At 55.5% G+C, this 40,420-nt stretch carries 37 protein-coding genes and 3 pseudogenes (1 of these 40 cut by a window edge); 14 read left to right on the top strand and 26 right to left on the bottom strand.

Translation table 11 applies throughout. The features are described from left to right. The 3 genes and pseudogenes from tssC to ACESQ2_RS07085 form a co-directional block, all read right to left on the bottom strand. The coding region (tssC, locus tag ACESQ2_RS07095; RefSeq protein WP_373170260.1) for a type VI secretion system contractile sheath large subunit at positions 1-839 on the bottom strand (839 nt) is incomplete at its 3' end. A gap of 40 nt (positions 840-879) precedes the next feature. Continuing rightward, positions 880-1,370: pseudogene (gene tssB / locus ACESQ2_RS07090) on the bottom strand (type VI secretion system contractile sheath small subunit). A gap of 611 nt (positions 1,371-1,981) precedes the next feature. Beyond that, positions 1,982-2,137 (bottom strand): annotated as a pseudogene (locus ACESQ2_RS07085) (NmrA/HSCARG family protein); the annotation flags it as partial. A gap of 66 nt (positions 2,138-2,203) precedes the next feature. Here ACESQ2_RS07085 and ACESQ2_RS07080 point away from each other — a divergent pair. After that, on the top strand, positions 2,204-2,767 hold the full coding sequence (locus tag ACESQ2_RS07080; RefSeq protein ID WP_373170259.1) for a DJ-1/PfpI family protein: 564 nt from the start codon (positions 2,204-2,206) through the stop codon (positions 2,765-2,767). Positions 2,768-3,045: 278 nt separating this feature from the next. Here the strand turns inward: ACESQ2_RS07080 and ACESQ2_RS07075 are convergent, their stop codons facing one another. The 6 genes from ACESQ2_RS07075 to ACESQ2_RS07050 form a co-directional block, all read right to left on the bottom strand. Continuing rightward, positions 3,046-3,822, bottom strand: coding sequence for an ABC transporter ATP-binding protein (locus ACESQ2_RS07075; protein WP_014229066.1), 777 nt, complete (start codon positions 3,820-3,822; stop codon positions 3,046-3,048). Then, entirely contained in the window at positions 3,822-4,592 is a 771-nt protein-coding gene (locus tag ACESQ2_RS07070) for an ABC transporter permease (RefSeq protein ID WP_014838264.1), read from the bottom strand. The genes ACESQ2_RS07075 and ACESQ2_RS07070 overlap by 1 nt, the downstream gene beginning before the upstream one ends. Next, positions 4,589-5,596 (bottom strand): glycine betaine ABC transporter substrate-binding protein, encoded by a 1,008-nt coding sequence (locus ACESQ2_RS07065; protein ID WP_014229064.1) that lies wholly within the window; start codon positions 5,594-5,596, stop codon positions 4,589-4,591. Before ACESQ2_RS07065 ends, ACESQ2_RS07070 begins: the two co-directional genes overlap by 4 nt. Before the next feature lie 28 nt (positions 5,597-5,624). Next, on the bottom strand, positions 5,625-6,344 hold the full coding sequence (locus tag ACESQ2_RS07060; protein ID WP_373170258.1) for an aspartate/glutamate racemase family protein: 720 nt from the start codon (positions 6,342-6,344) through the stop codon (positions 5,625-5,627). Further along, positions 6,341-7,354 (bottom strand): D-cysteine desulfhydrase, encoded by a 1,014-nt coding sequence (locus ACESQ2_RS07055; RefSeq protein ID WP_373170257.1) that lies wholly within the window; start codon positions 7,352-7,354, stop codon positions 6,341-6,343. The genes ACESQ2_RS07060 and ACESQ2_RS07055 overlap by 4 nt, the downstream gene beginning before the upstream one ends. A gap of 252 nt (positions 7,355-7,606) precedes the next feature. Further along, on the bottom strand, positions 7,607-8,629 hold the full coding sequence (locus tag ACESQ2_RS07050; protein WP_046877354.1) for a malate/lactate/ureidoglycolate dehydrogenase: 1,023 nt from the start codon (positions 8,627-8,629) through the stop codon (positions 7,607-7,609). Positions 8,630-8,871: 242 nt separating this feature from the next. Between ACESQ2_RS07050 and ACESQ2_RS07045 the strand changes: the two genes are divergently transcribed. From ACESQ2_RS07045 to ACESQ2_RS07035, 3 genes are read left to right on the top strand one after another with little or no spacing between them, the layout of a single operon-like run. Beyond that, on the top strand, positions 8,872-9,879 hold the full coding sequence (locus ACESQ2_RS07045) for an ABC transporter substrate-binding protein (protein WP_046877355.1): 1,008 nt from the start codon (positions 8,872-8,874) through the stop codon (positions 9,877-9,879). Positions 9,880-9,900: 21 nt separating this feature from the next. Further along, positions 9,901-10,743 carry an ABC transporter ATP-binding protein gene (locus ACESQ2_RS07040; protein ID WP_025107026.1) on the top strand — a complete coding sequence of 281 codons (843 nt, stop codon included), beginning with the start codon at positions 9,901-9,903 and terminating at the stop codon, positions 10,741-10,743. Then, positions 10,715-11,581, top strand: a complete 867-nt coding sequence (locus ACESQ2_RS07035) for an ABC transporter permease (protein ID WP_014229058.1) — start codon at positions 10,715-10,717, stop codon at positions 11,579-11,581. The genes ACESQ2_RS07040 and ACESQ2_RS07035 overlap by 29 nt, the downstream gene beginning before the upstream one ends. A gap of 192 nt (positions 11,582-11,773) precedes the next feature. Here ACESQ2_RS07035 and ACESQ2_RS07030 read toward each other — a convergent pair whose 3' ends face one another. The 7 genes from ACESQ2_RS07030 to epsC all read right to left on the bottom strand — a co-directional run bounded on the left by ACESQ2_RS07030 (position 11,774) and on the right by epsC (position 18,066). Continuing rightward, on the bottom strand, positions 11,774-13,252 hold the full coding sequence (locus ACESQ2_RS07030) for a cysteine desulfurase (protein ID WP_049068961.1): 1,479 nt from the start codon (positions 13,250-13,252) through the stop codon (positions 11,774-11,776). Continuing rightward, on the bottom strand, positions 13,239-14,183 hold the full coding sequence (locus tag ACESQ2_RS07025; RefSeq protein WP_014229056.1) for a family 2A encapsulin nanocompartment shell protein: 945 nt from the start codon (positions 14,181-14,183) through the stop codon (positions 13,239-13,241). Before ACESQ2_RS07025 ends, ACESQ2_RS07030 begins: the two co-directional genes overlap by 14 nt. Before the next feature lie 37 nt (positions 14,184-14,220). Continuing rightward, a complete protein-coding gene (gene moeB, locus ACESQ2_RS07020; RefSeq protein ID WP_046877358.1) occupies positions 14,221-15,396 on the bottom strand; it encodes a molybdopterin-synthase adenylyltransferase MoeB in 1,176 nt (391 codons plus the stop codon). After that, positions 15,393-15,683, bottom strand: coding sequence for a MoaD/ThiS family protein (locus tag ACESQ2_RS07015; RefSeq protein WP_014229054.1), 291 nt, complete (start codon positions 15,681-15,683; stop codon positions 15,393-15,395). The genes moeB and ACESQ2_RS07015 overlap by 4 nt, the downstream gene beginning before the upstream one ends. Positions 15,684-15,742: 59 nt before the next feature. Further along, positions 15,743-16,171: a Mov34/MPN/PAD-1 family protein gene (locus ACESQ2_RS07010; RefSeq protein ID WP_025107022.1), complete on the bottom strand. Its 429-nt coding sequence runs from the start codon at positions 16,169-16,171 to the stop codon at positions 15,743-15,745. Next, entirely contained in the window at positions 16,164-17,069 is a 906-nt protein-coding gene (locus ACESQ2_RS07005) for a PLP-dependent cysteine synthase family protein (protein WP_025107021.1), read from the bottom strand. Before ACESQ2_RS07005 ends, ACESQ2_RS07010 begins: the two co-directional genes overlap by 8 nt. A 67-nt stretch (positions 17,070-17,136) precedes the next feature. Beyond that, positions 17,137-18,066: a serine O-acetyltransferase EpsC gene (epsC, locus tag ACESQ2_RS07000; protein ID WP_025107020.1), complete on the bottom strand. Its 930-nt coding sequence runs from the start codon at positions 18,064-18,066 to the stop codon at positions 17,137-17,139. Positions 18,067-18,473: 407 nt separating this feature from the next. On the opposite strand from epsC, the gene ACESQ2_RS06995 reads away from it, so the two are divergent. From ACESQ2_RS06995 to ACESQ2_RS06975, 5 genes are all read left to right on the top strand, one after another. Next, on the top strand, positions 18,474-19,259 hold the full coding sequence (locus ACESQ2_RS06995; protein WP_046877359.1) for an HAD-IIB family hydrolase: 786 nt from the start codon (positions 18,474-18,476) through the stop codon (positions 19,257-19,259). 551 nt (positions 19,260-19,810) lie between these two features. Then, complete coding sequence (locus ACESQ2_RS06990) at positions 19,811-20,506, top strand: amino acid ABC transporter permease (protein WP_014229048.1); 696 nt, start codon at positions 19,811-19,813, stop codon at positions 20,504-20,506. After that, positions 20,484-21,236 carry an amino acid ABC transporter ATP-binding protein gene (locus ACESQ2_RS06985; protein ID WP_109240981.1) on the top strand — a complete coding sequence of 251 codons (753 nt, stop codon included), beginning with the start codon at positions 20,484-20,486 and terminating at the stop codon, positions 21,234-21,236. The genes ACESQ2_RS06990 and ACESQ2_RS06985 overlap by 23 nt, the downstream gene beginning before the upstream one ends. A gap of 39 nt (positions 21,237-21,275) precedes the next feature. Beyond that, positions 21,276-22,046, top strand: coding sequence for an amino acid ABC transporter substrate-binding protein (locus tag ACESQ2_RS06980; RefSeq protein ID WP_014229046.1), 771 nt, complete (start codon positions 21,276-21,278; stop codon positions 22,044-22,046). A 163-nt stretch (positions 22,047-22,209) separates the two neighbouring features. Then, positions 22,210-22,755: a chorismate mutase gene (locus ACESQ2_RS06975; RefSeq protein WP_170873306.1), complete on the top strand. Its 546-nt coding sequence runs from the start codon at positions 22,210-22,212 to the stop codon at positions 22,753-22,755. Positions 22,756-23,371: 616 nt separating this feature from the next. Here the strand turns inward: ACESQ2_RS06975 and ACESQ2_RS06970 are convergent. Then, positions 23,372-24,088 (bottom strand): GntR family transcriptional regulator, encoded by a 717-nt coding sequence (locus ACESQ2_RS06970; RefSeq protein ID WP_373170256.1) that lies wholly within the window; start codon positions 24,086-24,088, stop codon positions 23,372-23,374. Between the two features lie 118 nt (positions 24,089-24,206). Here ACESQ2_RS06970 and ACESQ2_RS06965 point away from each other — a divergent pair, with 118 nt between their 5' ends. From ACESQ2_RS06965 to ACESQ2_RS06950, 4 genes are read left to right on the top strand one after another with little or no spacing between them, the layout of a single operon-like run. Beyond that, the gene (locus tag ACESQ2_RS06965; protein ID WP_025107016.1) at positions 24,207-25,001 is read left to right on the top strand and encodes an ABC transporter ATP-binding protein; all 795 of its coding nucleotides are present in this window, start codon (positions 24,207-24,209) and stop codon (positions 24,999-25,001) included. A 20-nt stretch (positions 25,002-25,021) separates the two neighbouring features. After that, positions 25,022-26,017, top strand: coding sequence for an ABC transporter substrate-binding protein (locus ACESQ2_RS06960; protein ID WP_046877371.1), 996 nt, complete (start codon positions 25,022-25,024; stop codon positions 26,015-26,017). After that, the gene (locus ACESQ2_RS06955) at positions 26,014-26,760 is read left to right on the top strand and encodes an ABC transporter permease (RefSeq protein WP_373170255.1); all 747 of its coding nucleotides are present in this window, start codon (positions 26,014-26,016) and stop codon (positions 26,758-26,760) included. Before ACESQ2_RS06960 ends, ACESQ2_RS06955 begins: the two co-directional genes overlap by 4 nt. 13 nt (positions 26,761-26,773) lie before the next feature. Beyond that, the gene (locus ACESQ2_RS06950) at positions 26,774-29,137 is read left to right on the top strand and encodes a hypothetical protein (RefSeq protein WP_046877383.1); all 2,364 of its coding nucleotides are present in this window, start codon (positions 26,774-26,776) and stop codon (positions 29,135-29,137) included. Between the two features lie 329 nt (positions 29,138-29,466). Here ACESQ2_RS06950 and ACESQ2_RS06945 read toward each other — a convergent pair whose 3' ends face one another. The 8 genes and pseudogenes from ACESQ2_RS06945 to ACESQ2_RS06910 form a co-directional block, all read right to left on the bottom strand. Continuing rightward, entirely contained in the window at positions 29,467-30,690 is a 1,224-nt protein-coding gene (locus tag ACESQ2_RS06945; RefSeq protein WP_025107003.1) for an acyl-CoA dehydrogenase family protein, read from the bottom strand. A 10-nt stretch (positions 30,691-30,700) separates the two neighbouring features. Then, entirely contained in the window at positions 30,701-32,122 is a 1,422-nt protein-coding gene (locus ACESQ2_RS06940) for an MFS transporter (RefSeq protein ID WP_373170254.1), read from the bottom strand. Between the two features lie 175 nt (positions 32,123-32,297). Further along, on the bottom strand, positions 32,298-33,176 hold the full coding sequence (locus ACESQ2_RS06935; RefSeq protein WP_014229036.1) for a MetQ/NlpA family ABC transporter substrate-binding protein: 879 nt from the start codon (positions 33,174-33,176) through the stop codon (positions 32,298-32,300). Beyond that, complete coding sequence (locus tag ACESQ2_RS06930; RefSeq protein WP_373170253.1) at positions 33,173-33,871, bottom strand: methionine ABC transporter permease; 699 nt, start codon at positions 33,869-33,871, stop codon at positions 33,173-33,175. The genes ACESQ2_RS06935 and ACESQ2_RS06930 overlap by 4 nt, the downstream gene beginning before the upstream one ends. Beyond that, on the bottom strand, positions 33,868-34,887 hold the full coding sequence (locus ACESQ2_RS06925; protein WP_032749403.1) for a methionine ABC transporter ATP-binding protein: 1,020 nt from the start codon (positions 34,885-34,887) through the stop codon (positions 33,868-33,870). Before ACESQ2_RS06925 ends, ACESQ2_RS06930 begins: the two co-directional genes overlap by 4 nt. Continuing rightward, positions 34,884-36,296, bottom strand: a complete 1,413-nt coding sequence (locus ACESQ2_RS06920) for an LLM class flavin-dependent oxidoreductase (RefSeq protein WP_234625296.1) — start codon at positions 36,294-36,296, stop codon at positions 34,884-34,886. The genes ACESQ2_RS06925 and ACESQ2_RS06920 overlap by 4 nt, the downstream gene beginning before the upstream one ends. Before the next feature lie 143 nt (positions 36,297-36,439). Further along, positions 36,440-36,610 (bottom strand): annotated as a pseudogene (locus ACESQ2_RS06915) (FAD-dependent oxidoreductase); the annotation flags it as partial. 484 nt (positions 36,611-37,094) lie between these two features. Beyond that, positions 37,095-38,711 carry an ABC transporter substrate-binding protein gene (locus ACESQ2_RS06910; RefSeq protein WP_373170252.1) on the bottom strand — a complete coding sequence of 539 codons (1,617 nt, stop codon included), beginning with the start codon at positions 38,709-38,711 and terminating at the stop codon, positions 37,095-37,097. Positions 38,712-38,900: 189 nt separating this feature from the next. Between ACESQ2_RS06910 and mpaA the strand changes: the two genes are divergently transcribed. Then, a complete protein-coding gene (gene mpaA / locus ACESQ2_RS06905; RefSeq protein ID WP_004850230.1) occupies positions 38,901-39,614 on the top strand; it encodes a murein tripeptide amidase MpaA in 714 nt (237 codons plus the stop codon). Here mpaA and ycjG read toward each other — a convergent pair. Then, on the bottom strand, positions 39,605-40,420 hold the 3' portion of the coding sequence (gene ycjG, locus ACESQ2_RS06900) for an L-Ala-D/L-Glu epimerase (protein WP_014229032.1). It continues 150 nt past the right edge of the window; the window shows 816 of its 966 coding nt (coding positions 151-966); its start codon lies beyond the right edge, outside the window; the stop codon is at positions 39,605-39,607. The two genes, mpaA and ycjG, sit on opposite strands and share 10 nt — an antisense overlap.

Raw genomic sequence — 40,420 nt, 5'->3', positions numbered from 1 at the left:
TTGAAGCTGCGCACCGGCACGGTGTCCGGACCATACGGCAGGCGGCCCAGCACGCGCGGCATCACCAGGCCGATATAACGCGCGTCGTCGGTGTCGCGGAAGGATTTCCATTTGATGTACTCGGCGCGGTCGAAGTAGTTGCCGATATCCTTGATGGCGGCAACCTCTTCCATGGACTCTTTCAGAAAGAAGGCCGGACCCACGGCGCCGATAAACGGCATATGCGCCGCGGCGGAGACGCCGGAGATGCTGCGCAGCAGCGCCACGTCCTGCGGGCTGGCGTCGAACTCATACGCGGAGATCACCGAGCCAATCGGCTCGCCGCCCGGGGTGTCGTACTCGGCGGTGTAGGTGTGCCAGTAGAGGCCGCTCTGAATCAGCTCCGGCGCGTCTTCGAAGTCCTGGCGCAGGTCATCTTTGGAGACGTCCAGAATTTCGGTTTTGACGTTCTGGCGGTAGTCGGTGCTGTCCACCAGCTGCTTCAGGCCGCGCCACAGGGATTCCACCTTCTGGAACTCAGGATGGTGCATCACCGCGTCCAGCTGGCGGCTGATTTGATAGTCCAGCTCCGCGATGTGGTGGTCAATCAGGGTCTTGTCGAGCTTCTCCACGGTCTTTCCGGACTGACGGATGCAGTCCATAAACACCTGCATCGCCGCCGTCAGTCGTTCGCCCGCCGGGGCGTCGGACAGCGCGGCATCATCCAGAAAGTCGTTAATATCGCCCAGGCGGGACGCCGGGGTCAGGTTGATTTTGTCAAACAGGGAGGCGTAAACGCTCTCTTTTTCCAGTACAGCGGTCTGCCCCTGCGCGGGGGCGGTTTCAGTATTTACAGACATCAGCATATTCCCGGTTAATCCATTAAATAACGCACGCCGTTTATTTCGGGGCCAGCGCGCTCATTTCGTCGCGTAATTCCTGCGTCAGCGCCGGGTCTTTCAGGATTTTCTCAAGCTCTTTTCTGAAAGTGGCGTTATCAAGGAGGTTGGATTTGAGGTCGCGTAATAAATTCCGCATCGCCAGCATGGCGCGGAGCTGGGGATCTGGCGGGCCACCTGCTCCGGTTCGAAATCTTTCATATCGGCGAAGCGGAGCTGAATATTTTCTTCGGCGCTATCGCCGGCCAGCGTGTTCTGTACCGTGAGGCTGATTTCCGGGCTGAATTCCGAAAGTACGCTGTTGAAGTTATTTTTATTGACGTTGATTTTTGCTCTTTCCGATAATGGCCGGTCTTCTTTGCCATTACTGAAATCACCGATGGTGAGGAGTTTCAGCGGCAGCTCGACTTTCTTCTGCGCGCCTCCTGTGTGCAGAGCCAGCTTTAAATTAATGCGTGCCTTGGGCACCTCATTCTGGAACGTATCAGCCATAGCGGTCCCTTCCCGTGAGGAATAATGTGTTAAAGATAACGGTGTGTGAAGACCCGGATATAGTAGAGCAAAGCGCCAAAAAATATCAACCTGCCGGTTGCAAAGTCCATTATAAGACTTTCCTCAGGCATCTTAAGGCAAATGTAAAAATGAAACGCATGAGACAAACAAAGCTGGTATGTAATAACAACTCTTTTCTTACAATAAAGGCAGGATGTATACCTGACAGAGGAATGTGAATTAAATTCATATCTGAATAGGCAACGTTGATTGATGCAAATCAATATGTAACGCAAATACTGGTCGTTCCGGATACTGAAACGCGCGCGAACAGGGGCGTAAGAAATAAATTATTTTTTATCCTTTACCGGCCATAAAAAAGTCCAGTAGTGGATTTTAATATGGCTATAATTAATGGCTGACAGGATTAATATAAAACTTACAAATAATACTTGCCAAATATCCGGTATCGATGGTTAAACCGGACAACGTATAGAGTCGCGCTGAGCGTAAAAGAAATAGCGGCATTTCATTCAGCAGATATATTAAAACAGAGCTTACAATAATACCTCTCGCTCATTAATTCCTGCCTGGCGCCGGGTAAAGCGGGTTTACCGCTTAAAGGCCCGGCCGGCAGAGATTGCCAGCGCCCGTTCGAAAGCGACGCGTCCTGTTCCCGCCAGCCAGGACTCAATGGATTGCAGCTGCGGATTCATTTGCCGCATCGCCGCCAGATCGGCATGCCCCGCCAGCCGTCCCTCATCCACAGGTTCGCATTCCCTCTCCCGCCAGGCTATATCTTAGACACCTTTCTTCATACAGGAGTGAATAAGATGGGCAAAAAGATTCTGATGCTGGTGGGCGATTACGCCGAAGATTACGAAACTATGGTGCCGTTTCAGGCATTACAAATGATCGGTCATCAGGTTGATGCGGTCTGTCCAGATAAAACAAAAGGCGACTTCATTATGACCGCGATCCATGATTTTGACGGCGCCCAGACCTACAGTGAGAAACCCGGGCACCGCTTTGTTCTCAACGCCGATTTTACAACGGTGAAAGAACAGGATTACGACGCGCTGTTAATCCCCGGCGGCCGGGCGCCAGAATATCTGCGCCTGAATGCGCGAGTGATTAAACTGGTGCAGGCATTTGACGCAGCGCGTAAACCGATTGCTGCCGTTTGCCACGGCCCTCAGCTGTTGGCAGCTGCGGGGGTATTAAAAGGCCGCACCTGCAGCGCCTATCCGGCCTGCGCGCCGGAAGTGCGGCTCAGCGGCGGACATTTTGCCGACATCGGTATCGATCAGGCGCATGTGGATGGCAATCTGGTGACCGCCCCCGCCTGGCCCGCTCATCCGCAATGGCTGGCGAAATTTGCCGAATTGTTGCAGTAGCAAACCTGACAAATATAAAAGGCCGGAACGGATCATCGGGGATTACCCTCTGAAGGCGATGCTGGCGCTAAAAATCGCGCCAGCATCGGTTTTAATGGCAGTTAAAAAAGATTATCGGCAATGCTGTAAGCTCAGCTTTTGGGGTAGACGGTGCAGACTTTCGCCGAAGCAGGGCCAGACGCGATCGCTGCCCGTCTGGTCATTCGATATGACCAGAACAACCGGGAACCACGATATGATAAGTTCGGAAATAACCCCTTTGCTTGCTGCAGCCGTTTTCAACCTAAATGGCGTTTAGCCTCCTTACGCACCCGGTGCAGTACATGATGTTTGATCCCACTGTAATCCGGGTGTTCAGACAGATTCTCGATATCACGTTCCCGGCCAAAAGGCAGGGCGATCTCCTCAACAATTTTTCCTGGGTTTGCTGACATAATCAGAATGCGATCGGCGAGGAATAGCGCCTCTTCCACGTCGTGAGTGACAAAAAGCAGAGTGGTGCCGGTATTGAGCCAGGCCTCACGCAGCAGTTCCTGCATCATCAGACGGGTTTGCGCATCGAGCGCGCCGAAGGGTTCATCCAGTAACAGCACATCCGGGCCGGGTAGCCAGGCGCGCGCCAGCGCTACCCGCTGTTTCATACCGCCTGAAAGCTGCCAGGGCGAATGGTGCTCAAAGCCTTGCAGGCCAACGAGTCCAAGCCATTCCATCGCACGGGCGTTAATTTCATCTTTGCGATGCTTACCCAGCCGAGGACCAAAGGTGACGTTATCCAGTACCGATAGCCACGGAAAGAGGTTAGGCTGCTGGAAGATCATTCCGCGATCCGGCCCCGGCTGGCGGACCGGTTTCCCCCCCGCCACCACGCGCCCCCGATCCGGTTTGTTAAACCCGGCGACCAGGTTAAGAATAGTGGACTTACCGCAGCCGGAAGGCCCCAGGAGCACCACAAATTCCCCTTTGTGGAGCGACAGGCTGATATCTTCCAGCACCGTGAACGGCTGTGGCTTCGCCGCAAAGGCGAGCGATACGTTTTCCAGCGTGATAGCACTCATTATTCTTTCCCCGCCCAGGGTACAAACAGGCGCTGCAGCCCCAGCAGCAGTAAATCCAGCGCATAGCCAATGCCACCCAGTAGCAAAATGCCAAGCATGACGATATCGGTGCGTAAATAGGAACTGGCGTTAATGACCATCCAACCCAGCCCCGAACTGGCAGCAACCATCTCCGCCGCGATAAGCGACGTCCAGCCAATGCCAATCGACAGCCTGACGGTGGTGAACAGTTCCGGTAACGTATCCGGTAACACCACGCGCAGAAAGATCTGTTTGCGTGAAGCACCAAGCGTTTGCGCCACACGAATGCGCGAACGACCAATACGCTCTACCGCAGCAGATGCCCCCACTACCACGCTAAGGAAAGTGGCAATAAAGATGAGAAAGAACTTCGAGGCCTCACCAATCCCCAGCCAGACGACCGCCAGCGGAATAAGGGCAATTTTGGGCAGCGGGCGCAAAAACTGCACAAACGGATTCAGCACCGCCGCCAGACCTTCCGACAGCCCCATCAATAATCCCAGAGGAATACCGATGATGATTGCCACAGAAAAAGCGCTTAACGCACGTGCCAGGCTGACGGCAACATGCTCCCACAGCGGCACCTGACGATAACCATCCGCCAGCAACTCTTCGGTCGTCAGGCCTATATCCATTAGCGATGGCAGCAGCAGCGGATCAACCCATTGCCGCGAGGCCGCCACCTGCCAGACGATAAAGAAAACAGTGACCGAAACGACGCTGATGGCAATGTGATAACTCAATCTCATTGCGCGGCTACCGCTGCGTCACGGATATAACGGGAGTTAATGGCGCTGTCCCAGCTGGCCGGGATATCACGTTGGCGAATCTCGCCGATATCAGCAAGGAAGTGAGAGGTTTTGGTCAGCGCTTTCCCAATCCCGCTGTCGGTGGTTTGCGTACCGTTCCCCAACCATTGCGCCGTACCCTGCTGGCTCAGCGTGGGATATTCCAGCCCACCCAACGTATTGACGGCGGTCGTCACCGGCGCGCCCACCTCTTTCGCAACAATGGCCGCCGCGCGCTCCGGGTCTTTCTTAAACTCATCGACTTTTTGCTGATGAACACGCAGGAACGCGCTGACGGTTTGCGGATACTGCTCAGCAAAAGCTTTACGCACAACGTAGTTGTTATAAATCAAGTAGCCATCTTTTTGCAGATCTTTGGTTGCGAACACCTGATGCCCGCCAGAAGTCTCCAGTTCCTGAGCAAACGGCGCCCAGACATAGCCCGCGTCGATATCACCGCGTTTCCAGGCTGCGACCATTTCCGCCGGACGCAGCGGCAATAACGTTATTTTACTGCGGTCGAGATGGTTAACGCTGATAGCGGCCTCAAGCGCATATTGCGCCGTCGAGTTTGGCGGATAGGCTACGCGTTTACCCTCAATATCTTTAATGCTGGCAATACCGTCTTTACCAATTAAACGCTCGTAGCTGGCAATCACGCCAGAGACGCCGATAATTTCCACCGGCAGTTTTCTGACAATGCCTGCCGTTGCCGGGCTGGATCCAAAATTAGCAATATCAATCGCATTGCTGGCAAAGTAATTTAACGCATCAGCACCGGACGCAAATTGCACCCATTTCACCTTGCTGTTGAGTGCCTTATCCAAAGAACCATCGGCCTTAGCCAGCATCAGCACCTGAGAACCGCCGCTATATGCCACCCGAACTTCCGCTGGCGTTTCGGCAAAGCTGCTATTAACCCACAGGCCACCCGCTGCAAGTAAGACACAGAGACTTTTATTCATTTAATTTATCCTTTAAATAACAACGTTTTTAATGCCATGTCTCGCGTTGCGCCAGCCATAGCCGGGCACACTGCCGGGCGAGCGCTTCTGCGGGATCAATTGACACGGCCAGATGCGGTGAGGTCACCTCAGCCAGCGCAACCGGCACTTCTGTACAGGCCAGCACCAGCCGCTCTGCGCCACGATCGCGCAATGCCTGGGCCTGTAGACTCAGCAGTTCTCCGCCGGTACGCAGTTCGCCGCGTTTTACCGCATAGCATCCCGGCACAAACCACTGCCGCAGTTCTTCTTGCGTCGGCTGTACGCTTTCGATCCCCATCGCGGTAAATCCGTGCTGAAACCAACCGGCATCCAGCGTGCCCTGGGTAGCGATAATCCCGACCCGCCGGGGTTTCTCTTTCCCGTCGAATACCGCCAGCGTGGCGTCCACAACATGCAGCAACGGTGCGTCGCTATGCTGCGCCAGCGCCTCATACCAGTGGTGCGCCGTATTACAAGCAATGGCAATATGACTGACGCCCACGCGGTTCAGCTGTTCCACACCGTACAACAACTGCGGCAGCGGGGATGGCCCCGTTCCCGCCAGCGCCCGCTGGCGATCCGCAATTTGCGGCACATTCCATACCACATGGGGAATTTGCTGTTGGTCGCTGCTGGCGGGCGTTGCCCGCAGCAATTTATGCATCAGATCCAGCGTCGCCAGCGGCCCCATGCCGCCAAGAATTCCCAGCAGAAATGGTGTACTCATGATGGCAAAGAATCGGCGATGACCTGACGGTAGCCAAACAGACCTGCGCTTCCCCCCGTATGGATAAACACCACATTCTCATCCCTGCGGAAATGACCTTTACGGATCAGATCAATCAATCCGGCCATGCCTTTTCCGGAATAGACGGGGTCGAGCAGAATCCCCTCGTGCTGCGCCAGCAACTGCAGCGCCTCAAGCATCCCTTCGGTGGGCAAGCCATAGCCTTCGCCGACATAATCACCGTTCGCCACCACCGCCTCACGCGGCAATTCACCCGGTACACCGAGCAGTTCCCGCGTCTGCTGCGCCAGACGCCAGACGTTGTGTTCCTGTTTTTCGCGCGGAGCGCGGACGCTAATCCCGAGGAGAGGAATACCGCTGTGCGTGGCAGTTAAGCCCGCAATCAGGCCAGCCTGTGTACCTGCGCTACCGGTGGCATGAACGATATGATCGATGCGCAGCCGTAGCTGGCTGGACTGCCAAAGCAGTTCTTCCGCGCAGGAGACGTAGCCCAGCGCGCCGATAGCGTTCGAGCCTCCACCGGGGATGACATAAGCGGTGTGGCCCCTGGCTCGCAGGCTTTCCGCGTGTTGTTCCATTGCCTGCTGCATATCCGTACCGCCGGGAAGATGAGCGATAATTTTGCCCCCGAGCAAACCGTCCAGCAGCACATTGCCGGATTGCTGATACTCATCACCCAGCGTCGTGACGCGTTGTTCGAGAAAAATATGCGTTTCCAGACCCAGTCTGGCTGCCGCCGCGACGGTCTGACGCACATGGTTAGACTGCGTGGCGCCCTGGGTAATGATAATATCCGCCTGTTTTGCCTGGGCATCGCCCAGCAAAAACTCAAGTTTGCGGGTTTTATTACCGCCAGTGGCGAGGCCTGTGCAATCGTCTCGTTTTATCCAGATATTTGGCCCCTCCAGCAAGCGTGAAAGCTGCGTGAGAGGCTCCAGAGGGGTCGGGAAGTGGCCAAAATGAAGCCGGGGGAAACGCGCCAGATGCATAATAACTCCTGTAAAAAATGACTACGCAGCAAATTAAAATTTTGCCGCGAGGATAAAAGGTTCATACAATATTAAGTATGACTATATTTATTTTCTCACTGATGACTTACCAAGTTTTTCAGCTATGGTTATGAGAAAAAAAGATAAAAATAGTGCTTTTATTTATTTTGTTCATCAGCACTAATTAACCGGACATAATACCAACGCTTTCGAACAGATAACCCAAAGACGTATTTAACCAGGCAGACAACCTCAGGTATTTAATGCTTCCAGGGCGACAAACGCCTGCCAGCTCACCTCATCGATCCAGATACCCTCTTGTTGACGGCGGGTATACGCGCGCAATTCCGGCTCTCCGGGGATCTGCACATTGCGCCCTTCCTGCCCGCTACGCACCCAGTCCACCTGCGCTAATAGCGCCTGCTGGTAACTCTCCTGCGCCCCCAGCCGCGCAGGATCAAATAAAATCGATAGCATATTGTTGATGATTCCGGCACGTGGAGGAATTTGCTGGCTTTCGGTTTCGCCGCCGGTCAGCGCAGCGCCGAGTAGACTACAAATCAGCGACAAACCTGCGCCTTTATGCCCGCCAAAAGGCAGCAAGGCACCGAACGGTTCCGTCATTAATACCGCAGGGTCGGTGGTGGGTTGTCCGTTCGCATCTACCGCACATCCTTCAGGGATGGCTCGCCCTTCATTCCATGCGATGCGCGCTTTATTGCCTGCTATGGCGCTGGTTGCGAAGTCAAGGATAACCGGGGGCCGGTTCGCGAGCGGTACCCCGACACAAAAAGGATTTGTGCCGAGTCGGGCACCGAGTCCATCGAAAGGCAGTACGACCGACGGCGCTGCCACGTTGGCAAAATGGAGCGAGACCAGTCCGGCGTCCGCCGCCTGTTCCGCCCATGCGCCGATTCGTCCAAGATGGTGGGTATTAGACAATCCGATTATTGCCACCCCAAACTCGCGCGCACGCTCAATACCCACGGCCATGGCCTGTTCGCCCAACGCCTGGCCGAAGCCGTGCCCCCCATCAAAAGAGACGATCGGTCCGGCATCAGACAACATGGTGAGCGTGGCGCCAGGGTTCAAATCCCCTGCCAGAATGGCCCGAATATAGCGCGGTAACAGGGTCACGCCATGAGAGTCGTGGCCTTTTAGTGAGGCTTCGACCAGGTTATCCGCGACCTTTTGAGCGATATCAGGTCCGGTGCCAACCCTTACCAGATGGCGCTGCAAAAGCGAACGTAAATAATGATCCGAAAATAAAGGCATGATGAGGCTCGCAATGACTGCCCCTACATTGATAAGGGCTATTTAAAAGATGAACCCGACTATACTGAGAATATATTTATGACCTAAACATGAATAATGACTAAGCTTTTCCGCCTGGTAAATAACAAGCCACAAATATCGTTATTCATTTCTCTGATATTCATTTTCATTTAAATCACTTCCTTTCCCGCTCGCCTCTGCCCATGATTTTTGGCTGAGAAACACCTTTCTGGGAAACTGAAATGAATAAAACAAGCAGAATACTCGCCTGTACGCTGGCGCTTTCCGCCCTGGGCGGGATAAGCCAGCCGGCATTAGCGGAAGGAAGCATTAGTATCGCGCAGCAATTTGGCATCGGCTATTTAATTCTTGATGTGGTACGTGACCAACGGCTTATCGAAAAAGAGGGTCAGAAAGAGGGGCTGGATATAAAAGTAGAGTGGCGCACCATTTCCGGAGTGACCGGGATGAATGAGGCCCTGCTCTCTGGCGCTCTGGACGTTGCGTCAGCCGGGGTTCCTCCCGTACTCACCCTATGGGATCGCACCAAAGGTAAGCAAAATGTGAAAGCGATTGCCTCGCTGGGGTCGATGCCCAATTATTTGTTGAGTAATAATCCGGCGGTAAAAAGCATTAAAGATCTGTCCGAAAAAGATCGGATCGCCGTACCGGCAGCAGGCGTCGGTTTTCAGTCTCGGACATTACAAATCGAGACCGCGAAATTATATGGTGACGGGGACTTCAAACGCTTCGATAAAATTAGCGTCAGTTTACCGCATCCGGACGCCAGCGCGGCATTAATTGCCGGCGGATCGGAGATTACCACCCACTTCTCAAGCCCGCCCTTCCAGTATCAGGCGCTGGAACATAAAAACGTGCATAAAGTGCTCAGCTCCTATGACGTACTGGGGGGACAGGCAACCTTTAATGTTCTCTATACCACCCAGAAATTCCATGATGAAAACCCCAGAACCTATAAAGCGTTTTATCGCGCGCTCAGCGAAGCCGCAAGTATTATTAACCGTGACAAAAACGCCGCTGCCGAAACTTACATTCGCGTTGAGAAATCGCGGCTGCCTTTGCCGCTGGTACAAAAAATTGTTAACGATCCCGAAATCAGCTTTACGGTTTCCCCTGAACGTACTGGCGTATATGCCGAAAAACTCCATGAGCTTGGGATACTGAAAAATAAGGCCGGCTCGTGGAAAGATTATTTTTTTAACGAAGCATGGGAAAACCCCGGCAGCTAAACCGCGATACTGGAGGCTATGATGGTCAATCAGCAAATTGATGGCCCGCTGCTGCAGGTCAGCCATGTCGATATTGAATACCGCACCCGTGAACGCCGGGTACGCGCGACGCACGATGTCAGTTTTGATGTCTGGCCTGGGGACCGCTTTATTCTGCTTGGCCCCTCAGGCTGCGGAAAATCGAGCCTGTTGAAAGCCGCAGGCGGTTTTATTGCCCCACGCAGCGGTCAAATTTCGCTTGCAGGGACGCCAGTTAGCGCCCCCGCTCCGGACCGTATGATGGTATTCCAGGAGTTCGACCAGTTGCCGCCGTGGAAAACGGTGCTGGAAAACGTCATGTTTCCTCTGCTCGCCAGCCGCAAAGCCAGCCGTTCACAGGCAAAAGAGACGGCGCTGCATTTCCTTCACAAAGTCGGTCTGGCGGAATTTGCTGACGCGATGCCCCATACGCTCTCCGGCGGCATGAAGCAGCGCGTCGCCATCGCCCGTGCGCTGGCGATGAAACCGCGCATCCTGCTGATGGACGAACCCTTCGCCGCCCTGGATGCGCTGACGCGGCGCACGATGCAGGAAGAGTTGCTGACGCTCTGGGAAGAAGAGCGCTTTACGCTGCTTTTCGTCACCCACTCGATTGAAGAGGCGCTGGTCGTAGGCAGCCGTATTGTGGTGCTTTCGCCGCATCCAGGACGCGTCCGGGCAGAGCTTAATTGTCATCAGTTCACGCTTAATGATTTCGGCAGCGAGGCGTTTCAACACGCGGCTCGTCATATTCACCATCTGTTATTCCCGACGACCGGCAACGGTCCGTCTCACTCATCCGGCGAGGAGCCAGCGTATGTCCCAGCCACCGTACATTCGTCCTGAATTCGAACGCGAATTACCGCCGCTACGTAATCTGCCGGTGGAAACGCCGCTACCCTTAAGCCAGCGCCTGTGGAATCAGGCATGGCTGCGTAAGTCTGTGATTGTCGCCCTGGTGCTGGCGCTATGGGAGATCGCCGCGCGAATACAGCAAAACGATCTGATGCTGCCCGGGGTATTTCAGACGCTGCAGGCGTTCAGTGAAGACCTGCGCAATGGCGAACTGCCGGAAAAAATCGTCAATTCACTCAGTACCCTGCTGAAAGGATATCTGGCAGGCAGCGCGCTGGCGCTGATTGCCAGCGCCCTGGCAGTGACCACGCAGTTTGGTCGCGATCTGCTCAGCACATTAACCGCGATGCTCAATCCACTGCCGGCAATTGCGCTGCTGCCGCTGGCTCTGCTGTGGTTTGGTCTGGGAAATGCCAGCCTGATATTTGTACTGATACATTCCGTCATGTGGCCCATCGCTCTGAATACCTGGTCCGGATTTAGCAGCGTGCCGGAAACGCTGCGCATGGCCGGGCGCAACTATGGCCTGCGTGGGCCACGCTATGTGATCACGATTCTTATTCCGGCATCGTTGCCCGCCATCCTTTCCGGTTTGAAAATAGGCTGGGCTTTCGCCTGGCGAACGCTGATTGCCGCCGAACTGGTATTCGGCGCCTCCAGCGGCGAAGGGGGGCTGGGCTGGTATATATTCCAGAATCGCAATGAGCTGTTCACCGACCGGGTATTTGCAGGGCTGTTAACGGTCATCGCGATTGGTCTGCTGGTGGAAGGCATCGTATTCGCCAGTCTGGAAAAGATCACAATTAAGCGCTGGGGGATGCAGCGTTAACCCCACATTCATTCAGGCAGCTACTGCGCCCCCCCATTAAAACGTCCGCTGGCGCCTTTCAGGCTGGCTCACCGTGTTGCCGAAGTCGCGGCAACGCGCCTTATCCTTACCACGATATGATAAAAGCCCGCGGGGAAATCAGCGGGCTTGTGGGATTGTCGTCATGGTCCATCCCTGGCGTGCTTGACACCGCTACCGCGAAGCAAACCTTGCGACATGCTCTGCGAGAAAATCAATTTCCTGCGGCGTATTATAAAAGGCCAGCGAAGGCCGGACGGTACTCTCATAACCAAAATGGCGCAGGATCGGTTGCGCGCAGTGATGTCCGGATCGCACGGCAATGCCGACCTGACTGAGATAGCGCCCCACGGCTGCATTTTCATGACCCGCCAGCACGAAAGATAAGACGCTGGTTTTGTTCGCCGCGGTACCGACCAGCGTCAGGCCCGGAATAGCCGACAGCTTCTCGATGCCATACTCCAGTAAGGCGTGCTCGTACTGCGCAATGTTTTCTATCCCCAGCGAGGTGACATAATCGATAGCCGCCCCCAGCCCGACGGCATCAGCTATATTGCCCGTCCCCGCCTCAAACTTATTCGGCGAGGGCTGATAGCGCGTCAGTTCAAAGGTCACGTCGGCAATCATATTCCCGCCGCCCTGATAAGGGCGCGCCTCTTCCAGCACCTCCTGCTTGCCATAGACCACGCCGATCCCGGTCGGCCCAAAAATTTTATGGCCGGAGAAGACGAAGAAATCGGCATCCAGCGCCGTCACGTTGGTCGGGATATGCGAAATAGACTGCGCGCCGTCGATGGCAATGCGCACCCCAAAACGATGGGCGATCTGCACCAGCTCCTGAACCGGCGTGACGGTACCCAGCGCGTTAGAAACGTGGGTCGCGGAGACAAAGCGGGTTTTATCGTTGAACAACCGGATATATTCCTCAACGATCAGCTGACCGTGCTCATCAACCGGCGCAACGCGGATCGTCGCGCCCGTTTCCTGGGCAATAAGCTGCCACGGCACAATATTGGCGTGATGCTCAAGCAACGTCAGGATAATTTCATCCCCCGGTCGTAATAGCGGCTTCACGTAGCTGTGCGCTATCAGATTGAGCCCTTCCGTGGTACCGCGCACGAAGATGATATTTTCCGGGCCGCGGGCGCCGATAAAGCGCGACACTTTCTCACGCGCGGCTTCATAAGCATCGGTGGAACGAGCGGCAAGCGTATGCGCCGCCCGATGAACGTTCGAATTCTCATGTAAATAATAGTGGCTGATACGATCGATAACCTGCTTCGGGCGCTGGGTCGTCGCGGCATTATCCAGCCACACCAGCGGATGTCCGTCCACCTGTTCGCTAAGGATCGGGAAATCAGCGCGGATGCGTTCCACCGGGATCTGTCCAACCCGCGCCGGCGGCGCCGTTTTTACGCTGGAAGGGGGTAACGGCGCGAATCCGCGAGGCGCGATATCCGCCCTGCTCTCCTGGCCCAATGGCAGCACCCGCGGCGCGTAAGCGGCTTCGGTCGCACGCGGGCGTGCGGGCGCGTCGCCAGGCAGCCCCTGCAGATCGCGCGCGTCGGGCAGACCATAATCACGCGCGGAGGGCGCGTCGCCCGACCATCCGCCGGGCGCATAGGGAAGCGTGAATAAATTACTCGTAGTCATAATATTCACCCACTTCAACATCCTCCAGCACGGCAATGGCGTCATCGGCCAGGATCGCAGCGGAGCAATAAAGTGAGAGTAAATAGGAAGCCACGCCGTTATCGTCGATCCCCCGGAAGCGCACCGACAAACCGCGAGACTGTTCGTTTGGCAGCCCTTCCTGATAAAGACCCAGCACGCCGCGTTTGCTTTCACCGGAACGAATCAACAGGATATTGGTTTTTCCGCCCTGGCCTTTCGGGTTTTTCAGACCATCGACAAACAGCTTGTCGGAAGGGATCAGCGGAATACCGCGCCACAGGATAAACGTGCCCCCATGCAAATTCACGGTGACCGGCGGCACGCCGCGTCGCGTAGCCTCACGCTGAAATGCGGCAATCGCGCGCGGATGGGCCAGAAAGAAGGAGGGCTCCTTCCAGACTTTGGACAACAGCTCATCCAGGTCATCCGGCGTTGGACGGCCATTGCGGGTCTGAATACGCTGCGAGTCGTCGATATTTTTCAGCAATCCATATTCATCGTTATTGATCAGCTGACTTTCCTGGCGCTCGCGCAGGCTTTCAATCGCCAGCGCGATTTGCTCTGAGGCCTGGTCGTAGGGCGAGCTGTAGAGATCGGCGATTTTGGTATCGACGTTTATAATGGTCGTAATCGAATCCAGCTGGTATTCACGCGGCGTGGTCTGATACTCGATATAGCCCTGAGGTATTTCAACGCGCGACGGATCCTGGCTGCATAATACATCCAGCGGCGTCTCCCCCTCCACGACCTTGTTCACCCGGTAAATTCCCGATTCCAGGCCCTTATAATCGAGAAAACGGCTGACCCAGCGCGGGGTGATTGCCGCAAATTGCGGTGCCGTTTTGGTCACGTTCGCTAACTGATACGCGGCTTCACGCCCCAGTGCATTAATGCCTTTTTGTTCTGCCATAATGATTCCTTAGTGTTTGAAAGAGTGGAGCTGAAGGTTAGTACTGCGGCAAACGGGTATCGACATCCCGTGCCCAGGCGTTTAGGCCATCTTTTAAATTCATCACGCGCCCCTGATAACCTGCGCGCTGGAGTGCCCGAATGGCGAAAATACTGCGCTGCCCTATCTTGCACAGAAATACCGCATCGACCGTCGGGTCGAATTCACCGATACGTCTGACTATCTGGCCCAGCGGCATCACTTTTGCCTGCGGAAATTTTGCAATCGCCCTTTCGTGGGGTTCACGAATGTCGATCAGCTGCAGGGGTCTTCCCTCCTCTATCCAGGCGTGAAGCTCAAGCGCCGTGACGCTTTCAACCGGAACTTCTGCTTCATCAGGTTTCAGCCCGCAAAACTCCTCGTAGTCGATGAGCGCATGAATCGAGGGATGCTCACCGCATACCGGGCAGTCGGGAGCCCTCTCCAGCCGCAGCTCGCGTTGCTTCATCTGCCACACATCGAAGAGCAACAGGCGGCCAATCAGGCTCTCGCTGCCGCCGACGATTAGTTTGATCGCTTCCGCCGCCTGAATGGTGCCGATAATCCCCGGCAGCACGCCGACAACGCCGCCTTCGGCACAGGAAGGTACCAGCCCCGGCGGCGGGGGCTCGGGATAAAGACACCGGTAGCACGGGCCTTCCCCGGCATAAAAGACGCTGGCCTGCCCTTCGAACTGGAAAATGGAGCCATAGACCAGCGGTTTACCCAGCAAAACGCAGGCGTCGTTGATCAGATAACGGGTGGGATAATTATCCGTACCGTCGACGACGAGGTCATATTCCCCAATAATTTCGAGCGCGTTTTTGCTGCTCAGGGTGGTGTTATAGGTCACCACCTGTATCTCTGGGTTGATGGCTTTAATCTTGTCTTTCGCCGAAGCCACTTTGGGTCGGTTGATATCTTTGGTGCTGTGAATGATCTGTCTTTGCAGGTTGGAGACGTCGACAAAATCAAAGTCGACGATCCCCAGCTTACCGACCCCCGCCGCAGCCAGATAAAGCGCCACCGGCGCCCCCAACCCGCCGGTGCCGATAAGCAATACGCGGGCCGCCTTCAGCCGCTTTTGCCCCTCAATCCCGACTTCCGGTAGCAGCAGATGGCGGCTATAGCGGGCAATTTCCGCATGCGTCAGCTCCGTCAGACGGTCATCCGGGATAATGCTCGGTCTGCTCATATCGCCTTCCCGACGCCGCCGGCAATGGCGGGAACCAGCAGCACTTCCGCCCCATCGCTAACCGGAGTCTCCAGCCCGCCGGTGGTTTTAATGTTGTTCTCTCCCACGTAAAGATTGATGAAACTGCGCAGCGCGCCCGTATCGTCATACAGATGCGGCTGAATGTCAGGAAATCGCTCCGCCAGCGCTGCGACCAGCTGCCCAACGGTGTGGCCTTCGAGGATCACTTTCCCCTGACCGTCGGTGAAGGCGCGTAGCGCAGTGGGAATCAGTAATGTCGATGCCATAGTGGTAATCTCTCCGTGTTTTGTTCTGGTTTCCGGCAACGTTGTGCCCGTTATTCACGTCATAAAACGATCTGCACGTCCTCCTGCAAAAAGCGCTGGCGGTCCTGGGTCAGCCGCCAGCTGGTCAGCGCCCCCGCCTCGCGCTGCGCGACCGCCACGATGATATAGGCGTAAAACGGCAGCGCATGTTCGCGATCAAATTCCGATGGAATGGCCGGGTGATCGGGGTGCGAGTGGTAATAGCCGATCACGTCCACATCCTGAGCCAGCGCAGCGCGTTCCGCCCGTAGGGAGTCGTCGGCGGTGATGACAAAACGGTGGTACTGCTCCTCCGACTCGCGAGCATTAACAATGGGGAAAATCGCCGTCACGCGGGCATCGCCCTGCGCGGAAAAGTGGCCAAAGAGCGCACCGCAGCATTCGTTGGGATAGGCCTTTTCCCCTTCAGCGCCAATCAGCCTGGTGATTTCTTGAGTCAATTCAATCATGGGTTTCATTCCAGAAAGCGTCAGTCAGATAACGCGAGCCGACATCACACAGCAGCGTGACCACCACCGATCCCGCCGGCAGCGTGCGGGCCAGCCGCGCGGCGGCGGCGACATTAGCGCCAGAGGAAATGCCGACAAAAATGCCGTCCCGCCGGGCGAGGCGCCGCGTGCTCGCATAGGCCTCCTCGGTGGTGACGGGAATAACGTCGTCGAACAGGGTTTCGTCGAGAATGCCCGGTTTAATGCTGCTCCCCATATGCTTGGTCCCTTCAATGCCGTGGAATGGCGAAGCGGGCTGTACGGCGAGCGTTTTCACGCGCGGATTTTCATATTTAAGCCGCCGCGCGATGCCGACGAAGCTGCCGGAGGTGCCCATACCGGCGACAAAATGGGTGATCTGTTGCCCGCTCTGCTCCCAAATCTCTTTTCCGGTCGTCGCGAAATGCGTATTCGGGTTAACGGGGTTGTTATATTGGTCCGGATAAAAATAACGTTCCGGATGCGCAGCAACTTGTGCCTGAACTTCAATATAGGCGCCATCAGAACCTTCCAGCGGATCGGTCTCCACAATCGTGGCGCCATAATGACGAATAATACGTTTGCGCTCCGGGCTGGTATTCTGCGGCAGATATAGCCGGACGTGATATCCCAGCGCCGCGCCAATCATCGCGTAGGCAATACCGGTATTACCGCTGGTCGCATCAATAATCGTTTTACCCGGCGTTAATAACCCTCGAGCAATCCCGTCCAGCACCATCGCTTTCGCCGCGCGGTCTTTCACCGAGCCGCTGGGGTTCATAAACTCTGCTTTTGCCAGCAGCGTTACGCCAGGTAGCTCGGCGGCAAAAGAGGGTAACGTGATTAACGGAGTAGCGCCGATCGTTTCAAGTAAATTCATAATGATTATCACGCTGTTATTTTATTTATTCCGATGCGCTGGCCATTTCATTTTATTATCGGCGGAATTAAATTCCGTCACCGTCGCTGAAATGTTTTTGCTGTACCCGGGCCTGCTGCACATGACTATCCGGCGGAACATCACGGGTCAGCCATATATTTCCGCCAATGCTGGAACGCGCGCCGATAGTAATTCGCCCTAATATTGTTGCGCCGGCGTAAATAACGACATCATCTTCAATGATTGGATGGCGAGGATAGTTTTTTTGCAACTGCCCGTCATCGCCGGCAATAAATCGTTTGGCCCCAAGGGTAACCGCCTGGTAAATACGCACGCGTTTACCGACGATGGCCGTTTCACCAATCACCACGCCGGTTCCGTGATCGATAAAGAATCCGTCATCAATCTGCGCGCCGGGATGAATATCTATTCCGGTCTGGCTGTGCGCTTTTTCAGATATCATTCGCGCCAGCAGAGGCAGACCGAGCTGATGCAGCTCGTGGGCAAGACGATAGTGCATAACGGCGTGAATTCCCGGATAGCAGAGCAGCACCTCATCCATGCTGCGCGCGGAAGGATCTCCCTGATACGCCGCGAGGATATCGCGATCGAGACGCTGGCGGATGACCGGCAAACGGTTGGCAAACTGCTGAACCCGCCTGACCGCCTCCTGCGACAGCGTGTGACTCGCATCCTGCTCATCTGACTGATAATAAAGTTCCAGGACCGCTTCTTCAGTCAATCGGTCAAGCGAGGTGCCTAGTAAATGACCAACGTAATAATCTTCGCCCTCTTTGCGTAATTCAATATCACCTAATCGCATCGGATAAAGCACTTTTATCAAGGTATCGGTGACTGAATTAACGCTTTCCCGGGAAGGTAAACTACGTTTATTACGATAATTATTTTTTGCATGTTCATCGCGCCACGCCTGACGAACGCGACGGAGTTCATCGACGACATTATTTAAATGCCAGTTATTTTCTCTTTTCGGCATGAGATACAATTCACCCGCTTCCGGCATAATAATATCCTTCTTAAAATCGCATCGATAAATCTTTTTTTTGCGTCACCTCACTTTTATGCATTACCCACATTAAAAACAAATAACCATATAGACTTTGAATAGCTAAAAAGAGTAAATACTTTTAAATCAACACATTCGACAATCAACCGCACCCGGCGAATACGATCGATGCGTCCCTCCCTCGCCAGAGCGACTCGTTCGCGATGGTACGAAAATGAGGCGGGGTGAAAAAGGGAGTCATTAACGCCACCGTTCAGTTGGACAATGAGGGAAAAGTTATAGCGAATTTATTGCAAAGCATAACTGATTTTTAGCTATTGATTATGAGGAATTAACGTAACATTTCCATTATTAAATCATGATGTTTAAGGTTCCCTATGCGCGCTTTATCCGATGCTCCCGCTAATGAATTCGAGCCAGTACGTTTTGTCCTCACCGATATGGATGAAACGCTCACCTGGCAGGGCCGTTTGTCGGCCGCCGCCTATACCTCGCTTGAACAATTGCAGTCCGCCGGGATACGGGTGATCCCGGTCACCGCCGCGCCGGCGGGCTGGTGCGATCAGATGGCGCGGATGTGGCCTGTTGACGGCGTCATTGGCGAAAACGGCGGGCTTTTTTTCCGCCGCACCGCGGACGGGCATGGCATCGAGCATCATTACTGGCACGCGGAAGACGCCACGGCATCCGTCGCCGCCCGGCTGCGGACCATCGCCGACCGGGTCCTGGCAGCGCTACCGGAAGCCCGTCTGGCGGACGATCAGCCCTTCCGCCTGACCAGCCTGGCCTTCGCGCGGCCTGCCGACCCGGTACTGGAGCGCCGCATCGTCAACACGCTGCGGCAGGCGGGTGCCGACGCTACCGTCAACAATCTGTGGGTGCTGGGCTGGCTGGGTGGCTACGACAAGCTGACCATGACGCGCCGTACTCTGGCTCAGCACTACGGCGTCGATATCGATCGGGAGCGGGAAGCTATTCTCTACAGCGGCGATTCAACCAACGACGCGCCGATGTTCGCTTTTTTCAAACACACGGTAGGCGTCAGCACCGTCCGGCAGTATCTGGATCAACTCCCCGTTGCCCCCCGCTGGGTGACGCTCGGCCCCGGCGGCGCGGGGTTCGTGGAGATGGCGCAGGCGGTATTCGGCCCAAAATCCTTCTGAAAGCAGCAACTTATCCACCAGCTTAACGATTCCCCGGCGCCCTGGTTTTTCTCTCTGGCTTTCAGAGAATGTTGCAGCGGTTGCCTGACGTTCGCAGGCAGCCGGTTCCCATCAGTGCTTCGTTATTTACACATCCCATAACACCATGTCTTATATTAGTTTTTTCTTACTGATAAAAACCAATATCGTCATTTTTACCGTATGCAAAAAAGTTTTCCGTTTGCTGATCTCGCGACGTTTCCAACGAAACACTTTTGTTCATAGAAACAGCGTCTGGAGGTTTCCATTTCCGGACAAATCGATTAAAAATGGTGCATTAATGGCGAAATTTCACGCAAATGATGCAATAAAACGGCAGGTAACGACGGCGGGTTTGCATCAAAAAAGAATGGCTTAGCTTTTTTCTATATAACGTTATTCGTATATATTTGTTTTCGCACACGGCGCAAAGAATATAATTCTCACTAATCCGGCCCCCAAATAATTAAGCCGGGCTAATAAAATATTCCGCCAGCAATTTCTGGCAAGATGCTATGTCCGGAAGGTGTGCAGTGCCAACATGGTTACCCTTAGCGATTGATTCTTTCTGGCCAATGCTTTCCGCGGGGCTGAAATTCACCATTCCCTTAACGCTGATCTCTTTTATTCTTGGGCTGTCGCTCGGGTTTGCGGTGGCACTTTTGCGTCTGTACGGCCCGGCCTTTTTAAAGCCGGTGATACGGTTTTACGTCTGGCTGATTCGCGGTACACCGCTGCTGGTGCAGCTATTTTTGATTTTCTACGCGTTGCCGAGCGCTGGGCTAACCATTGATGCCTTCCCTGCGGCGGTGATTGGCTTTACCGTCAATATTGGTGCGTATACCTCAGAAGTGATCAGGGCAACGCTGCTCGCCGTGCCGAAAGGGCAATGGGAAGCTGCCCATTCCATCAGCATGACATGGGCGCAGTCGCTGCGTCGTATTATTCTGCCGCAGGCCGCGCGCATCGCCGTGCCGCCGCTCTCTAACACCTTTATTTCACTGGTAAAAGACACTTCGCTGGCGTCGGTGATCACCGTACCGGAGATGTTTCTTGCCGCGCAGCAAATTGCGGCAGTGACCTATGAACCGCTGATTCTGTACAGCGAAGCGGCGATTATTTATCTGTTCTTCAGTTCGGTGTTATCGCATTTGCAAGAGAAGCTGGAGCGGAAATTAGCGGGTACGACAGTAAAAGGTCAGGTCAATGATAACGCTCTCCAGCATTGAAAAAAGTTTCGACGGCAGCCGGGTGCTGAAGAACATCAATTTAATGATTGAAGAAGGCACGGTAACCACGCTGATTGGCCCTTCAGGCAGCGGGAAAAGCACCTTATTGCGCTGCATTAATTTGCTGGAAATTCCTCAGTCCGGGGAGCTGACCATCGGCAAAGAACGCATCGCATTCGCGCCGGACACGCGGATAAAAGGCCAGGATATTCGTCGCATCAGCCGCCAGACCGGCATGGTATTTCAGAACTTCGCGCTGTTTCCGCATATGACCGCCCTCGACAACATCACCGAAGGGCTGATTACGGTGCATAAATGGGATCGCGAACGCGCCCGCCGCCGTGGTGAAGAACTGCTGGATAAAGTCGGCATGCTGCACAAATGCAACGCCCTGCCGAATACGCTCTCTGGCGGCCAGCAGCAGCGCGTGGCGATTGCCCGCGCGTTGGCGCCGTCACCGGCGGTGCTGCTGTGCGATGAACCGACTTCCGCACTCGATCCTGAACTCTCCGGCGAAGTGGTGGCCGTGCTGCGCCAGCTGGCGCTGGAAGGAACAACCATGATCATGGCGACCCATGATTTACGTCTGGCGGCGAATATCGCCAGCCAGGTGGTGTTTCTGGAAGCCGGGGAAATTGTTGAGTCCGGCTCCGCTAACGATTTGTTTTTACACGCGAAGAGACCCCGAACTGCGGAGTTTATCGCCTCTTTAAGCACCGCGCTCCCGTAATCCGGGGCGAGTTAATAAAAACAACATAGGGTAATGCAGATGAAAGCACTCGCAACATTAGTCGTCGCCGGGATTATGCAGCTTGGTTTTGCCCACGCAGCGCTGGCGCAGGATGATTTGGCAAAGATTCAGTCCGCTGGCGTACTGAAAATCGGTACTGAAGGCACCTATCCGCCGTTCACTTTCCACAATGCTTCCGGCACGCTGGAGGGTTTTGACGTAGAGATTGGCCGTGAAATCGCCAAACGCCTGAAAGTGAGCCCGCAGTTCGTAGAAGGGAAATGGGACGGCCTGATCGCCGGTGTCGATGCGAGCCGTTACGACGTGGTGATTAACCAGGTCGGCATTACGCCAGAACGCCAGAAGAAATTCGACTTCTCCGAGCCGTATATCGCGTCTAAAGCGGTGCTGATCGTCAATGACAAAAGCAGCATTAAAAGTTTTGAAGATCTGAAAGGCAAAAAATCGGCCCACACGCTGACCAGTAACTATGCGCAGATCGCGCGCAAATACGGGGCGGATATCGTGCCGACCGATGGCTTTAACCAATCTGTGGATTTAGTGGTGCAGGGTCGTGCCGATGCGACCATCAACGACAACCTGTCGTTCCTCGACTTCAAAAAACATAAACCGGATGCGCCAGTGAAAATTGTCGCAACCCAGTCTGACGCAGAGAAATCCGGCGTGTTGCTGCGCAAAAACAACCCGCAGCTGAAAGCGGCGATTGATAAAGCGCTGGAAGAGATCAAGGCCGACGGCACCTACGAACGTATTTCCCAGAAATACTTCGGTGCGGACGTGTCGAAGTAATTTTTAACCCCGCTGTAAAAGAGAACCGTAAGCCCGGATCGGGTTTACGGTTTTTTTATCATCACAAGACTGTAAAATGCGCTAGCTACGCTTTCTGCGAAATGTTTCTTCAACTGACCGGGAACGCCTTTACAGACTTCCTGTTTATCGACGTCGGAGATTTATGATGCCGTACAAGCTCTATACAGCCGTGTTGCTTCTCGCTGCCGCAAGTTTCTCTGCAACGGCAATTTCTGCTTCAACCCCTTCGATTGGCAATTTGATCAATGAACGTTTGTCCTTGATGAAAGATGTTGCCGGATATAAAGCGCAACATCACCAGGCGATTGAAGATCTACAGCAAGAGAAGAAGGTTCTGGAGAGCGCCACTGCTGATGCTGATTCGCTGGGATTAAAAGGCGAGAGCGTAAGGCCATTTATTCAGGCGCAAATGGACGCCGCCAAGGCGATTCAGTACCGCTATCGCGCCGACTGGTTGGCGGCGCCGGAAACTGACTGGCAGCCTCGCCCGCTTCAGGATGTCCGGACGCAAATCGGCCAACTTAGCCATCGTATTCTGCAAAGTGTGGCGGCACGATTAAAGTCCGGGCAACCTCTGACGGAACAGGGCCAGGAGGCATTTATGCACGCCGTGCAGCAGAAGAATTTACACGAGCAGGATAAGCATAGAATCTGGGAAACAATGAAAGGGATTTCGTTGAAAGATTAAGTGAAAAGCCCCGCTGAAGCACTGAGGAATCCCCATTCATGGGCGGGTGAAAAAGACAGGCATAGCGTTTTGTGATCTACTGATTGTGCAACCAATTCAATGAGATCACCCCTATGCTTGCAGTATCAGGGGGAAGAGAGCCCAGCCTGATTCAGCTATAGCGCAGCACTCCTCCCCTTCAACCTGGCAGCATCACACGCTAACACTGTTCAGCCCGTTGCGCAGACTTTCCACTGAGTATTGCGCCGGTGGGCGCAGTATCGGCCGCGCGGATTGCCGAAGTGAGATGCTCTGGAACAGCCTGACGGACAATATGTTAACAGTGCCCTGTTGACTCGCATGTGGGCCTGACAAGAAACATGCCTTCACTTTCCGGGGGGACGTTCCTGAAACCAAATTCTTAAACGCGTATGCAGAATCCATGTATCCCCCTGTCAGCGCTCATTCAATAGTAGCTACGATGATTTACGAAGAAGATTAAGGGCTAATGACATTCACCGCATATACTGATGACAGAATGATGAACATCATCCAGATCGCGAGGTTCATGACCGGATTGCCAATACTCTGAATACCCAGTCAAATTAAATCACCGGTGAGAATCAGAACCCCTACTTCAGCTGTTGCTCAAAATAAACTCGTAGCGTTCCGGACGAATGAAAAAGCGAGAGTTCTCAGCGCACTGCCCGTTTTCAAACCAGGATGTTCGCTCCAGTAAAAATAGCGGCGCGTTTTTATCGGTTCCCAGCACGTCAACGAGTCCCTTATCCGCGAAGGCCAGCCGGATGGCAATATCGGAGCGACTGATGTAATGTTGCGTGGCTTTTTCTAACAGGACCCAGGTCGGTTCCTTCTCGGTCTCTTCCCAGCTCAGCTCATGAGGAAATGCCGGGAAATGACTGTAACCCACCGCAATGGGATCATTATCCACCAGATGCAGCCGTGAAATAAACGTCAGCGTCCGGGACATTTGAAACAGCGATTGCAGCGACTCTGGCGTTGGCACCTCCTCTTTGACCAGCAAACGCATTGTGGCATTCAGTCCCTGCTGCTTTAGCGACTCATGAAAGCTACGCATGACGTTGATGCCATGTGCAACCTTCTTGCCCGATATGTAGGTTCCCTTTCCCTGCTTGCGCTCGACAATCCCCTGCTCTGTCAGATGCTTCAGCGCGAGCCGTACCGTCACCCTGCTGACCGCAAAGCGCTGTTCAAGCGCAGCTTCAGAGGGCAGTTTTCCGCCAGGTTGAAAATGTCCGGCGGCAATTTCCTGCCGCAGGGTATCGGCAATCTGCCGGTAGAGCGATGTGATGTTTTCACGCACCAGTGTCATTCAGGTTCCGTCTCTCGTATTCCGTTCGGATCTAGTTTAGTCAGAAGCGATCTTAGATCAACTTGTATTAATACGTATTATAACCACATCTCATTATTTCTTATACATGACGCTCAGCATGACCAATTCTCAACCATACGCACTGGCGGTAGACAATATCACTTTTCGCTATCCCGGCGGCGCGCCGGTATTCAGCCATTTCAGTTTTCATGCCCGCCAGGGAGAGTTTGTGGTGTTGCTGGGCCCCTCGGGGTGCGGTAAGAGCACGTTACTCAATCTGCTGGCCGGTTTCACAGAGCCAGAGCGGGGAGCCGTGCGGATTGGCGGTGAGCGTACCACGCCGGAAAACCATCGGCTTGGCTATGTTTTTCAGCAGCCACAGCTCTTTGGCTGGCTGACCGCGCTGGAGAATGTCCGGTTCGGATTGCGGATGCAAAGGCGCGAGGACGTGGCCTCTCAGCGCCGACGCGCTATGACATATCTGCAACGTGTGGGCCTGGTACATGCCGCACATCAGTTGCCGCACCAGATGTCCGGGGGCATGCAGCAGCGCGTGTCACTGGCTCGCGCGCTGGCGCTGGAGCCGGATGTTCTGTTAATGGACGAACCATTTGCTGCGCTCGATGCCATCACCCGTGGGGACATGAACGAGGAGACACTACGTCTCTGGTCCGCCATTGGGCAGACAACGGTCTTCATCACCCACGATATTGAAGAGGCTGTGTTTCTTGCTGACCGCGTCATCGTTCTGAATCGTGCACCCGGCGGCGTACACAGCGAATTGTCCATCGCCTTACCGCGCCCGCGAAGCAATCTGGAGACGCGACAGCTTCCGGCTTTTGCCATGTATCGTAATGAATTACTGAAGCGCATTACCGATGTGATGCAGCAGTCCGACAACCACTCACTCTAACAAAACGGAACATCAATCAAATGGGTAAATCATTTCTTGCTGTGCTGATATCAGGGGTTTTATTCAATGCTGCTGACGCTGCGGATTCCCAGCCGCTGCGTATTGGCTGGGTCTATGCGCTGGCCAACGCGCCTGCACTTATCGCCGAGAAAGAGGGTTTTTATCACCAGGAAGGGCTGACCGTCGAGCTTAAATCCTTTGGTGATGGTCCCGTCATCAGTCAGGCGCTGGCGGCGCATGAACTTGATGCAGCCTATATGGGTGCGACACCGGTATTCCAGTGGTTTTCGCGCGGGCTCAAGGGGCAAATTATCGCTAAGGTGAACAGCGGACAGGCCGCGCTGATCGTTCCCGCACAGAGTGCTATTTCCCGGTTGGCTGACCTAAAAGGCAAACGCATCGCTGGCGTCAAAAAAGGGAGCGGAATGGATGTTCTGCTGCGCGGTGTGGTGCTGCAACAGCAGGCAGGTCTGGTTGCTGACAAAGATGCTCAGATCCTGAGTATGCCCGCCGGTAACATGCCCGCTGCGCTGCAGCAGGGCGTTGTGGATGCAGCCTTCACCTGGGAGCCCTTTGTCAGCGAAGCACTGCTGCGCGGCGACGCCAGACTGCTGCTCGATGTAAACAAAGTCCAACCGGGTTATCCGTGGTATGTACTGATGGCGTTACCGGAGACCCTGAAGGACCGCCCGGACGATGTAGTGAAGCTTATCCGTGCGCATCAGAAAGCAGTGGATTTTATCAATCAGCATCCTGCAGAAGCCGATCGGATCATGGCCGATGCGTTTAAGCTGCGGGCCATTAAAACCGCTGACGGTAAAACGCTGCCGCCGGAGGCGCTGGTTCAGGAAGCCCGTAAACGTATTGAGTGGTCTGTGTCACTGACGAAGAAAGATGGCGCCTTCTTTGAGCAGCTGATGAAGGACTCACAGACGCTGGGCTACATGCAAAAGGCGCCAGAGCTGAATGAATTTGTTGATACGCAGTGGCTGACAAAAGCAGGGATAACGCAGTGAAGTTCAAACCAAACTGGGGCTGGGCTTCCCTGCCCGCGTTACTCATGGTCTGGGTTATCGTTGCGAGTCACTATCCCTCTTATGTGTTGCCGCAACCCTGGGACGTATGTCGGGAAGCCATACGCTGGTTCAGTGATGGTTCCATCTGGGGTCAGCTACAGGCCAGCCTGCTGGAAGAATTCACCGGCTTTATGACTGCCGTGCTGCTGGCACTGATTCTTGGCGTCAGCGCCGGACTTTCCGATCGCGTCAGGGAGTTCCTTACGCCACTGAACAGCCTGTTTATGGCTATCCCGCCCATCGCATGGGCACCGATGATGCTGCTGATCTTCGGCCTGGGATTCGTTTCCATCGTGGTGGTGATTGTCATCGCTGCGCTGTTCCCGATGTGTCTGACCATTCAGGAGGGGATCCGCGGCATCCGTGGCGGTGAAGTGCGTGCAGCACGCACGCTGGGAGCTCGACCGTTTCAACTGCTTCTTCATGTCTATCTGCCCAGCTCCCTGCCATTTATCACCGCCGCACTGCGCATCGGATTCAGCCAGGCATGGCGTGCGCTGGTGGCAGCGGAAATGCTCGGCGCCTCTCAGGGCATAGGCTGGATGGTTGCCATGGGCGGACAGACGGGTAACAGCAGTCAGGTACTACTGGGAATTTGCCTTATCGGGCTTATCGCCTGGTTAATGGAAAATCTTGTTTTTCGCCGCATTGAACAGCGCTATCAGCGCTGGCGCGCCCAATAATTGTGAGGTTAATGTGAGTCAGTTCGATATCCGTGATGCAGGCGATTACATCGCTCCGAAGGGCTTGTATGAGCAGAATAAAGCCCGACCGTTTCTGGGCAGTGTGGCCTGCTCGCATACTCAGTTGACTGCCGGTGCGTGGGAAGAGATCCAACTGGTATATACCGTGGGCGCCAGCGGGCTGGCTGACGGCGCATGGCTGAAGCTCGCCTTTAAATTTTACTCGGACTGGGCGCTGTTTCAGACCAGCGATCCCTCGGCAGCCAACTATGTCAGCGCCGAGTATCAGGCAGGCCCGCTAGTGCCAGGACAGAGCCCTGCCACGGTCCAGCATTTGAAGGTGCGTTTTGATCAGAAGGGGCACGAGCGTCCGTTCCAGAAAGCCATTCTGATCGACATTATTGATGGCTACATCAATCCGGGAGACAAAATCATTATCCGCCTGGGCGATCGGCGCCATGGCGGGGGCGGTACGCGTGTACAGAGTTTCGTTGAGAAAGATTTCCGCTTCCGCCTGTTTGTTGATCCGCTGGGGAGCTCAAAATTTGCTGAGGTACCCGGCGATACGCTGCTGGATATCGTGCCCGGTGAGCCCGCTTCTCTTGCCGCGATCGCGCCAAGGTTACTGGCACCTGAAACGCCTTTCTCCGTTATCGTCCGGCTGGATGACCGCTGGGGGAATACCTGCCGGAGCCTGCCGCTGGCAGGATGCCTGACGCTGACCTCATCGGGAGGTGAAACAGAGCATCATGATTTCCGGCTGGCCGAAGAGGGCTGGGCGATTGCGCGTATCAGCGATTTGCATCTCTGCGCAGGAGAATGGTCGTTCAGCGCCGCACTGGGCACGCTGCCCTTGCTGGAAGGCAAAGGATGGATAACGGTGGAGGAAACCGCCACAGGTCTGCGCCCGCTCTATGCCGATCTTCATGTGCATTCTGATGACACGGTTGGTACCAACGACACGCTGTATAACCTCAGCTACGGGCGTGATGTCGCCGGTCTCGATATTCTTGGCTATACCGCCAACGATTTTAATGTGACTGAAGCGCGCTGGAAGCAGGCGGTAAAGCTGATTAATGCGCTGAACCAGCCAGACAGTTTTGTCTGCTATTCCGGTACCGAGTGGTGCGGTAATACCTGCGCCGGTGGCGATCATAATGTGGTGTTCCTTGAAGATGATGAACCTCAGTTCCCGTTTGATAATCAGGGGCGGCTGGTGCGTTCATTCGAGTGGAATGAGTTCACTGCCGGAACCATCAAACCGGGTGCATGGCCACTTGATGAACTTTATGCGGCCTACGCACGCGAACCGCACAAACATCTGTTAATCCCGCATGTTGGCGGGCGCCGCTGCAACCTGGACTGGCATCACCCGGAGCTGGAGCGCTTGATAGAAGTCGGTTCCGCCTGGGGGCAGTTTCACTGGGTCTATGCCGAGGCGCTCGAACGGGGCTATCGTCTGGGCGCGACCGCCAACAGCGATGAACATCAGGGGCGATGTGGTGGTGGCGTGCCTGCGACAGCCGTCTTCGGATCCCGTGGAGGCCTGACTGGCGTACTTGCTGAACAATTCGACAGAAAAGGTGTGGCTGCAGCGCTTCGTGCCCGCCACACCTATGCCACAACAGGTGAACGAAGCTATGCCGAGTTGCGTGCGGGCGATGCGCTGATGGGAGATGTAGCGGAATTCAGTTCAGCAGATGTACTGCGTTATCGTCTGTTAGGCGATGCGGGCTGGGAAGCGGTAACGCTTTACGATGGAGAAAGAGAGGTATGGCATCGCGATTTGCACGCGGAATTTGGGCGCTCTAAATATCAGTTCCGGGTGCGTCTGGGGGGGGCACGCATTAAGGACCGCTATCGGGGTGCTTACTGGACGGGACATATTGAGGTCACAGGGACACCAATCAATGCGTTTTCCCTCTCGGGCGCAGATCACCCGGAGCAGACCGTCTGGCGTAAAAGTCATACACAGATTGGCTTGCGGACCGACACCAATGGTGACAGCGACACAGTTACTGTCAGTACCGGTGGGCTGGCCGGAGCAAAAATACACGTTCATCTGGACATCAGTAGCTATATCAAAGTGGGCGATCCGCTTTTGCCACAACCACATGCCTGGGCGCCGGTTTTTGAAACGGATATTGATGGTCAAACGCTTCTGATTGCAGGCAAAGAGACTTTTACGCTTCCAGGCACCGAACTTGAGGTAGATATTGAACTGGTTACCGAACAGCCGCTTCCACGTGATATCAGCGGCGAAATTCCACTTTCTGAACTTATCCTGTCAGAAAAACGGGAACATCCGTTCTTCATCAGTGCCAGGCAAAAGGACCAGTCCCGGATTTGGACCTCAGCCATCTTCTTAACGCGTTAAAGAGTGACATGCGGCAGTTTCTTGCCGCATTTTCGGTAGCTATTTGTTGTTTAAGAGTCAGACCGTATTGCAATATCTGCGAAAAGGTCGCCGTCCTGCACCAGCGTCTCCAGCCCACCGCTGCCCTGATGTCGTTTTCCCTTAGGTACAATGTTGATGAAGGAAGTGTAGCCCCGTTACTTTATCCGTACCCAATATACTGGGGTGTTAGCCAGCCAGACCCGGCACGATCGCTGCCCCCAGTCGTCCATGATCCGGGGGATGCTCCCCCGCTCAATCGTGATGGGGGTGCCAACGATCCTTACGGAGAGGCTCCTTCGCCGTGTTTCTCAGCCCTGCGATTTCTCGCCGTCGCCAATCTGCCAGATAAAGGTTGGCGCTTCGCCGTTAACCAGCCAGTTACCGATATTTCTCGCCTTATAAATCACCGGATTGTGCGATGCCACGGTGCGCGCGTTGCGCCAGTGCCGATCAAGGGCCTTACTCACTCGCGTATCCGACGCGCCGAGGGCGTTGAACAGCTCGGTGGCCGCACGCGGGATCCAGTCGCTGGCAATCACCTGCGCCTGCGCCGCTTCGACTTCAGCCAGACGATTGCGCTGTTCAATGAGCGCTTCGTCGCCGCTGGCATGCGCAAGGTAGGCCTGATGCAACGATTCCGCCGCCTGCAATACCGCCGCCCGCGTCGCCCAACTCCAGCTACTGATTTGTCCCACAACCTGGAGTACCTGCGCATCGTCGCGCGGCACGGCGGCATTGCCGTGGCTGTACATCCGGGTCCGCTTTTTCACGCCTTCGGCGACGTCACGCTCAACTGCCAGGCCAATTCCCGCCAGCGTCGCCAGCAGGATATGCTGATAAAACGCGGTCTGATAACGAAAGCGCTGCGCAAAGTCGTAGACGTGATCCTGCTCCACCTGCGCCTGTTTGAAGCGGGTCGTGCCGCTGCCGGTCAGACGCTGACCGAAGCCGTCCCAGTCATCCTCACGTTCAACGCCGGCCTGGCTCGTGCTGACCAGCGCAATCACATCGCCCTGGTTGTCGCTGCGCCGGGCGAAAACATCTATCCAGTCGGCAAACAGCGTACCTGTGCTATAGAATTTCTCACCGTCCAGCCGCCAGCCGCCTTCAACGGGCGTTACGCGGGTGAAAACCTCCCCCAGCCTGACCGCGCCGATTTCGGTCCAGCCGCTGCCCACCAGCTCGCCGTCGAGGAAGCGACGGAACCAGCGATCGCGCGCCGGCGAGTCAGGTTGATTGAGGCGGTCTTCAACGAAGGCGAAATGCGCCCGCAGCGCCTGCGGCAGGTTGGAGTCGGCCTGAGCCAGCTCAATAAGCAGCGCAATTAATTGCGGCAACGACGCGCCCCAGCCGCCCTTTTCCCGCGGAATGCGTACCGTGCCAAATCCGGCCTCTTTCAGCCAGCGGATCTGCTCATCGGGCAGGATGCGGTTTTGTTCGCGCCCCGCTGCCCCCTGCGCGATACGAGCAAAAATCGGTCGGAAGGTCGCCGCCAGCTGTTCATAGTCGGTGCCGGTAGAGAGTAAAGTCATTTTCTGTTCCTCAATGGTGGCTGTCGTCAATGTCATATTGGGTAGGCTCATGGCGTACCGCGAGCAGGAAGAAAATTGGGATAATGGCGGCCAGCGATACGACCCAGAACATTTGCGTACCGAGCGATGCCTGCAGCAGCGGCAGCACAAACAGCGCCAGCGCGCTGCCAATACCGGAAAGCGCGCGGCTGAAGCCAACCCCGGTGGCGCGAATCGCGGTTGGGTATGAAAGCGCCGGATAGATCATCAACTGCGCGCCGGGACCAAAGCCCTCGGCAAACAGCCACAGCCCCAGCATCGCAATCGCCAGCGCTACACCCAGCGCGGCCTGCGGCTGCCCCACCAGCGCGAGGACGATCAGGGCGATAAACTGCAGTGCGAACCCGGCGATCGCGACGTGTCGCGACGGGTATTTCCATGCCAGGTGCATCCCCAGCAGCCCACCGGTAAAGGCGAACAGCGCATTGAGTCCCAGCGAAGCGGAGATGGTTTCGAACACGCCAGCACCAAGGAATTGGGCGAGAATGGACGGCAGGAAAAAGGCGATCGCCGTATACTCAAATGAGATACAGACGTTCATCACCCCGGCGACAATAGTGCGTTCGCGGTACGGTTTTGCAAATAGCACGCGAAAGCTCACTTTAGGCGGTGGAGCAGGACGTTCTGGCGGTGCTTCGTGAGCGTTGATCCCGTAAGAGTCGCGCAGAATACGCACAGCCGAGGTCAAATCGCCCTGGTTGGCCGCCCATAACGGCGATTCATTCATGAATTTGCTGCGCACGGCAATAATCAGCAGCGCCGGAACCGCGCCGAACAGCAGCGATGCGCGCCACAGCCAGTCCAGATGTTCTTTTGGCAACAGGAAATAGAGCCCAAAGATGATTAAAAAACAGACCGTCGAGGCGGCGTACCACATCGGACACCAGGCCGCGAGCCGCGCGGCCTTATTACCCTTCCCGCTAAAGCGGGAAAACTCGGCCAGATAAGACATGGCGACCGGGAGATCGATCCCGACGCCAATCCCCATCAGAAACCGCGCGCCGATTAATACCCAGACATTCGGCGCCAGTCCCGCCGCAATCGCCGATACCACAAAAAATAGCATATCGGCCATAAACACCGAATAACGGCCATATTTATCCGTCAGCCAGCCGCCGATTAAATTACCAATAATCATGCCGACCATTATTGACGAGGTGACAATGCCGGTTAAAAGCGGCGAGAGCTGGAATTCCCGCACCACATCATCAATACCGTAAGAGAGCGTGGTTAAATCATAAGCGTCGAGGAATACACCGCCGAGCGCGAGGAATACAATCATCCGCGCATATTTACTCTGCTCCCTGCCGGAATTAATTAATCGCGCCACATCCCCGACGCTACTCACCGGTGCCGAAACGGCGCCAGCATTATCAACAGACAGAGTACTCATATTATTTACCTTATATAATTGTGCAGGTGACTCTGGTTATAAGCCGGGCTTTAGTATATTAAAAACGATAAATAATCATATAATTATCAATATATTCAATAAGTTAATAAATAATGACGCCAGTAACCGGGCGAGCAAACGCCCGTCCGGTTATTATCGTTTCATCAATGATGTCTTAGTTTGCTGAGACCGGAACCAGTACGTCTTTGACCAGCGGATCGTCAGTGGTCTTTAACCACGTCTGAATACGCGGATCGGAAAAAGCCTGTTTTAATTTGACAATATTCTCCTGCGATAAATACGGTGTACCGATGACTAATTGCGAGGCAAACGTTTTAGGCGCAGGCGGGAATAATATGCCTTTTTCTCGCGGGACTTTTCCGGCATCAAATTGTGAAACATAACCAATAGCGGCATCCACCGAATTCAGCGCTCGCGGCATGGTTAATAAATCCAGCTCTTTAAAATTGAACTTGTGCGGGTTGCCGACAATATTTTTCAGTTTCGCCGTGCGCGGCTCAACCGCCGGATCGAGTGAGATTAACCCTATCCTTTGCAGCAACCATAATGCCTGCCCCTGGTTAGCGCCATCATCCGGCACGACGAGGGTCGCCCCGACGGGCAAATCCTGTACCGATTTATAGCGGTCGGAATAGATCCCGAAGGCCCACTGAAAAACCGGCACGGTCGTCGAAAGCGCAAAGCCGTTGGCGTCCACCACCTGCTTAAGCCACCACTGATGTTGATAGATAGTGCCGGCATACTGCCCCTCCGCCACGGCTCTGTCCGCCTGTACCGGATCCTGTACGCCCACCGCCTCCAGCTTCAGGCCATAATCGGGCGCAATATGCTGACTGATGTACTCAATAATTCGCTGCTCGCCCGCCATCGCCGGTTCGTAGTGAATTTTTAACGTCGTACCGAAAACGACCTGCGGCGCCTGCGCGTATCCGCGCCACCACCAGAACGCGACGGCCAGCGCCGCGATCGCTGCCAGCGCCGCCAGCCATGGCCAGCGGCGGGCTTTACGGAGTTCAAACTGTTCTGTTGTCATGAAGAAATCCCCTGAGTGTGGCGAAGCTTATTGACCAGACGGTCGCCAAAGAATTGAATGATCTGAATCGTGGCGATCAGCACGACAATGGTGGCGATCATGATGTGATTGTCGAAACGCTGATAGCCGTACACGACCGCCAGATAGCCGATCCCACCCGCACCGATAGTGCCGGCAATCGCCGAATATTCGATCATCGACACCAGGTTAAGCGTGACCGCCGCCACCAGCGCAGGCAGCGCCTCGCTGAGCTGCGCGTGGCGGATTATCTGCCAGCGCGAACCGCCGCACACCAGCCCCACCGCGGTAACCTCCGCCGGGAGTTCGCGCAGGGCGTTTTCCACCAGACGGCCAAAAAATGGCACGCCAGCGGCAATCATCGGTACCACCGCGGCAGGGATGCCGATAGTGGTGCCCGTAAGCCAGAACGTAAACGGGATAATCGCCGCCATTAACACCAGAAAGGGCAGAGAGCGCCCCATGTTGACGCCCCAGTTAAGCACCTGGTAAAGCGCGGGACGCGGAAATAATCCTCGCGGCGAGGCGTTGAATAACACCACGCCCACCACGCCGCCAAGGGTCATCACAAACAGCATCACAATGGCAACCATCAGCCAGGTTTCACCATAAGCAGGCAGCAGCAATGTGTGGATTTCATGCCACGGCGTATCCTGGCTTATCACTGTCGGTTTCATACCGCCTCCTGTAGCTCGGGGGCATGTGCAAGGATTTCCGCCGCAATGCCCAGCTGCGCTAAAAGCGCGATCGTTCGATCCGCTGACAGTCGTTGTCCCTGAAATCGGACGCCGACCTGTAAACGCCCCGCCAGTTGACCGTTGATCACTTCCACATGGCCGCCGAGCAAATCTATCTGTAGCGCATGCTGGTGGCTCAGACGGCTGATCCAGTCAGTCGCCACCGGCACATCCCAGCGATAACTCAGGCGCAACAGCAGATCGCTGTTAACAGCGATGGGCGACAGCGGCAATAGCTGCTGACCAAGCAGGGAATCCGGACGGGCCAGCAGCTCTTTCACCTGCCCGTACTGGACTATCGCGCCATCGCGGATTTCCGCCACCGCATCCGCCGCGGCGCGTACCGCATCCATTTCATGAGTAATCAGGACTATCGCCAGCCGGTACTCATCACGTAGCTGTCGGAGCAAACCCAGCACCGTGGCGGTCGCCTGGGGATCCAGCCCAGACGTGGCCTCGTCCGCCAGCAGTACCGACGGACGTAATGCCAGCGCGCGAGCGATACCAATGCGCTGACGCTGTCCGCCGGAAAGCTGGGACGGATAGGCCTCCGCTTTGTGACTCAGCCCTACGCTCTCCAGTAATTCACCGACCCGCGCCTTAATGTCGCGTTCCACCACGCCCAGATACTCCAGCGGCACCGCAATGTTTTGCCACGCCGTCTTGCGATTCAGCAGCGCTGAGGATTGAAAAACGGTACCGATCGCGCGCCGTTCACGCCGCAGCGCCTCCCCTGACAGTAATGACAAATCTTTGCCGTTAACCTTGATACTGCCGCTATCGGGGCGTTCCAGCAGGCTGATGCAGCGCGCCAGGGTCGATTTCCCCGCACCGCTCGGACCTACCACCGCAGTGATGGAGCTGGCGGGCACCCTGAGCGATAATCCCTTCAGAACCTCGCTGACGCGGCCATCCGCCGTGCGGTAGCGTTTATGCAGATTATCGATATCAATCATGCCGCCGTCTCCTTCGCCCCGACATCGTTTCGCACGCCGCGACGGTAGTCTGCCCCCGGATGCGGCGCGGTCAGGCGCGGCCCGGCGCCGAACAGTTTTTCGCGCAGCGTGCCTTGCCGGTAATCCTGCTTAAAGACGCCGCGTTTTTGCAGCTCTGGTATTAATAGCTCCACCACGTCGCGGAAGGTTTCATGCGTCACGGCGTAGGCCAGATTGAAGCCATCGACATCGGTTTCCTCGACCCAGGATTGGAGTTCATCGGCCACCGTTTCCGCACTGCCGACGAGCAGCGGGCCAAAGCCGCCGATACCCACCCAGTCCGCCAGCGCTTCCACCGTCCATTGACGATTCGGGTCGGCGGTGGAAAACGCCTCAACCGCCGACTGGATGGCGTTGGTATGCAGGTATTTCAGCACCTGGTCCGGCCGATACTGACCGAAGTCAATACCGGTCCAGCCGGAGATCAGCGCCAGCGCGCCCTCATAGCTAACGTATGATTTGTATTCCTGCCATTTGGCCTGCGCCTCGCGATCGGTTTCGCCCACGATCGCCGTTTGCAGATTGAAAATCAGAATGCTGCGCGGATCGCGCCCGGCTTCCGCGGCGCGACGACGAATATCCGCGACCGTCTTCTTCAACAGAACTTTCGACGGCGCAGCGACAAAAACGCACTCGGCATGCGTGGCGGCAAACTGTTTTCCGCGGCTGGAGGCCCCCGCCTGATAGAGAACCGGCGTGCGCTGCGGCGACGGCTCGCACAGATGGATGCCCGGAACGGAGAAAAAGTTGCCCTGATGGTTAATCGGATGGATTTTCTGCGGATCGCTAAAAATTCCCCGTTCGCGATCGCGCAAAACCGCGCCGTCTTCCCAACTGCCTTCCAGCAGTTTATACACGACGTCGAGGTATTCATCGGCGTAGTCGTAGCGCGCATCATGGTCGGTCTGCGCCTGATACCCAATATTGCGGGCGCCGCTTTCCAGATACGAGGTAACAATATTCCAGCCCACGCGTCCTTTGGTCAGATGATCGAGCGTCGACAGCCGACGGGCAAATGGATAGGGATGCTCAAATGACAGCGATGCGGTCAGACCAAAGCCAAGGTGTTCCGTCACCAGCGCCATCGGGGTTATCAGCGCCAGCGGATCGTTCACCGGCACCTGCGTCGCCTGACGAATCGCCGCATCGCCGTTGCCGTTGCCGTTAAATACATCGTAAACGCCAAGCACATCGGCAATAAACAAGCCGTCAAATTTGCCGCGCTCCAGAAGGCGCGCCAGATCGACCCAATATTCCAGATCTTTATATTGCCAGGAGCGGTCGCGCGGATGGGCCCACAGGCCCGGCGACTGGTGACCGACACAGTTCATATCAAACGCGTTAAGGCGAATTTCTCGTTGCGATGGCATAGCGCTCTCCACGGTGTGTCCAGGTACTGGCACACGCTTATTAATGAAAAGGATAAAAGGGGAAAAAATCAGGACTCAGGACATCGGGCGGACAGGCTGAAACCCAGCGTCGCCAGCGTTTCTCCGGCAATGGCGGCAGCACGATCGGCCACCTGCGGCGCTTTCCAATAACGATGCACATCCCAGTAGCTACGTAGATGATGCAGGAAGCGCTGGCGCAGCGTTCCCTGCCGATAGTCGCCCGGCCATTCCTCGCTTTCTCCGCTAAGGTTGCTCTGCGAGAACAACCTACGGTGAGAGAACGCCAATATGTTGATATTATCGTCAGCTTTCTGCGTCATTATCCATTTCCTATATAACCATATTCGATATTTATCGAAGAGTTATTTTAATTTTGTTATATGGGTGTTAGCGATAATCATGCCAAAGGCTGCGCATTATTTAATTCATGTTAATCAATGGTTTTAAAAAATAGGCTTGCGCAAGAGCTGTTGCGAATGCGCCAACTGATGCACACAGCCTGTTGTATTAGCAACAGCCGGGCAAGGCGTGCCTCTGGTTGCTGGTGCCAGTACTATTACGTTGCGACGCCTGCAACGCGTGCGAGCTAAAGTTGTTCACTGAGTTGACGGCACTGCTTTAATCCTGAACGAATAACAGCATCGGAAAGTGGGAGTTTGGGGCTGAAACGACCTGGATGAAGATACTCAGAATGCGAAAGGAGACACTGGCGCTGTAAGCCGCGCCAGTTGTGGGTTTAGCGATGGTTGCCTGATGTTGGCAGGAGGTCAGTACGCATCAGTGCTTCACGATATACATTGTGCGGCTATAGGCCACGTCCTCCGGATTGGCTATCGGATACCCTTTCAGCCACGGTTTAATCAGACGCCCGTTGGTGTACTGATAAATCGGCGCGATGGGCGCTTTCGCCATAATGATTTTTTCCGCCGCGTTGTAATCGTCATTGCGCGCCTTTTCCGATGTTTCCAGCGCCGCCTGGGTCAGAATTTTGTCGTAGGCCGGATCGTTGAAACGGGAGATGTTACCGCTGTGGGCCGAGGTGAGCAGCGACAGGAACGTCGACGGCTCGTTGTAATCCCCGACCCATGAGGCGCGAATCACATCGAAGTTGCCGGTATTGCGGCTGTCGATATAGGTTTTCCACTCCTGATTTTGCAGCTTCACGTCGACGCCCAGATTTTTCTTCCACATGGAAGCTACCGCAATCGCGATTTTCTGATGGTTCTCCGAGGTGTTGTACAGCAGGGTCAGCTTCAGCGGACGGTTCGGACCGTGGCCCGCCGCCTGCAGCAGCGCTTTGGCCTGGGCATTCAGCTCGGCCTGGCTCATGCTCTCGATTTGCGTCGGCTGCGGGGTAAAACCTGCGGTCACGTCCGGGGTGAAGCGCCAGGCCGGTTTCTCGCCGGTACCCAGAATTTTCTCCGCCATCAGACGGCGATCGATAGTCATGCTGAGCGCCAGGCGGACGCGCTCATCGGCGGTTGGCCCTTTCTGCGTGTTAAACGCGTAATAATAAGTGCCCAGCTGCGGCGGGGTATAGACCTGCCCCGGAATATCCTTCAGCAGCTTCTGGTACAGATTTTTCGGGAACGACTCGGTGATATCGATATCGCCGGCCAGATAGCGTTTGGTGGCCGCCGATTCCTGGTTAATGGGCGTAAATGTGACCTGCTGGATCACCGTTTTGCCGTTATCCCAGTAGTGCGTATTGGGAACCACCACCAGCTTTTCATTCACCACGCGATCTTTTAAGACATACGCGCCGTTGCCAATCAGGCTTCCCGGACGCGTCCAGTTGTCGCCGCTCTCCACGTTAGCCTTCTGCACCGGATAGAAAGCAAAGCTCGCCGTCAGATTGCTGAACCACGGCAGCGGTTTATCCAGTTGCACGCGCAAGGTACGCGCGTCCACGGCGGTGACGCCGAGGGTATCCGGCGCGGCTTTACCATCAATAATATTTTGCGCATTGGCGATTCCGGCCAGCGCAGCAAACCAGGCAAACGGGGAGGTGGTTTTAGGATCAACCAGCCGCCGCCAGCTATAGACGAAATCCTCCGCCGTTACCGGCGTTCCGTCGGACCAGCGGGCGTTATCGCGCAGGGTAAATGTCCAGACGCGATTATCATTGCTCTGCCAGCGAGTCGCCACGCCTGGAATCAGATTGCCTTTCTCGTCCTGATTGACTAAACCTTCAAAAAGATCGCGGATAACCTGAATTTCAGGCAGACCGACGGCTTTGGCGGGATCTAAGGAGGCGGGTTCATCTTTAATGTGCCGCACCAGCACCTGTTTTTCGGCTAATACGGTGCCCGGCGGGACATCGGCGGCCCAGGCAAGAGAAGAGACGCTGGCTAACCACAGCGCGCCGCATGTCAATGTGACAGGATACTTCATAAGATCCCCTTTAAAATAAAAAAACCAGAGCTGGCAGTGCGATAATTATTTGTTTCATCACCTGAAATTGCAAACGGCTTGTGAAAGAAAGTTGACATATATGCTGATTTCGTCCTCGCTGGAAACTATTTGATTCCGGGACGGTTTTACACAACACTGCTGAAAAATAACCTGACAACAGGATGCCCTATGCCCGTTTCTCGTCCTCGCCCTCAGCGCGGTGATTTTCCGCCCGGCACACAACGCTATGGCCAGTCTCACCTAGGCGCACCGCTGCTGTGGTTCCCTGCACCGCTGGCCGATAGCCGCAGCGGCCTGATCCTTGCCGGTACCCACGGCGATGAAAACGCATCGATTGTCACCCTCTCCTGCGCGCTACGTACGCTCAAACCCGAGCTGCGCCGCCATCATGTCGTGCTGGCGGTCAACCCGGACGGTTGCCAGCTGGGGCTGCGCGCCAACGCGCGCGGCATCGACCTGAACCGGAATTTTCCGGCGGCAAACTGGAAAGAAGGCGAAACGGTCTATCGCTGGAACAGCGCGGCGGAACAGCGCGATGTGGTTCTGCTCACCGGCGAAAAACCCGGTTCAGAACCGGAAACCCAGGCGCTGTGCCAGCTGATCCACCAGATCCATCCCGCGTGGGTGGTCTCGTTTCACGATCCGCTGGCCTGTATTGAAGACCCCGGCCACAGCGCGCTGGGGCAGTGGCTTGCCGGGGCGTTCAGCCTGCCGCTGGTGGGCAGCGTCGGCTATGAAACGCCCGGCTCCTTTGGCAGCTGGTGCGCGGATATCGGCCTGCCCTGCATCACCGCCGAATTCCCGCCGATATCCGCCGACGAGGCGACGGATAAATACCTTCAGGCGATGACGGACCTGCTGCACTGGCATCCTCAAAGATGAAGCACGCCGGTGCTGAAATGCAGCGCCGGCTCAACGTCCACCGCCAGCCAGGTCGGGCCATCGAGGTCGGCAAAACGGGCCAGCGGCGCCAGCGGCAGCGCCGCGCTGATGGCTCTTGAGGTACACAGCATGCAGCCCAGCATCCGCGCAAATCCCAGGCGCTCCGCCTCCTCAGCCAATAGCAGCGCTTCGGTCAGACCGCCGGTCTTATCCAGTTTGATATTGACCATCTCATAGCGGCCGCGCAGCGCCGCCAGGCTGTCGCGCGTATGACAGCTCTCATCGGCGCAAATGGGCAGCGGGTGGATAAAATTCTCCAGCGCTTCATCGGCCCCAGCCGGAAGCGGCTGTTCCAGCATCGCCACGCCGATATCCGCCAGCAGCTGACAGCGCTCGGCCAGGCCATCGCTGCGCCAGGCTTCGTTGGCATCCACGATAAGCGTTGCCTGCGGAACCGCTTCACGAATGGCAATCAACCGCTCGCTAATCAGATGATCGTCGAGCTTTACTTTTAGCAACGTGGCCCCTTTTTCCCACAGCGCCGCCGCGCTCGCCGCCATCTGGTCCGGCGTGCCGATAACCACCGTTTGCGCCGTAACCACCCGGCTGGGCAGCGTCACGCCCAACAGCTGCGCGATGCTCTTACCCGCGCTGCGCGCCTGACAGTCCCAGAGCGCGCAATCCACGGCGTTACGCGCTGCCCCGGGGGGCAGCAGGTGCTGAATCTGCTCACGAGAGACGCCGCGTTCAATCTGTTCGCCAATCGCCATAATCTGCGCCATCACCGAGGCTATACTCTCTCCGTA

The sequence above is a fragment of the Klebsiella sp. Q11 genome, from assembly GCF_964241505.1.
Lineage (GTDB): Bacteria > Pseudomonadota > Gammaproteobacteria > Enterobacterales > Enterobacteriaceae > Klebsiella > Klebsiella michiganensis.
The sequence above is the reverse complement of the archived record's forward strand: the minus strand, read 5'-3'. Positions and strand labels throughout refer to the sequence as shown.

Excerpts from the sequence above, each read along its gene's own strand:
- ACESQ2_RS07025 (WP_014229056.1), bottom strand. The coding sequence starts at position 14,183 with ATGGCAGAACAAAAAGGCATTAATGCACTGGGGCGTGAAGCCGCGTAT.
- ACESQ2_RS07065 (WP_014229064.1), bottom strand. The coding sequence starts at position 5,596 with ATGAATAAAAGTCTCTGTGTCTTACTTGCAGCGGGTGGCCTGTGGGTT.
- ACESQ2_RS06910 (WP_373170252.1), bottom strand. The coding sequence starts at position 38,711 with ATGAAGTATCCTGTCACATTGACATGCGGCGCGCTGTGGTTAGCCAGC.
- ACESQ2_RS06985 (WP_109240981.1), top strand. The coding sequence starts at position 20,484 with ATGATAACGCTCTCCAGCATTGAAAAAAGTTTCGACGGCAGCCGGGTG.
- ACESQ2_RS07055 (WP_373170257.1), bottom strand. The coding sequence starts at position 7,354 with ATGCATCTGGCGCGTTTCCCCCGGCTTCATTTTGGCCACTTCCCGACC.
- ACESQ2_RS07075 (WP_014229066.1), bottom strand. The coding sequence starts at position 3,822 with ATGAGTGCTATCACGCTGGAAAACGTATCGCTCGCCTTTGCGGCGAAG.
- ACESQ2_RS06970 (WP_373170256.1), bottom strand. The coding sequence starts at position 24,088 with ATGACACTGGTGCGTGAAAACATCACATCGCTCTACCGGCAGATTGCC.
- ACESQ2_RS07015 (WP_014229054.1), bottom strand. The coding sequence starts at position 15,683 with ATGGCATCGACATTACTGATTCCCACTGCGCTACGCGCCTTCACCGAC.
- epsC (WP_025107020.1), bottom strand. The coding sequence starts at position 18,066 with ATGCCGAAAAGAGAAAATAACTGGCATTTAAATAATGTCGTCGATGAA.
- ACESQ2_RS06960 (WP_046877371.1), top strand. The coding sequence starts at position 25,022 with ATGGGTAAATCATTTCTTGCTGTGCTGATATCAGGGGTTTTATTCAAT.
- ACESQ2_RS06975 (WP_170873306.1), top strand. The coding sequence starts at position 22,210 with ATGATGCCGTACAAGCTCTATACAGCCGTGTTGCTTCTCGCTGCCGCA.
- ACESQ2_RS07010 (WP_025107022.1), bottom strand. The coding sequence starts at position 16,171 with ATGATTGAATTGACTCAAGAAATCACCAGGCTGATTGGCGCTGAAGGG.
- ACESQ2_RS06925 (WP_032749403.1), bottom strand. The coding sequence starts at position 34,887 with ATGATTGATATCGATAATCTGCATAAACGCTACCGCACGGCGGATGGC.
- ACESQ2_RS06995 (WP_046877359.1), top strand. The coding sequence starts at position 18,474 with ATGCGCGCTTTATCCGATGCTCCCGCTAATGAATTCGAGCCAGTACGT.
- ACESQ2_RS06935 (WP_014229036.1), bottom strand. The coding sequence starts at position 33,176 with ATGACAACAGAACAGTTTGAACTCCGTAAAGCCCGCCGCTGGCCATGG.
- ACESQ2_RS06940 (WP_373170254.1), bottom strand. The coding sequence starts at position 32,122 with ATGAGTACTCTGTCTGTTGATAATGCTGGCGCCGTTTCGGCACCGGTG.
- ACESQ2_RS07035 (WP_014229058.1), top strand. The coding sequence starts at position 10,715 with ATGTCCCAGCCACCGTACATTCGTCCTGAATTCGAACGCGAATTACCG.
- ACESQ2_RS06980 (WP_014229046.1), top strand. The coding sequence starts at position 21,276 with ATGAAAGCACTCGCAACATTAGTCGTCGCCGGGATTATGCAGCTTGGT.
- ACESQ2_RS07030 (WP_049068961.1), bottom strand. The coding sequence starts at position 13,252 with ATGACTACGAGTAATTTATTCACGCTTCCCTATGCGCCCGGCGGATGG.
- ACESQ2_RS07070 (WP_014838264.1), bottom strand. The coding sequence starts at position 4,592 with ATGAGATTGAGTTATCACATTGCCATCAGCGTCGTTTCGGTCACTGTT.
- ACESQ2_RS06930 (WP_373170253.1), bottom strand. The coding sequence starts at position 33,871 with ATGAAACCGACAGTGATAAGCCAGGATACGCCGTGGCATGAAATCCAC.
- ACESQ2_RS07040 (WP_025107026.1), top strand. The coding sequence starts at position 9,901 with ATGGTCAATCAGCAAATTGATGGCCCGCTGCTGCAGGTCAGCCATGTC.
- ACESQ2_RS06965 (WP_025107016.1), top strand. The coding sequence starts at position 24,207 with ATGACCAATTCTCAACCATACGCACTGGCGGTAGACAATATCACTTTT.
- ACESQ2_RS06920 (WP_234625296.1), bottom strand. The coding sequence starts at position 36,296 with ATGCCATCGCAACGAGAAATTCGCCTTAACGCGTTTGATATGAACTGT.
- ACESQ2_RS07050 (WP_046877354.1), bottom strand. The coding sequence starts at position 8,629 with ATGCCTTTATTTTCGGATCATTATTTACGTTCGCTTTTGCAGCGCCAT.
- moeB (WP_046877358.1), bottom strand. The coding sequence starts at position 15,396 with ATGAGCAGACCGAGCATTATCCCGGATGACCGTCTGACGGAGCTGACG.
- ACESQ2_RS07045 (WP_046877355.1), top strand. The coding sequence starts at position 8,872 with ATGAATAAAACAAGCAGAATACTCGCCTGTACGCTGGCGCTTTCCGCC.
- ACESQ2_RS07060 (WP_373170258.1), bottom strand. The coding sequence starts at position 6,344 with ATGAGTACACCATTTCTGCTGGGAATTCTTGGCGGCATGGGGCCGCTG.
- ACESQ2_RS07080 (WP_373170259.1), top strand. The coding sequence starts at position 2,204 with ATGGGCAAAAAGATTCTGATGCTGGTGGGCGATTACGCCGAAGATTAC.
- ACESQ2_RS06945 (WP_025107003.1), bottom strand. The coding sequence starts at position 30,690 with ATGACTTTACTCTCTACCGGCACCGACTATGAACAGCTGGCGGCGACC.
- mpaA (WP_004850230.1), top strand. The coding sequence starts at position 38,901 with ATGCCCGTTTCTCGTCCTCGCCCTCAGCGCGGTGATTTTCCGCCCGGC.
- ACESQ2_RS07005 (WP_025107021.1), bottom strand. The coding sequence starts at position 17,069 with ATGAATTTACTTGAAACGATCGGCGCTACTCCGTTAATCACGTTACCC.